This is a genomic window from Fodinicola feengrottensis (assembly GCF_010993775.1).
GTDB lineage: Bacteria > Actinomycetota > Actinomycetes > Mycobacteriales > HKI-0501 > Fodinicola > Fodinicola feengrottensis.
This window is the reverse complement of the sequence record NZ_WOTO01000048.1, coordinates 1-55,132: the sequence shown is the minus strand read 5'-3', so window position 1 is coordinate 55,132 and position 55,132 is coordinate 1. Positions and strand designations below refer to the sequence as shown.

General features: G+C 65.7%; 59 protein-coding genes and 16 pseudogenes (1 of these 75 cut by a window edge). 34 read left to right on the top strand and 41 right to left on the bottom strand.

Features of this window, described 5'->3' with window-relative positions; all coding sequences use genetic code 11:
• Positions 1-625: pseudogene (locus GNX96_RS34895) on the bottom strand (acyl-CoA dehydrogenase family protein) (its annotated part extends 299 nt beyond the left edge of the window); the annotation flags it as partial.
• Between the two features lie 330 nt (positions 626-955).
• On the opposite strand from GNX96_RS34895, the gene GNX96_RS34890 reads away from it, so the two are divergent.
• Complete coding sequence (locus tag GNX96_RS34890) at positions 956-1,585, top strand: TetR/AcrR family transcriptional regulator (protein WP_163572145.1); 630 nt, start codon at positions 956-958, stop codon at positions 1,583-1,585.
• On the opposite strand, the gene GNX96_RS34885 is transcribed toward GNX96_RS34890, so the two are convergent.
• A complete protein-coding gene (locus tag GNX96_RS34885) occupies positions 1,524-2,612 on the bottom strand; it encodes a hypothetical protein (protein WP_279582253.1) in 1,089 nt (362 codons plus the stop codon). The two genes, GNX96_RS34890 and GNX96_RS34885, sit on opposite strands and share 62 nt — an antisense overlap.
• 446 nt (positions 2,613-3,058) lie before the next feature.
• Here GNX96_RS34885 and GNX96_RS57445 point away from each other — a divergent pair, with 446 nt between their 5' ends.
• The gene (locus tag GNX96_RS57445) at positions 3,059-4,117 is read left to right on the top strand and encodes a glycoside hydrolase (RefSeq protein ID WP_313885850.1); all 1,059 of its coding nucleotides are present in this window, start codon (positions 3,059-3,061) and stop codon (positions 4,115-4,117) included.
• A 97-nt stretch (positions 4,118-4,214) separates the two neighbouring features.
• On the opposite strand, the gene GNX96_RS34875 is transcribed toward GNX96_RS57445, so the two are convergent.
• The 5 genes and pseudogenes from GNX96_RS34875 to GNX96_RS34855 form a co-directional block, all read right to left on the bottom strand.
• Positions 4,215-5,066: a MaoC family dehydratase gene (locus tag GNX96_RS34875; RefSeq protein ID WP_163572144.1), complete on the bottom strand. Its 852-nt coding sequence runs from the start codon at positions 5,064-5,066 to the stop codon at positions 4,215-4,217.
• A gap of 43 nt (positions 5,067-5,109) precedes the next feature.
• A pseudogene (locus tag GNX96_RS34870) lies at positions 5,110-5,998 on the bottom strand (SDR family oxidoreductase); the annotation flags it as partial.
• On the bottom strand, positions 5,886-6,446 hold the full coding sequence (locus GNX96_RS34865) for a hypothetical protein (protein ID WP_163572143.1): 561 nt from the start codon (positions 6,444-6,446) through the stop codon (positions 5,886-5,888). The pseudogene GNX96_RS34870 and the gene GNX96_RS34865, both read right to left, overlap by 113 nt.
• A 120-nt stretch (positions 6,447-6,566) precedes the next feature.
• Entirely contained in the window at positions 6,567-7,412 is an 846-nt protein-coding gene (locus GNX96_RS34860; protein WP_279582252.1) for a ribonucleotide-diphosphate reductase subunit beta, read from the bottom strand.
• Positions 7,413-7,513: 101 nt separating this feature from the next.
• Positions 7,514-8,341 carry an META domain-containing protein gene (locus GNX96_RS34855; RefSeq protein WP_163572142.1) on the bottom strand — a complete coding sequence of 276 codons (828 nt, stop codon included), beginning with the start codon at positions 8,339-8,341 and terminating at the stop codon, positions 7,514-7,516.
• Between the two features lie 75 nt (positions 8,342-8,416).
• Between GNX96_RS34855 and GNX96_RS34850 the strand changes: the two are divergent.
• Positions 8,417-9,872, top strand: a pseudogene (locus GNX96_RS34850) (SDR family NAD(P)-dependent oxidoreductase).
• A gap of 206 nt (positions 9,873-10,078) precedes the next feature.
• On the opposite strand, the pseudogene GNX96_RS34845 reads toward GNX96_RS34850, so the two are convergent.
• From GNX96_RS34845 to GNX96_RS34820, 6 genes and pseudogenes are all read right to left on the bottom strand, one after another.
• Positions 10,079-11,071 (bottom strand): annotated as a pseudogene (locus tag GNX96_RS34845) (TIGR03842 family LLM class F420-dependent oxidoreductase).
• A gap of 9 nt (positions 11,072-11,080) precedes the next feature.
• Positions 11,081-12,486, bottom strand: a pseudogene (gene hydA, locus GNX96_RS34840) (dihydropyrimidinase).
• A 17-nt stretch (positions 12,487-12,503) separates the two neighbouring features.
• Positions 12,504-13,335: pseudogene (locus tag GNX96_RS34835) on the bottom strand (nitrilase-related carbon-nitrogen hydrolase).
• Positions 13,336-13,689: 354 nt separating this feature from the next.
• A pseudogene (locus GNX96_RS34830) lies at positions 13,690-14,991 on the bottom strand (NCS1 family nucleobase:cation symporter-1); the annotation flags it as partial.
• An 88-nt stretch (positions 14,992-15,079) separates the two neighbouring features.
• Entirely contained in the window at positions 15,080-16,093 is a 1,014-nt protein-coding gene (locus tag GNX96_RS34825) for a hypothetical protein (protein WP_163572141.1), read from the bottom strand.
• A gap of 101 nt (positions 16,094-16,194) precedes the next feature.
• Positions 16,195-16,647, bottom strand: coding sequence for a DUF6918 family protein (locus tag GNX96_RS34820; protein ID WP_163572140.1), 453 nt, complete (start codon positions 16,645-16,647; stop codon positions 16,195-16,197).
• A 421-nt stretch (positions 16,648-17,068) separates the two neighbouring features.
• On the opposite strand from GNX96_RS34820, the gene GNX96_RS34815 reads away from it, so the two are divergent.
• Positions 17,069-17,560 carry a sensor histidine kinase gene (locus GNX96_RS34815; RefSeq protein WP_163572139.1) on the top strand — a complete coding sequence of 164 codons (492 nt, stop codon included), beginning with the start codon at positions 17,069-17,071 and terminating at the stop codon, positions 17,558-17,560.
• On the opposite strand, the gene GNX96_RS34810 is transcribed toward GNX96_RS34815, so the two are convergent.
• Positions 17,548-17,685, bottom strand: a complete 138-nt coding sequence (locus GNX96_RS34810) for a hypothetical protein (protein ID WP_163572138.1) — start codon at positions 17,683-17,685, stop codon at positions 17,548-17,550. The two genes, GNX96_RS34815 and GNX96_RS34810, sit on opposite strands and share 13 nt — an antisense overlap.
• Between GNX96_RS34810 and GNX96_RS34805 the strand changes: the two genes are divergently transcribed.
• Complete coding sequence (locus GNX96_RS34805; protein WP_390624219.1) at positions 17,638-18,111, top strand: sensor histidine kinase; 474 nt, start codon at positions 17,638-17,640, stop codon at positions 18,109-18,111. The genes GNX96_RS34810 and GNX96_RS34805 overlap by 48 nt on opposite strands.
• Here GNX96_RS34805 and GNX96_RS34800 read toward each other — a convergent pair.
• Positions 18,108-19,058: a sigma-70 family RNA polymerase sigma factor gene (locus tag GNX96_RS34800; RefSeq protein WP_163572136.1), complete on the bottom strand. Its 951-nt coding sequence runs from the start codon at positions 19,056-19,058 to the stop codon at positions 18,108-18,110. The genes GNX96_RS34805 and GNX96_RS34800 overlap by 4 nt on opposite strands.
• Before the next feature lie 12 nt (positions 19,059-19,070).
• Complete coding sequence (locus tag GNX96_RS34795) at positions 19,071-19,460, bottom strand: SgcJ/EcaC family oxidoreductase (RefSeq protein ID WP_163572135.1); 390 nt, start codon at positions 19,458-19,460, stop codon at positions 19,071-19,073.
• Between the two features lie 175 nt (positions 19,461-19,635).
• On the opposite strand from GNX96_RS34795, the gene GNX96_RS34790 reads away from it, so the two are divergent.
• On the top strand, positions 19,636-20,019 hold the full coding sequence (locus GNX96_RS34790) for a nuclear transport factor 2 family protein (protein ID WP_390624218.1): 384 nt from the start codon (positions 19,636-19,638) through the stop codon (positions 20,017-20,019).
• 52 nt (positions 20,020-20,071) lie between these two features.
• Here GNX96_RS34790 and GNX96_RS34785 read toward each other — a convergent pair whose 3' ends face one another.
• From GNX96_RS34785 to GNX96_RS34780, 3 genes and pseudogenes are all read right to left on the bottom strand, one after another.
• On the bottom strand, positions 20,072-20,614 hold the full coding sequence (locus tag GNX96_RS34785) for a VC0807 family protein (RefSeq protein WP_163572133.1): 543 nt from the start codon (positions 20,612-20,614) through the stop codon (positions 20,072-20,074).
• Complete coding sequence (locus tag GNX96_RS57440) at positions 20,611-20,808, bottom strand: carotenoid oxygenase family protein (RefSeq protein WP_279582251.1); 198 nt, start codon at positions 20,806-20,808, stop codon at positions 20,611-20,613. The genes GNX96_RS34785 and GNX96_RS57440 overlap by 4 nt, the downstream gene beginning before the upstream one ends.
• A 91-nt stretch (positions 20,809-20,899) precedes the next feature.
• Positions 20,900-21,931 (bottom strand): annotated as a pseudogene (locus GNX96_RS34780) (carotenoid oxygenase family protein); the annotation flags it as partial.
• Positions 21,932-22,190: 259 nt separating this feature from the next.
• On the opposite strand from GNX96_RS34780, the gene GNX96_RS34775 reads away from it, so the two are divergent.
• On the top strand, positions 22,191-22,631 hold the full coding sequence (locus GNX96_RS34775) for a TetR family transcriptional regulator C-terminal domain-containing protein (RefSeq protein WP_279582250.1): 441 nt from the start codon (positions 22,191-22,193) through the stop codon (positions 22,629-22,631).
• A gap of 1 nt (position 22,632) precedes the next feature.
• On the opposite strand, the gene pabB is transcribed toward GNX96_RS34775, so the two are convergent.
• From pabB to GNX96_RS34760, 4 genes and pseudogenes are all read right to left on the bottom strand, one after another.
• Positions 22,633-24,312 carry an aminodeoxychorismate synthase component I gene (pabB, locus tag GNX96_RS34770; protein ID WP_313885849.1) on the bottom strand — a complete coding sequence of 560 codons (1,680 nt, stop codon included), beginning with the start codon at positions 24,310-24,312 and terminating at the stop codon, positions 22,633-22,635.
• Complete coding sequence (locus tag GNX96_RS61650; RefSeq protein WP_313885848.1) at positions 24,204-24,650, bottom strand: glutamine amidotransferase-related protein; 447 nt, start codon at positions 24,648-24,650, stop codon at positions 24,204-24,206. Before GNX96_RS61650 ends, pabB begins: the two co-directional genes overlap by 109 nt.
• Positions 24,643-25,107 (bottom strand): MarR family winged helix-turn-helix transcriptional regulator, encoded by a 465-nt coding sequence (locus GNX96_RS34765; RefSeq protein WP_163572132.1) that lies wholly within the window; start codon positions 25,105-25,107, stop codon positions 24,643-24,645. Before GNX96_RS34765 ends, GNX96_RS61650 begins: the two co-directional genes overlap by 8 nt.
• Positions 25,107-26,082 (bottom strand): annotated as a pseudogene (locus tag GNX96_RS34760) (pirin family protein). Before GNX96_RS34760 ends, GNX96_RS34765 begins: the two are co-directional and overlap by 1 nt.
• Positions 26,083-26,174: 92 nt before the next feature.
• Here GNX96_RS34760 and GNX96_RS67430 point away from each other — a divergent pair.
• The 10 genes and pseudogenes from GNX96_RS67430 to GNX96_RS34720 all read left to right on the top strand — a co-directional run bounded on the left by GNX96_RS67430 (position 26,175) and on the right by GNX96_RS34720 (position 30,039).
• Positions 26,175-26,819 (top strand): FAD-dependent oxidoreductase, encoded by a 645-nt coding sequence (locus tag GNX96_RS67430; RefSeq protein WP_452124498.1) that lies wholly within the window; start codon positions 26,175-26,177, stop codon positions 26,817-26,819.
• A complete protein-coding gene (locus GNX96_RS67425; protein ID WP_452124497.1) occupies positions 26,800-27,204 on the top strand; it encodes a hypothetical protein in 405 nt (134 codons plus the stop codon). The genes GNX96_RS67430 and GNX96_RS67425 overlap by 20 nt, the downstream gene beginning before the upstream one ends.
• Positions 27,205-27,391: 187 nt before the next feature.
• Positions 27,392-27,760: a hypothetical protein gene (locus GNX96_RS34750; RefSeq protein WP_163572131.1), complete on the top strand. Its 369-nt coding sequence runs from the start codon at positions 27,392-27,394 to the stop codon at positions 27,758-27,760.
• A complete protein-coding gene (locus tag GNX96_RS65590; RefSeq protein ID WP_390624216.1) occupies positions 27,706-27,999 on the top strand; it encodes a DUF222 domain-containing protein in 294 nt (97 codons plus the stop codon). The genes GNX96_RS34750 and GNX96_RS65590 overlap by 55 nt, the downstream gene beginning before the upstream one ends.
• Positions 27,944-28,114 (top strand): annotated as a pseudogene (locus GNX96_RS65585) (DUF222 domain-containing protein); the annotation flags it as partial. The gene GNX96_RS65590 and the pseudogene GNX96_RS65585, both read left to right, overlap by 56 nt.
• A gap of 31 nt (positions 28,115-28,145) precedes the next feature.
• Positions 28,146-28,376: pseudogene (locus tag GNX96_RS57435) on the top strand (DUF222 domain-containing protein); the annotation flags it as partial.
• The gene (locus tag GNX96_RS57430) at positions 28,374-28,631 is read left to right on the top strand and encodes an HNH endonuclease signature motif containing protein (RefSeq protein WP_279582264.1); all 258 of its coding nucleotides are present in this window, start codon (positions 28,374-28,376) and stop codon (positions 28,629-28,631) included. The pseudogene GNX96_RS57435 and the gene GNX96_RS57430, both read left to right, overlap by 3 nt.
• Positions 28,632-28,745: 114 nt before the next feature.
• Entirely contained in the window at positions 28,746-28,877 is a 132-nt protein-coding gene (locus GNX96_RS34730; RefSeq protein WP_163572128.1) for a transposase, read from the top strand.
• Between the two features lie 29 nt (positions 28,878-28,906).
• Positions 28,907-29,344 (top strand): hypothetical protein, encoded by a 438-nt coding sequence (locus GNX96_RS65580; protein ID WP_390624215.1) that lies wholly within the window; start codon positions 28,907-28,909, stop codon positions 29,342-29,344.
• 323 nt (positions 29,345-29,667) lie between these two features.
• Entirely contained in the window at positions 29,668-30,039 is a 372-nt protein-coding gene (locus GNX96_RS34720) for a DoxX family protein (RefSeq protein WP_279582249.1), read from the top strand.
• A 47-nt stretch (positions 30,040-30,086) separates the two neighbouring features.
• Here the strand turns inward: GNX96_RS34720 and GNX96_RS34715 are convergent, their stop codons facing one another.
• Positions 30,087-31,295, bottom strand: coding sequence for a sialidase family protein (locus tag GNX96_RS34715; RefSeq protein ID WP_163572127.1), 1,209 nt, complete (start codon positions 31,293-31,295; stop codon positions 30,087-30,089).
• Positions 31,296-31,683: 388 nt separating this feature from the next.
• Here GNX96_RS34715 and GNX96_RS34710 point away from each other — a divergent pair, with 388 nt between their 5' ends.
• Both GNX96_RS34710 and GNX96_RS34705 read left to right on the top strand, forming a co-directional pair.
• The gene (locus tag GNX96_RS34710) at positions 31,684-32,016 is read left to right on the top strand and encodes a hypothetical protein (RefSeq protein WP_163572126.1); all 333 of its coding nucleotides are present in this window, start codon (positions 31,684-31,686) and stop codon (positions 32,014-32,016) included.
• A complete protein-coding gene (locus tag GNX96_RS34705; RefSeq protein WP_163572125.1) occupies positions 31,949-32,350 on the top strand; it encodes a hypothetical protein in 402 nt (133 codons plus the stop codon). The genes GNX96_RS34710 and GNX96_RS34705 overlap by 68 nt, the downstream gene beginning before the upstream one ends.
• 18 nt (positions 32,351-32,368) lie before the next feature.
• Here GNX96_RS34705 and GNX96_RS57420 read toward each other — a convergent pair whose 3' ends face one another.
• The 8 genes and pseudogenes from GNX96_RS57420 to GNX96_RS61645 form a co-directional block, all read right to left on the bottom strand.
• Positions 32,369-32,536 (bottom strand): hypothetical protein, encoded by a 168-nt coding sequence (locus GNX96_RS57420; RefSeq protein ID WP_279582248.1) that lies wholly within the window; start codon positions 32,534-32,536, stop codon positions 32,369-32,371.
• Positions 32,473-33,402, bottom strand: a complete 930-nt coding sequence (locus GNX96_RS34700; protein ID WP_163572124.1) for a hypothetical protein — start codon at positions 33,400-33,402, stop codon at positions 32,473-32,475. Before GNX96_RS34700 ends, GNX96_RS57420 begins: the two co-directional genes overlap by 64 nt.
• Positions 33,403-33,422: 20 nt before the next feature.
• Positions 33,423-34,465: pseudogene (gene hpaD / locus GNX96_RS34695) on the bottom strand (3,4-dihydroxyphenylacetate 2,3-dioxygenase).
• 12 nt (positions 34,466-34,477) lie between these two features.
• Positions 34,478-35,963: pseudogene (gene hpaE / locus GNX96_RS34690) on the bottom strand (5-carboxymethyl-2-hydroxymuconate semialdehyde dehydrogenase).
• A 1-nt stretch (position 35,964) separates the two neighbouring features.
• Entirely contained in the window at positions 35,965-36,105 is a 141-nt protein-coding gene (locus GNX96_RS57415) for a hypothetical protein (RefSeq protein ID WP_279582247.1), read from the bottom strand.
• Positions 36,087-36,899, bottom strand: coding sequence for a 4-hydroxy-tetrahydrodipicolinate synthase (gene dapA / locus GNX96_RS34685; protein WP_279582246.1), 813 nt, complete (start codon positions 36,897-36,899; stop codon positions 36,087-36,089). The genes GNX96_RS57415 and dapA overlap by 19 nt, the downstream gene beginning before the upstream one ends.
• Positions 36,896-38,125, bottom strand: a complete 1,230-nt coding sequence (locus tag GNX96_RS34680) for a fumarylacetoacetate hydrolase family protein (protein WP_313885851.1) — start codon at positions 38,123-38,125, stop codon at positions 36,896-36,898. Before GNX96_RS34680 ends, dapA begins: the two co-directional genes overlap by 4 nt.
• A gap of 67 nt (positions 38,126-38,192) precedes the next feature.
• A pseudogene (locus GNX96_RS61645) lies at positions 38,193-38,342 on the bottom strand (hypothetical protein); the annotation flags it as partial.
• A gap of 145 nt (positions 38,343-38,487) precedes the next feature.
• Here GNX96_RS61645 and GNX96_RS34675 point away from each other — a divergent pair.
• Positions 38,488-39,552, top strand: coding sequence for an HpcH/HpaI aldolase/citrate lyase family protein (locus tag GNX96_RS34675; RefSeq protein WP_163572123.1), 1,065 nt, complete (start codon positions 38,488-38,490; stop codon positions 39,550-39,552).
• Positions 39,549-40,403 (top strand): HpcH/HpaI aldolase/citrate lyase family protein, encoded by an 855-nt coding sequence (locus GNX96_RS34670; RefSeq protein WP_279582245.1) that lies wholly within the window; start codon positions 39,549-39,551, stop codon positions 40,401-40,403. Before GNX96_RS34675 ends, GNX96_RS34670 begins: the two co-directional genes overlap by 4 nt.
• Here the strand turns inward: GNX96_RS34670 and GNX96_RS57410 are convergent.
• Both GNX96_RS57410 and GNX96_RS34665 read right to left on the bottom strand, forming a co-directional pair.
• Positions 40,390-40,599 (bottom strand): endonuclease/exonuclease/phosphatase family protein, encoded by a 210-nt coding sequence (locus GNX96_RS57410; protein WP_279582244.1) that lies wholly within the window; start codon positions 40,597-40,599, stop codon positions 40,390-40,392. The two genes, GNX96_RS34670 and GNX96_RS57410, sit on opposite strands and share 14 nt — an antisense overlap.
• Entirely contained in the window at positions 40,572-41,321 is a 750-nt protein-coding gene (locus tag GNX96_RS34665; RefSeq protein ID WP_279582243.1) for an endonuclease/exonuclease/phosphatase family protein, read from the bottom strand. Before GNX96_RS34665 ends, GNX96_RS57410 begins: the two co-directional genes overlap by 28 nt.
• 124 nt (positions 41,322-41,445) lie before the next feature.
• On the opposite strand from GNX96_RS34665, the gene GNX96_RS57405 reads away from it, so the two are divergent.
• The 3 genes from GNX96_RS57405 to GNX96_RS57395 are packed head-to-tail and all read left to right on the top strand — an operon-like array spanning position 41,446 to position 42,154.
• Positions 41,446-41,703 carry a class II aldolase/adducin head domain-containing protein gene (locus GNX96_RS57405; RefSeq protein WP_279582242.1) on the top strand — a complete coding sequence of 86 codons (258 nt, stop codon included), beginning with the start codon at positions 41,446-41,448 and terminating at the stop codon, positions 41,701-41,703.
• The gene (locus GNX96_RS57400; RefSeq protein WP_279582241.1) at positions 41,631-41,975 is read left to right on the top strand and encodes a class II aldolase/adducin family protein; all 345 of its coding nucleotides are present in this window, start codon (positions 41,631-41,633) and stop codon (positions 41,973-41,975) included. The genes GNX96_RS57405 and GNX96_RS57400 overlap by 73 nt, the downstream gene beginning before the upstream one ends.
• Complete coding sequence (locus GNX96_RS57395; protein WP_279582240.1) at positions 41,975-42,154, top strand: hypothetical protein; 180 nt, start codon at positions 41,975-41,977, stop codon at positions 42,152-42,154. The genes GNX96_RS57400 and GNX96_RS57395 overlap by 1 nt, the downstream gene beginning before the upstream one ends.
• Here GNX96_RS57395 and GNX96_RS34655 read toward each other — a convergent pair.
• The 3 genes from GNX96_RS34655 to GNX96_RS34645 form a co-directional block, all read right to left on the bottom strand.
• The gene (locus GNX96_RS34655) at positions 42,138-43,787 is read right to left on the bottom strand and encodes a glycoside hydrolase family 43 protein (protein ID WP_163572121.1); all 1,650 of its coding nucleotides are present in this window, start codon (positions 43,785-43,787) and stop codon (positions 42,138-42,140) included. The genes GNX96_RS57395 and GNX96_RS34655 overlap by 17 nt on opposite strands.
• 91 nt (positions 43,788-43,878) lie before the next feature.
• Positions 43,879-44,208, bottom strand: a complete 330-nt coding sequence (locus GNX96_RS34650; protein ID WP_279582239.1) for a TetR/AcrR family transcriptional regulator C-terminal domain-containing protein — start codon at positions 44,206-44,208, stop codon at positions 43,879-43,881.
• Entirely contained in the window at positions 44,187-44,525 is a 339-nt protein-coding gene (locus GNX96_RS34645) for a TetR family transcriptional regulator (protein ID WP_163572119.1), read from the bottom strand. The genes GNX96_RS34650 and GNX96_RS34645 overlap by 22 nt, the downstream gene beginning before the upstream one ends.
• A gap of 67 nt (positions 44,526-44,592) precedes the next feature.
• On the opposite strand from GNX96_RS34645, the gene GNX96_RS57390 reads away from it, so the two are divergent.
• The 4 genes and pseudogenes from GNX96_RS57390 (at position 44,593) to GNX96_RS34625 (ending at position 48,533) form a co-directional block, all read left to right on the top strand.
• Positions 44,593-45,027, top strand: a complete 435-nt coding sequence (locus tag GNX96_RS57390; protein ID WP_279582263.1) for an FAD-dependent monooxygenase — start codon at positions 44,593-44,595, stop codon at positions 45,025-45,027.
• On the top strand, positions 44,916-46,049 hold the full coding sequence (locus tag GNX96_RS34635; protein ID WP_279582262.1) for an FAD-dependent monooxygenase: 1,134 nt from the start codon (positions 44,916-44,918) through the stop codon (positions 46,047-46,049). Before GNX96_RS57390 ends, GNX96_RS34635 begins: the two co-directional genes overlap by 112 nt.
• Positions 46,050-46,128: 79 nt before the next feature.
• Positions 46,129-47,853, top strand: a pseudogene (locus tag GNX96_RS34630) (pyruvate dehydrogenase).
• Positions 47,850-48,533, top strand: a complete 684-nt coding sequence (locus GNX96_RS34625) for a YoaK family protein (protein WP_163572118.1) — start codon at positions 47,850-47,852, stop codon at positions 48,531-48,533. The pseudogene GNX96_RS34630 and the gene GNX96_RS34625 overlap by 4 nt, the downstream one beginning before the upstream one ends.
• Here GNX96_RS34625 and GNX96_RS34620 read toward each other — a convergent pair.
• Both GNX96_RS34620 and GNX96_RS34615 read right to left on the bottom strand, forming a co-directional pair.
• Entirely contained in the window at positions 48,530-49,222 is a 693-nt protein-coding gene (locus tag GNX96_RS34620) for a glycoside hydrolase family 75 protein (protein WP_279582238.1), read from the bottom strand. The genes GNX96_RS34625 and GNX96_RS34620 overlap by 4 nt on opposite strands.
• Before the next feature lie 122 nt (positions 49,223-49,344).
• On the bottom strand, positions 49,345-50,169 hold the full coding sequence (locus GNX96_RS34615; RefSeq protein ID WP_163572117.1) for a hypothetical protein: 825 nt from the start codon (positions 50,167-50,169) through the stop codon (positions 49,345-49,347).
• Between the two features lie 40 nt (positions 50,170-50,209).
• Between GNX96_RS34615 and GNX96_RS34610 the strand changes: the two genes are divergently transcribed.
• The 6 genes and pseudogenes from GNX96_RS34610 (at position 50,210) to GNX96_RS34590 (ending at position 52,839) form a co-directional block, all read left to right on the top strand.
• Entirely contained in the window at positions 50,210-50,593 is a 384-nt protein-coding gene (locus GNX96_RS34610) for a DUF3159 domain-containing protein (RefSeq protein WP_163572116.1), read from the top strand.
• A gap of 141 nt (positions 50,594-50,734) precedes the next feature.
• Positions 50,735-50,899, top strand: a complete 165-nt coding sequence (locus tag GNX96_RS34605) for a hypothetical protein (protein WP_163572115.1) — start codon at positions 50,735-50,737, stop codon at positions 50,897-50,899.
• A 109-nt stretch (positions 50,900-51,008) separates the two neighbouring features.
• Complete coding sequence (locus GNX96_RS34600; protein ID WP_163572114.1) at positions 51,009-51,221, top strand: hypothetical protein; 213 nt, start codon at positions 51,009-51,011, stop codon at positions 51,219-51,221.
• 130 nt (positions 51,222-51,351) lie between these two features.
• Positions 51,352-51,651, top strand: a pseudogene (locus tag GNX96_RS57385) (SDR family NAD(P)-dependent oxidoreductase); the annotation flags it as partial.
• A 40-nt stretch (positions 51,652-51,691) separates the two neighbouring features.
• Positions 51,692-52,228, top strand: coding sequence for an SDR family oxidoreductase (locus tag GNX96_RS34595; protein ID WP_279582261.1), 537 nt, complete (start codon positions 51,692-51,694; stop codon positions 52,226-52,228).
• 107 nt (positions 52,229-52,335) lie between these two features.
• Positions 52,336-52,839 (top strand): anthrone oxygenase family protein, encoded by a 504-nt coding sequence (locus GNX96_RS34590; protein WP_163572113.1) that lies wholly within the window; start codon positions 52,336-52,338, stop codon positions 52,837-52,839.
• Between the two features lie 76 nt (positions 52,840-52,915).
• Here GNX96_RS34590 and GNX96_RS34585 read toward each other — a convergent pair whose 3' ends face one another.
• Together GNX96_RS34585 and GNX96_RS34575 are read right to left on the bottom strand one after the other, a co-directional pair.
• The gene (locus GNX96_RS34585; RefSeq protein ID WP_163572157.1) at positions 52,916-53,677 is read right to left on the bottom strand and encodes a crotonase/enoyl-CoA hydratase family protein; all 762 of its coding nucleotides are present in this window, start codon (positions 53,675-53,677) and stop codon (positions 52,916-52,918) included.
• A 553-nt stretch (positions 53,678-54,230) separates the two neighbouring features.
• On the bottom strand, positions 54,231-55,132 hold a 902-nt coding region (locus tag GNX96_RS34575), incomplete at its 5' end, for a hypothetical protein (protein ID WP_279582237.1).

Genomic DNA, 55,132 nt, shown 5'->3' with positions numbered 1-55,132 from the left:
GCATCCGCTCGGCGGATCCGATGGCCCGCGCCGGAATCATGTAGCGACCCTGGCCGATCCATTTCATCGCCAGTTCGAAACCGCGGCCGACCTCGCCGAGAATGTTCTCCTCCGGCACCCGTACGTCTTCGAAGACCAGCGCGGCCGGACCCCACTCGCCCATCGTCGGAATCGGTTCGGATTTCCAGCCCATGTCCCGGTCGACCAGGAAACACGTCACTCCGCCGGCCGCCCCCAACTCCGGGTTGTTGACCGCGAAAACCATCGTGAAATCGGCCTCGTTGCCGTTGGTGATGAAGGTCTTCTCGCCGTTGATGATCCAGTCGCTGCCGTCTTTGACCGCACGCGTACGAATCGCGCGGGCATCCGAACCGGCGCCGGGCTCGGTGATCGCGAAACACGACCGCCGTTCGCCCTCGATGGTCGGGATCAGATAACGCTGTTTCTGCTCTTCGGTGCCGGCATAGAGAATGTTGTCCGCATAGCCGCCAAAACCGAACGGCACGAACGTCCGGCCGGTCTCCATCGCGATGATCACCGACATCACCGGACCGAGGTCCATGCCGCCGTACGCCTCGGGCGTGTTGACGCCCCAGAAACCGGACTTGCGAGCCTTGAGCTGCAACTCCCGGACCGCCCCCGGCTCCAGGCCGGGGCGGCCGGCGCGCGCTCGTTGCGCAGCACCTCCGGCTCCAGCGGCATGACCTCCTTCGTGATGAAGGAGCGGACCGTGTCGCGGATCTGACGCTCGGTGTCGCTGAGGGAGAAGTCGACCATCGCCGGATGTCCTCTCTTGCGGGCACGTACCCGATTTCTAGAACGGCCCTCTAGTAATGAAGTCGAGCGTGCCCCCCGTGCGATAAGCTGTCAAGTCCGCTCGTACGCCCCGGCGGGGTGGGAACTGTCACCAGGCCGGGGCGAGACAGATCCTAGAATGACGCTCTAGAATAAGCCGATGGTGCGCAAGCCGACCGGGAAGCCCGGCTCGAACGCCTGGCAGTGGAGCCGGACCGCGGAAACCCGCCGTGGCCTGCTGGAGGCTGCTCGGGCGGTCTTCGTCGAGCGCGGTTTCGCCGAGGCCAGCGTGGCCGACGTGGTGGAGCGGGCGAGTTCCAGCGTCGGCAGCCTCTATCACCATTTCGGCGGCAAGACCGAGCTTTTCCTGGCGCTGTGGGAAGATCACCACGCGACGCAGGAACAGAAGGCCATCACCGCGGTCGCGAAAGCGCGTACGGACGGCGAGGAGGACCCGCTCGTCCTGTTCATCGCCGGCGCGCGGGCCTTCCTGGAGGGCGCGTGGCAGCATCGCGACCTCGCCCGCCTTTTCATGGACGGCGACGGCCCGCCCGGCTTCGCGCTGATCCGGCGAGCCAGCAACCGGGAGTGGATTCGACAGAACGCGGTGTTGTTGGAAGCCGGCACCGACCCGGTCGAGCGGATGACTGTCTCCATCCTGACCAGCATCATCGGCGAGGCCAGCCGAGAGGTCGCGACCTGCGCGAGCAAGCGCGAGGCGAACCGTATTACCGAGGCGACCGTACGGCTGATCCGCCGACTGGATCCGTTGCGGGACACCGATGGCTGACCGCGCCCGCGGGTGAACTAATAGGTCTTGTAGTAAATGAGCTCTCTCCGGACTCACCAGCGGCCGCGCCTTCGCCGGGTAGGAAGAGGGTGACCACCACCGCTCGCTGACCGTTGGGCGCTTTCAGCGCGGTGAGAGTCGGGTTGGCGAACGCCGTACTGCCGCCGTCGGTGTGGATGGACGTACGGTCGGCGTTGCCGGTTTGGTAGTCGTAGAGGAAAGTCCGCCAGGACCCGAAGTCCCCCTTGGTGTATTGACCTTCAATGAGCCCGAAACTGTAGCCGCCAAAGGGGGCCTGGTCTCGGTCGCCAATGTTTCCGCCCACTCCCCAGTAAAGCAGTGCGTTGTCAAAATTTGGTTGGGCAGCGGTGTTCCAGGAACTGAAGTTGGTCAGCTTGCCGCGCTGCTGGCGGTCGCGATCGCAGTTCCACCAGTAGTGCCCGCCGATGTCGATCGTGGAGTGGTCGATGTCCGGGGAGAGCGTGATCGAGTAGATGTTCGGGGTTCCCTCCGCGCAGGACGACAACCGCCGGGGCGCATCGTACGAGCGGGAGACCTTGCCGGCGAACAGGTCGGCTTTGTTGGCGAAGTACCGAAAAGCCAGATGGTTGTTGCCACCACCGGGGTTTTCCTGTTCCCAGGCCATCACGAAACCGCCGTTGGATGCCTGCGCGATGGTCGGCTGCGAGGCCGGGCCGGTGTTGCTGCCAGCCAACTCTCGCACCCAGTGCCAGGTGAGCAGGTCGGTCGAGGTGGCCAGATTCACCCGGAAGTGGTTGTCGCCGCTATAAAGGAAATGCGACACGGCAAGGTAGGCGCCGGTGTTGTCCTGAATAATCTTTACCGTGTCCATCGTGTGGCCGGCGTCGTCGTGGACGGCGTAGCGGCGGCCGGTCGCCTGGGTGACGTTTTCGACGATCCCCCGCAGCTGGGCCCTGGTCGGATCGGACGGCGCGCCAGCCGCTTGGGCCGGCAGCGGCGACATGATCAGTAAAGCGACGAACGCGGCGGCAAGTTTCGCGAACATAAGATCCTCCTCCGGGACGCCAGGGACCGTATCACCCGATTTCGGTTTCGGTAAGAGGCCAGAATCGGCATTTGTACGTCCGTTGTATGTGCCTTGGGCATGCTGTACGAAGGTCTGCCCCCGACTCGGAGGTATCGCGATGCGCCGTCGAAACCTGCTCGCGGCCGCCCTTGCTGGCGCCGCCAGCTCAGCACTGATCCCGGCGGCGGCCCATGCGGACTACACGACCGTCGTCGATCCGGCCACCACGTGGGGCACCTGGGAGGGCTGGGGCACTTCGCTGTGCTGGTGGGGCAAGGCGTACGGGAACCGCGACGACGTGGCGGACATCGCGTTCACCCGCAATACCGTCCCGTACAACGGCTTGCAGCTGCCAGGGCTCGGCTTGAATATCGTCCGCTACAACGCCGGCGGCGGGACGACAAAAAACCATCAACGGCGACAGCATGGTCGTGTCGCCGAACATCCAGCCCAGCCGGCAAATGGACGGCTACTGGCTGGACTGGTTCAGCTCGGATCCGAGTTCGGCGAGCTGGGACTGGTACGCCGACTCAGCTCAGCGCAACCTGATGTGGAAGGCCCGCGATCGCGGCGCGAACATTTTCGAACTCTTCTCCAACTCGCCGATGTGGTGGATGTGCACCAACCACAATCCGTCCGGAAACGCCGACGGAACCAAGGACAACCTGCAGTCCTGGAATTACCAGCAACACGCGGTGTATTTGGCCACGATCGCGAAATACACCCATGACCACTGGGGCTTGAACTTCCATTCGGTTGACGCCTTCAACGAGCCGTCGTCGGCCTGGTGGACCGCTGCCGGCACCCAGGAAGGGTGCCATTTCGATGTTTCCACTCAGAAAGCCGTCATCAACTACCTACGCTCCGAGCTGAACGCTCGCGGCCTCGGGGACGTGCTGGTGGCCGCCTCCGACGAAACCAGCTACGACCTCGCCCGCAGCACCTGGGCGGGCCTGGACGCCACCACCAAATCCCAGGTCAGCAAGGTCAACGTGCACGGCTATCAGTACGGCGGCGGCCGTCGCGACCTGCTTTACAACGCCGTACACGCGGACGGCAAGGTCCTGTGGAACTCCGAATATGGTGAGGGTGACGCCAGCGGCCTTTCGTTGACGAGCAACCTCAACCTCGATTTCCGCTGGCTGCACCCCCCACCGCCTGGGTTTTTACTGGCAGGCTTTCGACGGTGGCGGTTGGGGACTCATCCAGGCCGACGAGGGCGCCGGCACCACTGGCGCGGTCAACCCGAAATACTATGTGCTCGCCCAGTTCTGCCGGCATATCCGGCCCGGCATGCGGATCATCGACGGCGGCGAAGCGAACACGGTCGCCGCGTACGACTCGACCGCCCACCGGCTGGTGATCGTCACGACAAACTACGGCACCGCCCAGTGGATCAACTACGACCTGTCCAAGTTCGGCTCCGTGCAAGGAGACAACGGCGCCGTCCGCCGGTGGGCCACCGACACCAGCGGGACCGGTGACAAAAATACACCTTCCATGCCGACACGAACCTGAGCGGCAAACGCTTTTGGTCGGACTTCTCCGCCAACACCGTGCAGACGTTCGAAATCGACAACGTCACCCTTTAAGGACCCGGGCCCGGCCGTTGTCAATAACGATGGTGCCGTCGTCTTTGCTCGTACGAAAAAGGGCGCTGTCGCCGTCCTGCCAGATCGAGACTGTCAGGGACTCGCCGGGAAAGACCGGTTTGGTGAACCGAGCCGACATGCCGCCAAAACGTGCCGCATCCGAGCCACAGAGCGCGTGCAGCAGGGCGCGGCCGGTGATGCCGTACGTGCAGAGGCCGTGCAGGATCGGCCGGTCAAACCGTGCCCTGGCCGCGAAAGTCGGGTCGGAGTGCAGCGGGTTGCGATCGCCGGACAGCCGGTAGATCAGCGCCTGCTCCGGCCGGGTGGCGTAGGTGATCTCGTGGTCCGGGCCGCGATCGGGCAGCGCCCAGTCGTCTTTCGGCCCGCGGTCGCCACCAAAACCACCTTCGCCGCGAATGAACACGGACGTACGCGTGGTGATCACCGGTTCGCCGCTGGCCGGATCGACCGCTTTCGCTTCGCTGACCACCAGACCAGCCGAGCCTTTGTCGTACATGCCGGTGATTTTCGACGTCGTACGCACCGTCCCGGCCGCCGGCAGCGGGCGGTGCAGATCAAAAGCCTGCTCGGCGTGCACCAGCATCGCCGGGTCGAAGTCCCCGATCCGGCCGCTGCCAGCCGACTGCGCGAGCAGCACCGCATACGTCGGGAAGACAGCCTGCTCGACGCCGGCCGAGTTTTCGGTGGTGAAAGCCAACTCCTGGGCGGGGTCCGCCAGGCCGGCGCCGATCCCCAGCGCGTAGAGAAGCGAGTCCTTCGAGGTCCAGGACCGCTCGACCGGCTCGGACTCGACACCAACTATGTCCAGATTGAGCGCCACGATCAGACCTCTTCCCCGGGAATGAGCCCGTTCTGCATCGCGTTGGGCTGGGCTTTTTGGCCACCAGGTCGGGAATAATCGCGCCAAGCTCGTCCGGCTCCCAGCGAGCCCCCTTGTCCACCGGTGGCCCGGCATGCCAGCCTTCGGCAACGCTGATCATGCCGGCTCTCACATTGAAGACCCGTCCAGTGATCCCCCGGGCCTGCGCGCTGGCCAGCCACACCACCCACCAAGGGGCGACATTGTCAGGGTCGGTCGGATCGAACTCGCCAGCGGCCGGCTGCGGTTTGTTCCAGCGCACCAGATTCTCGGTCATGCGGGTCAGTGCGGCCGGCGCGATGGCGTTCACCGTCACGCCATAACGCTCCAGCTCACGTGCCGCGATCACCGTCAGCGAGGCGATCCCGGCCTTCGCGGCGCCGTAGTTTCCCTGTCCTGGATTGCCATAAATGCCGGACGAGGAGGTGGTGTTAATGACGCTGGCCTCGACCGCGTCGCCGGCTTTCGAGCGTTCGCGCCAATAAGCGGCGGCGTGCCGGAGCGGGGCAAACGTGCCGCGCAAGTACGCGGATCACTGAATCCCATTCGTCGATGCTCATGTTGAAAAGCATCCGGTCCCGCAGGATGCCGGCGTTGTTCACCAACACATGCAGGTCACCGAAATGATCGATGGCGGCCTGGACCAGCCGCCCAGCGCCGTCGAAGTCCGCCACGTCCTCACCATTGGCGATCGCCTCGCCGCCGGCCGCCCGGATCTGCTCGACCACCGCACCGGCCGGCCCGTCCGCAGAGCCGCTGCCATCCACCTGGGCGCCGAGGTCATTCACCACCACTTTGGCGCCGTGCCGGGCGAACTCCAACGCGTGCCCGCGGCCAATGCCGCGGCCCGCTCCGGTGATGACAACGACCCGGTCCTCGACCAGCCCGCTCACCGGCCGCTCCCGGCCGCATCAGCGGGCACCCCCTGCCGATCGCGGCCACCGACTCCACAAAGAAGTAAATGCTGCGGAAGAACCGCACGACATCGCCTTTTTCCAGGAGCAGCCGCCTATACATCACGATGCGGCCGGTGTCCTCGCCGGCGAGCAGAGCCTGCCACACGTCCAGGCCGCCGGCCAGCACATACGTGGCGTCCGGCGCGGTCGAGGAGATCTCGGCGGACTTACACACCCCTGCGTCCCACTGCAGCAACAAATACGCCGGTTTGCCGTCCAGGTCTCGTACGCCCAAAGCCCACGAGTCCGAGCATTTCCCTCGCGCTTCGTCTATCCAGTCCCAATATGTCTCGAGCTTGCTGGCCCGCAGCTGCGCGCTCGGGCCGCGGTCCACCGCCTGCCGGACCTGTTCGGCCCATTCCGGGCTGAAAATCCGCACCGCCATGGTCAGCCTCCCGCCAGTTCCGGCTCGATCTTCTCCACCATCTCCTCCAGATCGGGCGAGAGTTTGATGCCCACGTCGGAAAGCTTCATCTTCAGCTGACGGATCATCAACCGGCGTACCTCATCCGGGGTCCAGCCCAGCGCCTCCAGGCCGAGGGCGCGGCTGGCGGCGCCGCGCCGTCATCGCGAGGATGGTCCGCAGGGTTTCGTGGATCTCCAACAACATCTTCGGGTCCTGCGCGACCGCGTCACGCAGGAACCGCATGCCACCCTGGACATGCCGCGCCTCGTCCCGGCAGGTCGCGGTGAATCCTGTGTAGTACGCGGGAAGAAACCCGCGATTGCGGCAGTAGCTGAGGGTCACCTTCATGACCGTCAGCGCCAACACGCCTTCGATCCAGAGAAAGTAGTTCGTCCCGTACCGTACCCGCGCCGCCTGGTCATCAGGGTTGCGGCGCAGTTCGTCGGCCTGGTACGCGAGCAATCCGAACGGACCGACGAAAGTTTCGGCCACATGCTCGAACGAGTTGTCCAGCACCTCCTGGACCGAGTCGCCGGGCAGCCCGACCACCTCGCGATAGAACCGGTCGAAGAAGATCGTGTGCCGGGCCTCGTCCTCGATCTGGCTGGACATGAAGATCTTGGACTCTTCACTGCCGGACAACATGAAAACCGGCAGCTCGACCTCCACCTGGCGCTCGCCGTGGTGGAAGCCGGACGAGATCGCGACGAAGGACTCGCGCTCCGCCTCAGTCATGTTGTCGGTCCAGTCTTTCTTGTCCTGACTGAAGTCCAGCTCGTACACGTCCCAGCGCTGGCGCAGGTAGCGCTTGTAAAGGTCCAGATAGTCGGGCAGTTTTTTCAGGTCGCGGTGCACGTAGTCGATCACGTCGTCGATGTCGACGTGGCGCATCTGGGCGAGGTCGCCGTCCTCCACACCTGCGGCCCCCTCGGAAACCTCGGTCATACCGGCCCCTCCTCACCCCTTGCCGGGGCGCGGTCGAAATTAGAATCTCGCTCTAATACTGATCGCAGCATCCACCGGCAGGCAAGGGCGTGTCAACGCCCTCAGCGACTCGGGCTCGCCGACGGCGTGGGTCCGGCGGCGGTCAGCTGCAGGCCCGCCCCACTGAGGTTGGTGAGGGTCAGCCGGCCGGCCTCGATCTTGTACGTGACATCGCCGCGCAGCACCGCGAGAACATTCCGCTCCAGCGACATAAGGTCATCGGCGCAGGCCATCTTCGTGGTGATCGGCCCGGCGCCGAAGTGAATGGCCGGACCGGACACGGTGGCCGTGCCGCCGAGGCTGTTGCAACCGGTCGTACCGGTGACCCGGCCGTTCGCGAAGGTCAACTGCGCGCGCTTCGCACCTATCGCGCTGGACGCGGTGGTCCCGGAGATCACCGTGTCGACGGTCCACTGGGTGCCCGTCAGCTCGCGATCCGGGTCCACCTGGCGCCGGTCGGTCAGGTCGATCCGAGTGGTCGCGGTGGTGATCACCAGCGCGCTATCAGTCAGCTGCCACGTCGGGCGCTGGCCGAGCAGCTTGCTCAACCAGGCATCCTGCTCGTACGCGCCGGCCTGCTGGCAGCCCATCTCGGTGATGCCGCTGGTGGCCAGGTCAAGGTGTCCGTCGGTCAGGGTGACTGGGCCGCTGATGGTGTTGCAGCCGGCGTTGGCCAGCAGCCGGCCGTCGGGGGTGAACGTCAAGGTGATCTTGGTGCCGGCCACCAGCGTCCGCGCCTTGCCGTTCTCGGTGACGCCGGTGGACAGGAACGTACGACCGACCACGCTCTGCCCAGTGCCCACCGTCTTGCCTCCGCATCCGGCCAGCAGCGTGACCGCGACAACCCCGATGAGCAGCTTCGCACCCTTCATACCGATGAGACGCGGCACGGCGGCGCTCGGTTCCGCCCTTCCACGGCTGGCATCAGGAGCGTCGTACCGGCCACTTACCCTGGAGGGATGACGATGGTCGAGAACGAAGCCGGCATCAAGGGCGGCATCGAGCCGGCGCGGCTGGACGCGTGCCTCGCGGTGCTGGCCGAGGTGGGCGCCCTGCCCGTGGACCATCCGGACGCCGTCGCCGTGCGACTGGCCACCGCGAAGCTCTTCAAGACGGTGAAGGAACGCCGGCGGGCCGACAAACGGGCTGCGGTGGCATCCAACGACAAGGCCGTCGTCATCGCGGCCACCGCGACCGGCGCGCCCGGTCGCATCGACGACGAGACACGCGGCATCCCGCTGGCCACCAGCACGGTTGGTGCGACCGCCGGCACGCTGCTGCGGGCCCGCCCCTGCTATGTCTGCAAAGCGAAATACCAGCAGGTCGACGCGTTCTACCACCAGCTCTGCCCGGCCTGCGCGGCGCTCAACCGAGAGCGGCGCGACGCTCGTACGGACCTGACCGGTCGCCGCGCGCTACTGACCGGCGGGCGCGCGAAAAAAATCGGGATGTATATCGCGTTGCGGCTGCTCCGGGACGGCGCCCACACGACGATCACGACTCGTTTCCCGACCGACGCGGTCCGCCGCTTCACCGCCATGGCGGACAGCGCGCACTGGCTGCATCGGCTCAGGGTGGTGGGCATTGACCTGCGTAATCCCGCCGAAGTAGTGACGCTGGCCGACTCGGTGGCCGAGCAGGGGCCGCTGGACATCCTGATCAACAACGCCGCCCAGACGGTCCGCCGCAGCCCCGGGTCGTATGCGGCACTGTCCGCCGCCGAGAGCGCGCCGCTGCCGGCCGGCCCGTTGCCTGAAGTCTTCACGATCAACCCCGGCGGTCAGCAGGCGATCACCGGCGCGGTGCCGCTGCACCCGGCGGCCGCCGCGCAGGCCTTCACCAGCCTCGCGCTGACCGCGCGCGTCGCCGGTCGCGTCGCCGGACCGGATCGCGACCGGCACGGCCGTGGACGCCGGCGGGCTGGTGCCGGACACCGACGCGGTCAACAGCTGGACCCAGGCCGTCCACGAGGTCGACCCGATCGAGTTGCTGGAAGTCCAGCTGTGCAACCAGACCGCGCCGTTTATCCTGGTCAGCCGGTTGCGGCCGGCCATGGAAGCGTCCTTGTCGCGACGCAGATATGTCGTCAACGTGTCGGCGATGGAGGGCCAGTTCGGCCGCGGCTACAAAGGCCCTGGACACCCGCACACCAACATGGCCAAGGCCGCGCTGAACATGTTGACCCGGACGAGCGCGACCGAGATGTTCGCCTCGGGGATCCTGATGACCAGCGTCGACACCGGCTGGATCACCGACGAGCGGCCGCATCCGACCAAGATGCGGCTGGCCGACGAGGGTTTCCACGCACCGTTGGATCTGGTGGACGGCGCGGCGCGGGTGTACGACCCGATCGTGCGCGGCGAGGCCGGCGAGGACGTTTACGGCTGCTTCCTCAAGGACTACAAGCCAGCGGCTTGGTAGCTCTTGGGAGTGGTGCGCGGACGATGATCAAAGTAGCTCGTCCGCGCGGGTGCCGAATCCGTAGGTTCCTTTATCGCCGGGTGGTTCTGCCGACACCGAACCCGGAGGGGACCACTTTCATGTCCGTACGTCTGCTCGCGGCCGCCGCCCCCCCTCGGCTACTGACCGACTTTACGGCGGCTGAGCACTGCTCAGTCGCCGTAAAGCTAGCCAATGACCTTGTTGCCGTACGCGCGCATGGTTTCGGGGGGGTTGGTCGTGTCGTGCATGAGGTAGATGGCGAAGTTGTCGACACCGATCTCGGTCAGCTCAGCGAGCCGGTCGGCATGCGCGCGAAACTGGGCCAAGCAAACAGAAACGGTCCACGATGCTGTCCGGGACGAAGTCGGTGGACGGATTGCCGGCGCGGCCGTGATGGGCGTAGTCGTAGCCTTCGCGATCGCGGATGTAGTCGGTGAGAGCGTGCGGCACCGGCCCCGACTCGCCATAGCGGGCGACCAGGTCGGCGACGTGGTTTCCCACCATGCCACCAAACCACCGCAGTTGGTCCCGCTGGTGCGCCAGGTCGTCCCCGACGTACGCCGGTGCGGCAACACAAAAAGTGATGTCCGACGGGTCCCGGCCGGCAGCGGTGGCCGCTTCCCGTACGGCGCCGATGGTCCAGCGGGCGATGTCCGGATCGGCGGTCTGCAGGATGAAACCGTCGGCCTGCTCGCCGACCAACTTGAGCGCCTTCGGGCCATAGCCGGCCATCCAGATCTCCAGTTTCCGTCCCGCACCCACGGAATCCGGACCGGCACGCCATGGTGGTCGGTTTCTCGGCCCTCGGCCAAATCCTTGATGACCCGCATCGCGTCGGAAAGCGTCGCGAGATTTGCCGGCGGTTGACCGATAACCCGGCGAGCGGAGTCGCCGCGGCCGATGCCGCACACCGTACGGTTGCCATACATGTCGTTCAGGGTCGCGAAAAGGGACGCGATGACCGACCAGTCGCGAGTCGCCGGGTTGGTGACCATCGGCCCGACGATCAGGTGTGACGTGGACGCCAGGATCTGCGAGTAAATGACGAACGGTTCCTGCCAGAGCACGTGCGAGTCGAAAGTCCAGCCGTAGCCGAAGCCCAACGACTCGGCCTCGACCAGCCGGTCGATCACGGCCCGAGCCGGCGGGTCCGTCTGCAACACAATTCCGAAATCCACGCTGACGTCCTAGATGAGATATTGGGAGCGGTCCCGGCTGAGGAACTTTCCGTGACCCGCCTTGCCGTGGAATTCTCCGCCGTCGATCACGATCTCGCCACGGGGGAGAGCACCGTGCTGACCTGACCGGTGATCTCCATGCCCTCGTACGCGGAGTAGTCCACATTCATGTGATGCGTCGCCGCCGAGATCCGCTGCTTGGCGGTCGGGTCGTAAACGACGATGTCGGCGTCCGAGCCGGCCGCGATCACGCCTTTACGGGGGTAGAGCCCGAACATCCGGGCCGGCGTCGCAGAAGCCACCTCGACCCACCGGGACAGCGAAAGCTCGCCGCCGACCACACCCTGGTGCAGCAGGTCCATTCGGTGTTCGACGCCGGGTATGCCGTTCGGGATCTTGGAGAAATCGCCGCGGCCAAGCTCTTTCTGATCCTTGAAACAGAACGGGCAGTGGTCGGTTGAGACGACCGAGAGGTCGTTCGTCCGCAGGCCGCGCCACAGATCGCCCTGGTGGCTCTTCTCCCGCAACGGCGGCGAGGCCACATATTTCGCGCCCTCGAAGTCGGGCTTGGCCATGTCCTCAATGGACAGATACAAATACTGCGGGCACGTTTCGGCGTAGACGTTCTGGCCGGTGTCCCGCGCCGCGGCCACCGCGGCCAGCGCCTGCGATGCGGACAGATGCACGATGTAGAGCGGGGCGCCGGTGACCTTGGCGAGCTGAATCGCCCTCGAGGTCGCCTCGCCTTCCAACTCCGGCGGCCGGGTCAGCGAATGGTGGACGGGATCCGTACGCCCAGAAGCCAGCGCCTGAGCGACCAACTGGTCGATCGCGATGCCGTTTTCGGCGTGCATCATGACCATCGAGCCGGTCTCCCGGGCCCTTTGCATCGCCCGCAGGATCTCGCCGTCAGTGGAGTAGAAAACGCCTGGATACGCCATGAACATCTTGAACGTGTTCACACCGGCGCCGATGCAGGCCTCCATCTCCTTCAGACTCTCGTCGTTGACGTCCGAGACAATCATGTGGAAGCCGTAGTCGATCGCGCAGTTGCCGTCCGCCTTCGCATGCCACTTGTCCAATGTGGACAGCAGCGAGGTGCCCTTCACCTGGACCGCGAAGTCGATGATCGTGGTCGTGCCACCCCAGGCCGCCGCGGCCGTACCGGTGGCGAAGGTGTCCACCGAATGGGTGCCGCCGAAAGGCATTTCCATGTGGGTGTGCGCGTCGATGCCACCGGGCAACACGTATTTGCCGGTGGCGTCGATCGTCCGGTCAGCGGCGGTCGCCCAGGCCTGCGCGAGGGCGGAGCCTGGATCAGCCACCGCGGCGATCCGTTCCCCTTCGACCAGGACGTCCGCGGCCGCCGCGCCGGCCGGGCTGACCACCAGGCCGCCTCGAATGACGGTGCTCATGTTTGTCTTCCCTCGCCTTACGGTTGGACCAGGCTCTCGTACGAGTCGGGGCGGCGATCCCGGTAGAACGCCCACTGGTCGCGCACCTGCGCGAGCGTGGCCATGTCCAGATCGCGTACGACGACCTCGTCCTGCGTGTCGGAAGCGGCGCGCGACCAACTGCCCACGCGGGTCGACGAAATAGGACTGACCGTAGAAGTCGTTGTCCCCCAACGGTTCCACGCCGACCCGGTTGATCGCGCCGACGAAGTACTCGTTCGCCACGGCGGCCGCCGGCTGCTCCAGTTTCCACAGATACTGGGAAAGACCGCGACTGGTCGCGGACGGGTTGAACACGATCCGGGCGCCGGCCAGGCCCAGCGCGCGCCAGCCCTCCGGGAAATGCCGCTCGTAGCAGATGTAGACACCGATCCGGCCGACCGCGGTGTCGAAAATCGGATAACCGAGGTTGCCGGGCCGGAAGTAGAACTTCTCCCAGAATCCGTTCACCTGCGGAATGTGGTTCTTCCGGTGCATACCCAAATATTTGCCGTCGGCGTCGATCACCGCGGCGGTGTTGTAATACACACCCGGCTGCTCTTCTTCATACATCGGTACGACCAGGACGACGCCGTGCTGTTTGGCGACCTCCTGCATGAGCTTGGTGGTCGGACCGTCCGGGATGCGCTCGGTGTACGAGTAGTAGTCGGTGTCCTGCACCTGGCAGAAATACGGCCCGTAGAAAAGCTCCTGCAGGCACACCACCTGAGCGCCCTGCGAGGCGGCCGAGCCGATGGCGTCGACGGCCGTCTGGATCATCGACTCCTTGTCACCGGTCCACCGTGCCTGGACCAGCCCGGCTCGAATGATCTCCGACATCGATTCACTCCTCCTGCTCAGCTGGAAAGTCCGGTCTATATCTGCGGACCGTACCCGCCGAACAGCCGTCGTGGGTAGTGTTTCGACCCGCTGGCCGACGATCAGTCGTCGGCCGCCGCGGCGACCGGAAGTGGCCGCCGCTGGCCTTGTCGCGGCAGGGTGAGCAGCAGGTAGACCAGGAATGCGGCCACCAGCCCGACGGCCCAACTGTAGTCGTAGAGCGGCTTCAGGAACGGGATCAACCCGCCGGCCGGAAACGGTCCCTGGCCGGGCGCGGAATAGACCCCCGCCCACCGCGAGGACGGCACCGATCACGGTGGCGATGATCGCGTTCAGGTTCCAGCCATGGAAAAACCAGTAACGACTGTCCCGGCGATAGAGCTCCGGCAGCGACAACACCGTCTTGTCGCGAAGCCAGTAGCCAGCGACTAGCACACCGGCCACGGCCGCCAGCACACCGCCGTAAAGGCCCAGCCAACCGAAAATGTAGATATGTGGGTCGGCCAGCAGCTGCCACGGCTGGATCAGAATGCCAATGACTCCGGTGAGCAGACCGCCGGTCCGGAAATTGACCCATCTGGGCAGCGCGTTGGAGAAGTCGTACGACGGGCTCACCACGTTGGCGGCCACGTTCGCCGAAACGGTCGCAAGAACGGCGACCAGCAGACCCAGAATCACCAGCACCGGATTGCTGAAGTTGCTGGCCAGCTCCACCGGATCCCACAGCGCCTTGCCATAGATCACAACGCTGCCAGAGGTGACGATGATCGAGACGATCGAGATGAACGACATCGTGGTCGGCAGCCCGAGAAGCTGGCCGATCAGCTGCTTGCGTTGGCTGGCGCCGAAACGGGTGAAGTCCGGCATGTTCAGGGAAAGTGTCGCCCAGAAGGCGATCATGCCCATCAGCGCCGGTGGGAAAATCGTCCAGAATCCCAGGCCCCAGCCCAGTTTGGACGGTTGCGACAGGATCGGGCCGAATCCGCCGGCCCGAATCAACACCCACACCAGCAGCGCGGCGAAAGCGATCGTCACCAGCGGCGCGGCCCAGTTCTCAAACCGTCGAATCGCGTCGATACCCCGCCAGATGATAGCCATCTGGAACAACCAGAAAATCCCGAAGCTCAGCCAGACCGTCCAGGGTTTGCCACCCAGCGGAGCCGCGTTCACCCAGCCGCCACCGACGAGTTTACCGACGATGACGTAAACCGCCTCGCCACCGACCCACGTCTGGATGCCGAACCAGCCGCAGGCGATGAAGGCCCGCAACAGGGCAGCCAGGTTTGCCCCGCGTACGCCATAAAAGGCCCGCGCGAAGACCGGGAACGGAATGCCGTATTTGGTGCCGGCGTGACTGTTCAACAGCATCGGGACCAGCACGATCAGGTTTCCCAGCGTGATGGTCAGGAATGCCTGCACCCAGTCCATCCCGAGCGCGATCAGCCCGGACGCCAGCAGATAGCTGGGGATGTTGTGCGCCATTCCCATCCACAGGGCGGCATAGTTGTACGTCGTCCACGTACGTTTGCTCACCGGCACCGGCGCGAGCTCGGGATTGACATAGGGGCCCTGTTGCGGCGGCGTTTCGCCGAGATCAACGCGCCCGTCATCGTGTACGACCTGTGCTGGTATGTCGACACTGGTCATCGCGTTTCACCCCCACCCTTGCGCTGGCCGGCCGGGAAGGTCGACCACGGAATACTGCCCGACCAGGGCACTCTTGCCAAGGGGGTGGTTACCGTTCGGCCACCTGACGGTGCAACTCCAGCAACGCGGGAATGCTGGCCGGATCGCGACGCCCGAGGCCGCATTCGGTGCCCACGCCGAAAGACTGTCCGGCCGTACCGGCCGCGGCCATTCGCCGGCGAGCGCCGGCCAGCCCGTCCGTGGCATGCACCAGCCCGAGGAAGAGCTGGGTGTTTTCCGGCAGCCGCAAGGCTTTCAGCGGCGCGAAATAGGCCTCGTCAACGCGGTCCCGCGGCACCGGGAGATGAATCCAGGCCGGCGGTCGGTGCACTGCCTCGACAATCCCGTTCGCGACCCGGGTCAGCAACGCGGTATCGGTGGGCTGGACGAAATGCTGGTGCCCGCTGTCGCCGTAACAGAGGTGGAACCCGACCTCGGCCGGTGCCGGCACCTGCGCGGCGAGGTCGGCCAGCCGACGTACGAGCGCGGCCTGCGAGGCGTCCACCCCGGCCGTTCGGATGCCTTCCAGGAGCGCGATCTCGATGGCCACATCCCACTGCACGGCGAGCTCCTCGGCCGGCACGACGGCGAGGATGTCGGCCACCTCGGCCAGCATCGCTGCCCGATAGGCCGCCTCGACGGCCGCCTGGTCACGTTCGGTGACAAACGCGATCATAATTGCTATCGGCGTCGGCAGGCTGACCTGAAAACGAGTGTCGGCGGGCACCACGCCGGCGGCCTTCAGAGCGGCGAAAGTCTCGTACGACCGCAGCGCGACTCTCGCGTAACCAAGGCTGCCGAACGCCAGCCCGCTCGCGTCCACGCCCGTACGCAGCCGAAACCGCGGCTGCGGCGGCGGGCCGTCCACGTCCGGTTCGAAGGACGGATGGTCAGCCACCACCGAGAGCTGGTAGCGGATCCAGTTGGTCCGGTCGCCGGTCTCGCCGTCCGGGATGCGTCGGACGTACGGCCCGAGGGTGCCGGCGGCGGCCCGGAAAACGGCCTCGGCCGACTCCAGCGGCACGCTGCCGACGAGATGGACGGCTGGCAGGTGGGTGCCCATTAGCGTGCTCCTCCGGTCCGACGATCTATTCATCATACGATGAATAGCGGGGACGAAAAAGCGGGCAACGGTTTCCCGTCGCCCGCTCCACGTTCTGGACCTTAGGCCGCGACGTGCTTCTCGATCAGCTTGCCGAGCCGCGGCAGTGCCAGCTCGACGTTCTTCTTGCCCTGTGGGCGGATCTTCTCGTACGCCTTCTTGATGGTGGCGCGACTGGTGTTGGCGGCCCGGTCGTCGGTCACCCCGAGCAGAGCGTCGGAGACCTCCTCGCCACGGCCGGCCAGGTAGCTGTCCAGCGGCTGACCAGCGCCGCTCGCCCGGTAGTCGGCGTAGAACGGCTGCAGCCGGCCAATGAAGTCGTCGAGCAGCTTGTCGATCGACTCGTTGATGATGCCCGGCTTGACGGCCTTGACCATGGTGTACGCGCTCTTGACCGCGAGCCCTGAGGCGCCTGACTTGCTCGACACTTCTTCGTCCAGCAGCTGCTTGCAGTCAGCGAGGACCTCTGGCCGCTTTCCGGGCGTGAGCAGGATCTCGTGCAGCGTCTCTGCCACCTGAGTACCAACCCTCTCTCTTCTTCTCACCTGTGGATTCACTGCCCGCGCTGGGGCGACAACCAGCCTGGTGAGGCTGGATGTGACGCCGGCGCGCGCACCGCGCATTACGGGAAAACTCCCCCCGACTCCGCCCAACTTAGCGTCCGCCCCGGAAACACCCGGCCTGGGGTCCCGACTGAGGCTCCTCAGACCGGCCGAAGCCGGCCAGCGAGAGCCACCGATTGCTGAGGCGGAATATGAAGCTATGTACTGATTTGTACGGGCCAACCAGACTCATTAATGCGCTACGCACATTCAGTGATCATGGCCGTACTGGCGGTAATCGAGCTGATCAGTTTCAATGTCCCCCATGGCGACTTCATTTCGAGTCAACCAAAGCCCGCGCAACATAATGACCCGACTGTCCGTTGTCTGCTTTTTGGCCAGTCTGTTACTGACCAGCACCACTGTCGCGCCGATGTGGCGGATAGGGCTGGCAATTCTGACCTGCGCACTGACTTTCGGCCTGGCTGTTATGTACGCCGGACCGCCACGAGTGCCGTTGCTGGCGATATCCGCCTTTTCTTTCCTGCTGGCATTGTTGCCGGTGCTGGAAAGAATTGACGTCTGGCTGGCGCGAGTGGGAACCGTCCTTTTGTTCCTGGTATTCGCCGCGGTGATCTGGCGCGGCCGCGCGGCGGCGATGCAGCTGCTCGTACGAGACCGCTACCGCGCCAGCATCGACGCCGTCGACGCGATGAAGTCGCACCTCGCCCACCAGCTGCACGACGAGTTCCTGCAGCGGCTGCTGTCCGCCCGACAACTTCTACAGCAAGCCAAACTCTCGCACAGCCCCACCGAAACGATGTCCCTGGTCACCCGCGCCGATGACTTGTTTTTTTTTCGCAGGCCACCGATTTACGCGGCCTGATCACGGACCTGCACCCAGCGGTCCTGGACCGGATCGGGCTGGCCGGCGCGCTCGCCGACCTCGCCAGCGACACCGAGATCGAACACCCCGGAAAGACCGTCGCCACCACGGTTCTGCCCGGTCACCGTCCAGAATGGACACAGGACCGTACGCTGCGTCTCGCTCTTTTCCGGGTGGCCCAGGAAGCCGTCCGCAACGCCGCCGAACACAGCGGCGGCGACCGCATCGACGCCACCGTCACCGCCACCGAGACCTACGTCGAGCTGGCCGTCACCGACAACGGCACCGGCTTCGACCCCACCATGCTGAACGGCCATCACCACGGCCTCGCCGCGATCCGTACCCGCTGCGAAGCCCTCAACGGCTCCGTCTCCGTCACCTCCACAGGTGGCTCCGGCGCGATCGTACGAGCCAGAATTCCGTTGCGTACGACCCGAAACCGGCACCGCGTAGCCGTCCCTTCGGCGCACCCATCGCCGGTGCCCGCCATCCCCCGACACCGCAAGCCCGACCCCTACGGCAACTCCACCTCCACCAAAAGCCTGGTCTAACTCAGGACCGCCGCCAGCCCGAAATCCGCGTACACCTGCGACTCCTGAAAAACCACGTTCCGCGAGATTCCCGCTGCGCCAATGCTGAAAACCTGCAGCGTGTGCAGCTGATACAAACCTTCCCCATCGCGACAGTAGGCGGCGACCGCAGGCTGGCAATTGGCGGTAAGAGGAATCATCCGCCAAGCATCGCCACGGATCCCGAACACTCGCTCAATGAACTGTCCGTAGTGGACCTTCCCCACATACCACAGCGGAATGGGCGGCATTTCCATCATCACGTCATCGGTCAGCAATGCCACCAAACCGCCGACGTCAGCCGATTCGAAAGCGCGAATATAGCGGTCGAGAACAGACTCCACCGCAGCGTCGCCAGGCTCCGCGACGTCGGCTTCGGCTGGCGCGGCGGCGGACAGGCTCGTACGAGCACGCTGAAGGGCGCTGTTCACCGCGGCGGTGGAGGTTTCCAGTTGGTCGGCGACTTCGGCGGCGGTGAATTCCAGCACGTCCCGCAGGATCAGAACGGCCCGCTGTTTTGGTGGCAGCACTTGCATCGCGGCGATAAGCGCGAGTCGCAGATTGGCTCGCCCGGCGATTCGGGACGCCGGGTCGGCCAGCCGGGAATCCGGGAAGGGCTGCAGCCACGGCACTTGCAGTGAGGGCACCAGCGGCGCGTACGGGTCGTCGCTCGCGGCGCCGAGCCCGGACGGCAACGGCCGCCGGGCCCGGCCCTGCAAAGCGGTCAGGCACGCGTTCGTGGCGATTTTGTAAAGCCACGTGCGTACAGACGCCATTCGCTCGTCGTACCGATCCCGTGCCCGCCACGCCCGGATCATCGTTTCCTGAACCAGATCCTCGGCCTCATGGACGGATCCAAGCAGCCGGTAACAATGCACCAGCAACTCACGCCGGTACGCCTCGAAATCCTCAACGGTCGCGGTGGGCAACGGGAATTCCTCTCAGCCGACGGGAGCGTTCGTGTACGCCGCGATTTTCCACTCTCCGTTGATCTTGGCCAGCACCGAGGTGGCCCGGATCAGGACAGCCGGTTCGGTAGCTCCGGCCATGACGACGCCGCCTTCGGTGACCACGATCGCGGTGTCGCCGCCCACGATCCGCAGGTCGACCACGTCGTCGACGACTCGGCTGCCCTGCAGAGGGCCCGCGAAACCGGCGGCCATGTAGTCGCGTACGGCGGAGTCGCCGCGGTGATATCGGCCAGGCAGGACGATGGTCGCGTCCGCGGTGTAGAAGGTCGCGAACGCGTCCGCGTCATAGTCGGTCCAGGTCACGTACAGCTGCGTCAGCACATCGCGTACGGCCTGCTCATCGGTGGTGATGGTGGTCATCGGAGGTCTCCTTCGTGGTTGGTCGAAGGGGTATACCGGCGACCCGTCGGCAACTCATCGGTCAGCCGCGAAAAGATTCGCTGGCAAAATGGGGATCTCCCCACTACAGTAACCGGGGACATCCCCAGATCAATCGAAGAGGCTTCATGACACTGACCGCAGCAGACGCACGACCATCACCGACCTGATCACCATGCACGGGCACCTGGTCGACGCTGACGGGCTCAACCGCATTGAGGAGGTCTTCGCTCAAGACGCCGTGCACGACCTCACCGACTTCGGGCTGGGCATCCGGGACCTGCCCACGCTCCGCGAGGCCGCGATCGCCCTCGGCGACAACCAGCCGGTCGGCCATCACGTCACCAACATCGTGCTCAGCGAATTGCCGGACGGCCAGATTCGGGTGCTGCCCAAGGGAATCGGCATCAACGCGGACGGCACCTGCGGCAGCGTCACGTACGACGACGTGGTGTCCCGCCGCGAGCAGGGCTGGCGGATCACCTATCGCAAGGTCTCCGTGCGAAAAGCGGTCGGCGTTCGCAGCCGCGCGGACCACTGACCGTTGCGCGGGCGGTGGCGATACCACAGCGACCAGCAGGCGAGCAGCGCGATCAGCCCCCCAGCTGGGCAGGTGTTGACACGGCGATAACCAGGTCGATCGGCCATAGATAGACCAAAACAATGCGCAGGACCGCTTCCGCGAGCATCGCCGCGCCCCAGACCGTAGAGCCAACGTAGAACATCCGCCGAAACCCCGGCTCGGCCACCCAGAGCTCGTCCCACCGGCGCTGGGCGGCCGGGTCAGCGGCCCGGAAGTGCCGCGAGATCAAGAACATCACCGGTCGCCCGAACGGGATGGTGACCAGGAAAGCGACCCCGACGAACGCCGTGTTCAGGGAGTCCTTCGCGGCCAGCAAACGAACATCGCCGGTGACGGCGGTCAGTGCCAGGCCCACCACCAAAAGACCGATCATGAACAGCGCGAGCCCGTCGATCCGGCGATGCCGAATGATCACGTACGCCAGCCGCACGCTCGCGACCGCCGTCCCGCCGATCAACGAGGTCGTCTCGCTGCAACCGGCGAGCCGGAAGAGGAAATACGGCAGGATCGACAGGCCCAGATCCCACAACAATACGTTGACCAGCGGCTTCATCGTACGACCGACTCCGGGACCCAACTGCCGTGGAATCCGGACGGGACCCACCGTGGCAAGTGGACGGTGGCCACCGGCCGCGCGGCGACATCAGTAGCGTCCAACACCAGAAGATCCGCGGTGCCGGCGATCCGATTGCTCACGATGGTCAACAGCCACCCGTCGTCCTCGGCCCGGGCGTTTTCGGCTGGCACGAACACCGCTTCGCCGCGGCTTCGCGCCGTCCGGCAGCCGGTGCACGCCGCGCTCGCCGTTGACCGTGTCGAACTTGACGACGGAACCTCCGCCGACCAGATAGAGGAAACGGTTCTGGAGTCCGACCAGATTTTCGTTGAGAGTGGGAAACTCCAGCGACCAGTCGTCAAGCTGCTGCTCGGACCGCACGCCGGTCCGCGGATCGAGCGTCCATCGATGCAACATCTGGCCCGGCACCGAGCCCGTTTTCTCTTTACCCGCCGCAAGATCCCACTCGTTACGGAAAGTGGCGCGGTCGTACCGAACGGCGTCCAACACCACCCGGCCGGCCGCGTCCTGACGCGCGTTGCCGACGTGGAAGACGTAACAGGGCTCGATCTCGAACCACCGGACCGGCCCACCTTTTCGTGGCATCAAGCCAAGTCTGGCGCCGTACGAGTCGCTCCACCGATAGGGGACGCCCAGCTCGGTCCGCTCGAAAACGACCGGCAGATCCATCCAGACGAGGTAGTCCTCAGTAATGGCGAAATCGTGCATCATGGTCGGTCCCGGCACCTCGACCGGCACGCTTTGCACCAGCTCTCCGGACGCCGAAAGCCGGTGATAGGTCAAGAAGGGCGGCCGCACGCCGTACCCGAAGAAATGCAGGTCACCGGTGACCGGATCGGCTTTGGGATGGGCGGTCATCGCGGTGGTCAGCCGGCCTTGGAAATCGCAGGGACCAACGGTGTCCAGGTCGAGGCTCAGCTCGTACGGCAATCCGCTTTCCACCAACGCGAAAGTCCGGCCGGCATGCTCTATCACGTGCGTGTTGGCATGACAGGCAGCCAAATCCAGACTCCCATCCGGCCGGACGCGAGTCGCAGACTCGGTGAACAGGCTCGTACGCACCCATCGGTTGCGATACCAAAGTGCGGCGCCGTCCTTCAGCCGTACGCCATGGACCATGCCTGGCTCGACGAACGGATGCGCCGGCGGCGCTCCGGGCTTCGGATTGGGCCCGTTGCGCAGGTAGCGGCCGTTCAGTTCGGGGGGCAGCGCCCCCTCCACAACCAGGTCGATCGCCTCGATCTCATCCGGCACGGGCGTGAAGTAGCTGTCTATGGCGACGGTGGCGGTCATCCTCGACTCCCTTGGTAGCTCGACTGTGCTAAATAAAAGCTAGCACAGTCGTGCTATAAAAGTCCTGTGCCCAAGGTCGTGGATCCGAAAGAGCGCCGGCAGCAGGTCGCCGAGGCGGTGTGGCGGGTCATCCGCCGCGACGGCTTCAGCAGCGCGTCCATGCGTAACGTCGCCGCGGAGGCCGGCCTGTCGCTCGCTCGGGTCGCTACGGCACTACTTCGCCACTCACGACGAGCTGATCATCTTCTCCATGGACCTGGTGATCGAGCGCGCGTCGGCCCGACTGCTCGCGTTGCAGGCGCGCCGTCCGCCCACTCTCACCGACCCGGCCGCGAGCGTCGAGATGGTGCTCAGCGAGTTGCTGCCGCTAAATGCCGAACGGCAGCAGGAATCCCAGGTATGGCTGGCTTTTCTGGGCACCACCGTGAGCGATCGGCGACTACGGGCGATCAGCCACCAGATCCACGACCGGATTTTCGAGTTGGAGAAGGACATGCTCGGCGAGCTGGTACGCGCCGGGCTGGCCGACCCCGATCTGGACCTCGACCTGGAAACAGCCCGGCTGCACGCGCTGCTGGACGGCCTGTCGATGGACGCCGTCACCCGACCCGAACGCGTGACCCCGGATGTTCTGCGGGCCGTTTTGGCCCACCACCTCACTTCTCTGCGGCCCCAAGAGGCAGCTCAGCTGAGCCTTTGACCTACGGCAGGGAAAGGACAGCGCGAATAGCGGCTGTCTTGTCGACGGTCTCCTGGTATTCCGCGGCCGGGTCGGAAAGGGCGACCACGGCCCCGCCGGTGCCGAAATGGGCTCGATCCGGGGTGACCACGAGCGTACGGATGGCAATGCTGAGGTCGACGGCACCGGTCGGCGAGAAATAGCCGATGGCGCCGGAGTAAATGCCGCGGGGGCCTGCTTCGAGGGCGTCGATGATCCGCATCGTGCGGATCTTCGGTGCCCCGGTCATCGAACCGCCGGGGAATGCGGCCCGTACGCACGCGACAGGCGACACATCGTCGCGCAGTTGAGCCTTCACCACGCTGACAAGCTGGTGGACGGTCGCGTACGTCTCGACCGAGAAAAGCTGCGGGACCTGCACCGAACCGATCACCGCCGACCGGCCGAGATCGTTGCGGACGAGATCGACGATCATCAGATTCTCGGCCCTGTCCTTGACATTGACATTGATGCCGAGATCGTCGCGTAGGGCCGCGTCCGCGAGCGGAGTTTCGCCGCGCGGGCGGGTTCCCTTGATGGGCCTGGACTCAGCCGCGCCGGCCGACGAAATGCTGAGAAACCGCTCCGGCGAACTGCTCAGCACCGCCATCTCGTCGAAGCGCAGAAAACTGGCGAAAGGGGCCGGGCTGGCTTCCCGCAGTGCCAGATAGGCCGGCAGCGGATCGATAGAGCCCGCGCAGTCGATGCGGTTCGTCAGGCAGATCTCATAACTCTCGCCCTGCCGGATGGATTCCTGGCATTCAGCCACCAACTCAAGATAACGCTCACGGTCGTGCCGCGGCTGCGCTCGTACGCACGGAGAAAACTCGGCCGGCGCCGGACCGTCCCGCAGCGCGGCCCGGAGCTCGGCCAGCGCAGGGCCGGCCGCGTCGTACGTTTCCTCCAGCACCAGCGCGAAAACCTCGCTGGTCCGGTGGTCGAAGACGACAGCCCGGTCGGCGAACATCATCATCATCGCGTCCGGCAGTTCGGAGCAGTGCGCCGCGGAACCACCGCATTCGGCTTTCAGCTCGTAGCCGAGGTATCCCACCCAGCCAAGCCCAAAAGGCGCATTCGACGCATCGATCCGCAACGACGCCAGATCGCCTTCAAGCCAGTCGAAGAATCCACTGTGGACGGTTTCGGAGTCGACCGTCACCGTGCCGGCGGCCACGTTGGCCGTCACCGTACGACCCCATTTTCCCGCGCAGTCCCCGATAACGGACATCGCGCCGAGCGGATGGCTCGGCAGGCTGGAATCGAGCCAGAACGCCCGCCGGGAATCGCCCAGCAGTCGTTCGTACGCCTGCGCCGGCTCGATCTCCATGTCCAGGCGCTCGGCGAAAACCGTCAGACTCGGCACGGTGGCTTCGCGAGCGGCCAGCTCAATCACCGGCCTAGCCTCGGTTTGTGGTGATTGGGCGAGGAAATTCGTCATCAGCTCCCGGCCGTACGCCGTACAAACCGACTCCGGATGAAACTGCACTCCCCAGGCCGGCCTGGCCGGATCCTCGACGGCCATCAGCACACCGTCATCGGCCCAGGCGGTCGCTTTCATGCCGGGCGGGAGATCGCGGACGGCCAGCGAGTGGTAGCGGACAACCGGAAAAGTCGTCGGAATTCCGGCGAAAAGCGCGCTCGAGTCGTGCGTGACCTGCGACACCCATCCGTGCCGCGGCTCCGGCGCCAGCCCGACAGTCGCACCGGCGAGCTGGCACAAAAAGCCTGATATCCCAGGCAAACTCCCAACAGCGGGATCTTCGCCCGCGCCACCACCATCGCACTGATGCCCAGGTCCGACGCGCGGTCCGGGCGCCCCGGCCCAGCCGAGACGATGACGTTGTCGAACCAGCACAGATCGTCATCCGACCAGCTCGGATCGTCATTGACAACCACCACCGGCGGGCTTTTTGTGATCCCCGCCACCAACTGGAAGACGTTGTACGTGAACGAATCGTGATTGTCCACGATCAGTGTCCCGCATAATGCCAGCTTACGCACCCAGCTTTTTCTGCCGTTTGATCTCGGTGAAAGCCTCGCCGAGAGCGGCCAGCTGATCGGCTGTCAGCGGGCTGGCGAAATGCTCGTCGACCACCTCGGCATTGGTCCGGATGGCCTTGGACCGCAGCCGCCGGCCGGCCGTGGTGAGCGCGACCTCGACTCCGCGCAAGTCGTCCTCGCAGGGCACTTTTTCCAGCAGGCCACGCTTTTCCAGCCGATCGACCAGCCGGCTCACCGCGCTCTGGCTGAGCAGCATGCGCTCCTTGAGCTCGTTGATCCGTACACTTTCGGACGGCATGTTGACCAATGCGTCGAACTCGGACAGGGACAGCTGGTGCCGCTCGTGCAACGCGGCCGCCAGCTGGTCGCTGACCGAGACATACACCTGGATCAGCGACCGCCAAACGTCCAACTTCGAGCGTACCGACCGCTGCGAAGCAGGCAGGAGAGGACTCATCACAGCACGTCGTGGCCGGGGTGCGGCTCGGCCGGGATGGTGCCCAGCCGGCCGGCCTGAAAGTCGTCGAACGCCTGCTGCAGCTCCTCACGAGTGTTCATCACGAAAGGTCCATAAGCGGCGACCGGCTCGCGAATCGGCTGGCCGCCGAGGATGAGCACGTCCAGCTCGGGCGTACGGCTTTCCTGGGTGGTGTCGGCCGCGAGCGTGAGCACCTCACCGGGTCCGAAAACCGCCAGCTGCCCCCCATCCGGATCGGCCGGCGATCCGCCCCTACGGACCCGGCACCGCCCAGGACATAGACAAGCGCGTTGAAGTCGGCCCGCCACGGCAGCCGTAGCCGCGCGCCGGCGGACAGCGTGGCGTGCGCCAGCGCGATCGGCGTGTGCGTACTCCCCGGACCGGCGTGACCAGCGACTTCACCAGCGATGACGCGTACGAGCGCGGCACCGTCTGGCGAGCTGAGCAGCGCCACCTGGCCACCGCGGATGTCCTGATAGCGCGGCGCGGTCATCTTGAGCTTGACGGCAGGTTCACCCAGAGCTGGATGCCGTGGAACAGGCCGCCGCTGACGACCAGGTGCTCCGGCGGCGCCTCGATGTGCAGGAGGCCGGCCCCGGCCGTCATCCACTGGGTGTCACCGTCGGTGATGCTGCCGCCGCCACCGTTGGAGTCCTGGTGATCCATGATCCCGTCGATCATGTAAGTGACGGTCTCGAAACCGCGGTGCGGGTGCCACGGCGTCCCCTTGGGCTCGCCCGGCGCGTACTCGACCTCGCCCATCTGGTCCATGTGAATGAAGGGATCCAGCGCGCGCATGCTCACGCCCGCGAATGCTCTACGGACCGGAAAACCTTCGCCTTCGAAGCCACTCGGCGCGGTCGTCACCGACACGACGGAACGATCCTCGGCGGTCGGCAAGACCTCTGGCACGCGCGGCAGGGTCAGCGGGTTCGCGACTGTTACAGCTGGCATGACGTCTCCTGTGATCGGCCCCGGCAACGCGCCGGACTCCACCACACCACAACGATACATGCGCACGCATCATTCCCGCTACACTCTCCGACGTGAACTCCGTCGATATCGTCGCCATAGGTGCAGGTCAGGCCGGTCTTGCCAGCGCGTACTACCTCCAGCGCGAGGGCGCGGACTTCGTTGTTCTGGATCGCCAGATGGCACCTGGAGGGGCGTGGCAGCAGGTCTGGCGGTCGGTACGGTTGGTGTCACCGCCGCTCTACACCCGGCTGCCCGGGCTGGCCTGGGACCTGCCTTTCCACCATCCGCCGAGCGGTCCTGAGGTCAGCGGCTATTTCGCCGACTACGAAAAGCACTACGCGCTGCCGATTCAGCGACCGGTGCGAGTCCGGTCGGTCAGTGGAGACGGGCGGCTGCTCGTACGCACCGACAGCGGCGACTGGTCGGCGCGTACGGTCATCAACGCGACCGGCACGTGGGACCATCCGTTCGTCCCCAGTGTGCCGGGGATGGCTTCCTTTTTGGGGCGGCAGCTGCACACCGCGTCGTACGACACTCCCGAGGAATTCGCCGGCCAGCACGTTGTCGTTGTGGGGCGGCGGAAACTCGGCCGCGCAGATTCTCGCCGAAGTCTCCACGGCGGCCCGTACGACCTGGGTCACCCGCCGCCCGCCGGACCTACGCGGTGGGCCCGCGACCGAAAAGGACCTGGTCGCGGTGACCGACCAAGTGGATGAGCGCGTACGCGCCGGACTGCCGCTGCGCAGCGTTGTCAGCTACACCGGCATTGGTCGTACGGACGCCGTTGTCGCCGCCGAAGCGCGTGGAGTCATGGTCGCCCACCCCCTGTTCGACCGGATCACCCCGACCGGAATTGCCTGGAACTCCGGGGAAACTCTGGCCGCCGACGCGATTCTCTGGTGCACCGGCTTCCGTCCGGCACTGTCCCACCTGGCACCGCTGCACCTGCGCGGCCCAGCCGGCGGCATCGTCGTCGACGACACCCGGGTCGCCGCCGACCCACGGATTTTCCTGGTCGGCTACGGCCCGTCCGCCGCCAGCCTGATCAGCTCCCACCGAGCCGCCCGCCACGCGGTCACGTACGCGCTCAGCACCGCATAAGTCCGCGGGACCGCTAGGACTCCCGCATCCGGGACCTGAGCACGTCAAATCGGAATGATCGCTTTGATCACGCGGTGGCCTATTGAACGCGCGCGCTCTATGTTTCGTTGGGGTTATTGTGAAAGTATCCATTTCCTGATCACCCGTACGCGGCCATATTGTCGGCGCCGGCGGTAGAATTAATGTCATGGCCGCCGGCGACGAAGTCACCTCTCCAGAGCTCTGGAGGTGTGACCCGGACGAGCTGGGTGAGTTGCTGCAGGAGAAAGAAAAAGCGGTCCGGCTGCTGCAGGTCGAGGTGCTGGACATTGTCGCGGCGATCCACCGGGGAAACGTCGGCAAGACGCTCGGGCACCGCAACACCCTGGGCATGCTGCAAGACCTCCTTCGACTGTCCCCCACAGAGGCATCCCGCCGCTACAAACGGGCCCTGAACCTGTGCCCCAGCCAAGCCCTCACCGGTGAAACGCTCGCCCCACACTCAGTATCGCCAGTGAGGCGATGCGTCGCGGGGAGCTCGCTGATTCACAGATGGACACGATTGTTGGGGTCGTGACCAGGCTCCCGGCTAGGGTGACCATCCAGGATCGCGAGGAAGCCGAAGCGTCGCTGGTGGAGCACGCGAAACGGTACGCCGCACCCGGCCTAGCCAAAGTCGGCAGGCGCATCCACGACCACCTGGACCCCGACGGACCCGCGCCCTCCGAACACGAAAAACGAGACACCACGCCGCGAACTATCCCTCCACACCGGCACAGACGGACGCCTCAACTTCACCGGCTCCTTCGACAGTGAAACCGGCACCCTGTTCAGCGAGATCCTCAGCCCACTGGCCAAACCACGGCCCGCTGAGAACGGTACCCCTGATCAGCGGTCAGTGTCTGAGCGCAACGGGGACGCGCTCGCGGAAGCGTTGAATCTGATCGCGGTCCGGGAAACTCCCCACCCAGGGCGCCGAGCGGCCACATCTCACCATCACCATCAACTGGGACATGCTCCGAGACCGCCTCGGAGTCGCCTACCCACACAGCGGCGCACCCATCTCCCCCGAAGGCGTCCGCCGGCTCGCGTGCGACGCGGACATCATCCCGATCATGCTGGGCAGCGACAGCGTACCGCTGGACGTCGGACGCAACGAACGACTCATCACACCAGCCCTACGCAAAGCCTTGATAGCACGAGACAAAGGCTGCGCCAGATGCGGCCGACCACCCCGCTGGACACGGGGGCACCACGTGCAGCACTGGGCCGATGGTGGGCATACTTGCCTTGACAATTGCGTGCTCCTGTGCGACCGGTGCCATCGTTTGGTGCACCACGGCGGCTGGGACGTACGCATTGTTGACGGAATTGTTGAATTCCTACCGCCCGCGTACGTTGACCGCGAACGAAGACCCATCCGCGGCATTAACCAGCTCGCCGCATAAACATCTACCTGGCCGCCGGGCACCACCACGCCCGGCGGCCCACAAACCTTGTCTACCAGTACTCCAGCTGAGGGTCCCCCGCTTCCGTGGAGGCATCGACTATAAGGAGATGTCATGCTGGGAGTGCGTAGGAAGTTCGATGCGGCGTTCGGTGAGGGAGCGGTCCGGATCGTGCGGGAGACTGATAAGAGTGTCGCGGTGGTGGCCCGTGATCTGGGGGTTGTGGCCCAGACGTTGGGTAACTGAGTGAAGGCGGGCGGGTCGGGGAGAACACCGTGGCCGACTCGATGGCGAGGCAGAATCTGGTGGCCAGGACCAAGAAACGCCGCAAGGGCCTGACCCGACCGGACAAGGCCGCGCGCCCCTTACCGGACCTGCTCAAGCGAGACTTCACCGCATCGGCGCCGAACCTGCGCTGGGTTGGTGACATGACCGAAATCGTGACTGACGAAGGGAAACTCTACTTGGCGACCGCGATCGACCTGCACTGCACTCCCGGCGAGTACTGGGCGCGGCCACCGGCATCCACCCGGACGCCGAGCTGGCCTGCGCGGCGATCCGGATGGCCGTCGCCGCCCGCGGCGGGGCCGTTGACGGGGTCGTCTTCACACCGACCACGGATCGACGTACACCACGACGGACTACTACAACCACCGCAGACGACACAGCGCCTGTGGGATCAGGACGGGTCGTTGATGAGACCGATGACCTGACGAGAGGCACCGAAGGACTTGGAAAGCCGGCCGGACGCTGGTTTCGTAGCGAAGATGAATCGCATTCTGGCCCTCTACAACCTGCCGCCGACTGATGGCGAATGATCTGCGTGGATGAGTTCGGGCTGCTGAACCTGCGGTCGGCGGCGAGACCGGAGCTCACCAACCTGCCGCTGAAACTTCTTCCGGCGCGAGCGATGAGTTTGCGATCCGACCCCGGTCTGTCTGAGTAACATGCTCGTACGCCCAGAGGGAGACTGACATGACCGCCATCCAGCCAGCAGCCGACCGTTGTCAAGCGCGGCCGCGCCCTGAACATCACCTTGTGGATCGCCCAGGTCATCCTGGCCGCGCTGTTCGTTTTGGTGGCCGTACCAAAACTTTTCGGCGACCCGACCGCGGTGGCGTCCTTCCACTCCATGGGCGTCGGCGACTGGTTCCGCTATCTGACCGGTGCCTGCGAGGTGGCCGGCGGCCTGTCGCTGCTGGTGCCGCGGCTCTGCGGCCCCGGCTCGATCGCGCTGGTCGGGCTGATGGCCTGCGCCACCGTCGCCAACCTGTTCTTCATCCCGGGAATGGCAGCGGCCGCCTTCGCCACCGTGCTGCTCGGCGCGATCCTCGCGCTGGTCGCCTGGGGCCGCTGGCCGCACACCGTCGCCTTCTACCGGATGGCGCGGTCCTTGATCAAGCGCTGACACCTAGATAGTCCGGCCGCCCCACCTGGGACGGCCGGACTTTTTTTTCAGCTGGAGAGCCGAGATATCGGGACTCGGGTGAACGTGATGTTCTCGTACGCACTGAAGTCGCCGGTCTCGTACAACACCGCGACGGTCTTCTGGTCAACTTGCACCAGGTCCGAATATGCCGCCGGCAGGCCGGAAAGGGTCAGACCGAGGGTGAAATTCACGCCCTGGTCGCGGCTGACCTGAAGGGACATCGCGGCCCGTTTGTTGTTCGGATCGTACGGACCGGAAAACAGCAACAGGTCGGGCTGGCTCAGCTGCAGCACACTTCCCTGCGAAATGGCCGCGACAATGGTGTCGTTCGGCGGGAATGGCTTGTCGAGTGTTTGGCCGCCATCAGAGGAATACGCGTCGGCGCGGTGGCCGGGTGCGGTGGCGTCGTTGCGAGTGTTGAAATAGAGCCGGCCGTCCGGCAGCTCGGTGGCAGTCGACTCGTTCACGTTGATGAAACCGTCGGGATTTTCGTCGATATAGCCAATGTGCCAGGTCTGGCCGAGATCGTCGCTGTAGATGTCGTGGCCGCTGTTGTATTTACCCTCCGCACCGGTGTCCGTGGTGCCGGGCGTGGTGGTGTGGTTCGCCGCGACGACCAGCCGGCCGGCGTGCGGGCCGCGACTGATCTGCAGCGCGTGACCGGGAGTGGTCGCGTACCAGCGCCAGTCGGGCTTCTTCGCCTGCGCGGTGATCTCCCGCAGCGCCGACCAGGTCGCGCCGTTGTCATCGCTGTATTGCACGAACGGCCGACGAGTGTCGGCCGCGGACACCTGGCCGCGGATGATCTGCGCCTCGGTCACCGAACCACCGTTGTGCACGGACAGCAGCACGATGCGGCCGGTGTTCGTCACCACCGGCGCCGGGTTCCCGATGGTGTCGGTGCCCTGGTCAGCCACCACCTGCAGCGGTCCCCACGTACACCCGCCGTCGCCGGAACGGCGCAGCACGATGTCGATGTTGCCGCTGTCGCCGCCCGAGTCCTTACGGCCCTCGGCGAACGCCAGGATCATGCCGTTGCGCGCCTTGACGACAGCCGGGATCCGGAAGGTGTTGTAGCCGCCGTCGCCCTTTTTGTACGGCACCGCGCCGCTGCAGCGCGCCGCCGGCGATTGCGCCACTAGCGCACCTATGGCGGTAGGCAACAAGGTCGCCGCGGCGATGACGCCGGCGACTCCGGCGAAAGTGCCCAAAACGGGCCAAAACTTGCGGTGCATCGGGCCTCCCTTCAGATGATGATGGTGGCGGCGGACATATGACATGGGACGTCCTTTGTCCTGCGCCGAACTTAGGCGCGCACGCCCTCGTCGTCAAGTGCCCAGGTTCCGCTCAGCGGACCATCTACAAGGCCCGTACCAGCACTTTCAGAGAAACCACAGACCTCGCTGATACCACTTGTCCACATCATCGTGAACAGAAGGAGCTTCATTCGGTCGGAAGGCTTTTCGGAAAGTCCTCGGTAACGGCAAATCACGCTCGCCCCGGCCATATGGCGGGTGTTTCGTTGCCCTTATGGACTACCCACGATGTCCCATCGCGTGCTTCGCCCGTAGGTTGGCACGAAGGGGCCATGCCACCAACGGGTCTGAGCCCTAGTTTGGTTGCATGGCTCACCTGAACGAGGTCCCGCTGGGCGTCGGCGCCGTCACCACCGCCCGGCCGCGGGCATGGCTGCTGTGGATCAGTCCACTGCTTGCCGTGCCGGCCGCCGGCCTGCTGCTGATGAACGCGCAGAAGGACCACTGGCAGTTCGCGCCGGCCAGCCTCGCGCTGCCGTTCGTCGCGCTGCTCGCGGCGGGCCTGCTGGCGCTGCTGCCGTTCGCCGTCTGGCGGCTGCGCAGGGGTGCCTGGCTGCAGGGCAGCGTGCAGCGTGCTGGTCGTACGCGGCTTCCGTACCCGCCGAGTGGACCTCGCCACCGCCACCGACATCCGCACTGACCTGCACTTCAACCGGCTCAGCCGGGTCAGCCGGGCGGTCCCGGTGCTGCTCGTACGACACACCGGCGGCTGGGTCCGGATGCAGCTGGCCACCGACGACGGCCGGCTGCTGCTGGCCGGGCGTGCCTCGCCGGCGTCCTCCTGCGCTCCCCCGCCCCGAACGCGGCCGCCGTCGCCGGCCGCCTCTGCCAGGCCGCCCACCGGCAGGCCGTCGCCGGCCGCATCGGCGCCGCCCCGGTCCCGCAGACCCCGATCGCCGCCTAGCGTCGTGACAATCGGAATCCGATTGCACCAACAGGTGGCCGCTGACCTGCGGGTTTTGCGTCAGCCGTGACATTCGGACATATCAGCCCTACAAGGCCGACCTCGCCGCCCGGTAGTGCGCACTCCGCTGCGCATACCCCAGCCGGTCGGCCGCCGAGATAGCCGCATCGAGCAGCACCGCCGGCACCCACGTCAGTCGTACGACCGCGCCGTCCGCGACAGCGAAGGCCTGCGACGCGACCGCTGCCTCAGCCACGCCGGCGAGCCAGAACAGCTCCGACACGTACGACCGGCCGAGCCCGTAACGCTCCCAGCCCGGCACGTCGGCCAGCGCCAACCCACACCGCCGGCAACGCTTCCCAGGCGGCATTGGTCCGGCCGGCCGTACGCTCCAGCTCGGCCAACTCCTGCCACCCGCCGGCCACGTCCATCGGTTCGCCGGCCAGGTCGATCAGCTCCCGTTGCGCGTCGGCGGCGCCGGCCGGGTCGCCCATCTCGGCCAGCCGGTAGCGCAGGCCGGACAGCGTCTCGCGGTCCCGCTCCCGACCGGCCGCCCACTCGTACAGCCACTGCCGCGCGAGCGGCCGAGCGGCCGACGAGCTGCGCGCGATCGATCCACGTCATCGGATCCTCGGCCGTCTCGTCGGCCGGAAACCACGAGCGCCTGGCCGCGAACCAGTCCGCCAGCTCAGCCTCGGTCAGATCGATCGCGCGGTCCACCAAATAGTCGAGCAGGGCCTCCCGATCGGGAAGGTCGCTCTCGCGGACGTACGCGATGGTTGCCGACACTCCCGCCGCGAACAGATACAGATATTGCGTGTCATAGCCGGCGCCGGCGTCGAAATTGGCTCGCTTCAGGCCCCAGTGCCGTGTTACGTCCTGGAGCTGGCGGTGCTCGGCCACCAGAAAGCCGGCCAGCTCGGCCACTTCACCCAGCCCGTCCTGGGCCCGCCGGTACGCGATTTCCTGGTCCATCAGCCACCGCAACAGGAGCAGATCCGTCGGCCGCCGGTCGTACTGCAGCGCCCACAACACAGTGGCCCGCAGCTCGGGGTTTTCCAGCCCAGGCCATGGCGCCGGCGCCTGCCGCACCTGCTCCAAAACCCGCCGCGCCTGCCCCATCACCAGCCCAGCATGCCATCTCAGACCTGGTTGCCGAGCTTCCCTTCGCCCAGATCCTCAGCCACGCTGAAGCCGTCCGCGCCTACCCGGACCTTCTCCTCGCTGGCGGCCGCACTGCCCAACGCCCGCGGTTTGCCGTCCAGATCCAGCACGACCGTTCCTTCGGAATACCAGGAATGCACGACCGGATTGCCCCAGAAGTCGCGGCGCCGGTCGTCATGCACATCCCAGCGTACGGTCGGATTGTCCGGATCTCCGGTGTAGTAATCCGTCGTGTAGAGCTCGATCCGGTGGTTGTCAGGGTCGCGTACGTAGAGATAGAACGCGTTCGAGACGCCATGCCGGCCCGGGCCGCGCTCGATCATGCCCTGCTTGTTCAGCGCTCCCAGCAAATCGCAGGTGCTGAGGATGTTTCCGCGTTCGTGGGCGGCGAAAGCCAGGTGATGCAGCCGTGGCCCGTCACCGTTGGTCAGCGCGATGTCGTGCACGGTTTGCTTGCGAAAAAGCCAGGCAGCGTAAAGATTGTCAGCGTCCTCAATGGTTTCCGAGACACCGAAGCCGAGCTTGCGATAGTACGCTTCGGCTGCTGGCACGTCCGGTGTGAGGACATTGAAGTGGTCGAGCCGGGACAACGCGTTCGCCGGCTGCAGGTCATACCGCTGGGTCAGCCGCTCGACATGCGTGCAGTCGTAGAAAAAAACTCGATCGGGAATCCCAGCGGATCCTCGATGCGGACCGCCTCGCCGATGCCCAGTGTGGTGCCAGCCGGCACCCTTTGCACGCGTACGCCCAAATCCCTGAAATACGCCTCCGCCGCGTCCACCTCCTGTAGGCCACGCACGCGGTAGGACAACAAAGCCAGCGCGGGCGCCTCACCGAGCCGCAGCACCAGGCTGTGGTGGGTGTATTCCTCGTACGCACGCAGGTAAAGCGCGTCATCGGTCTCGGCGGTCACGACCAGACCGAGAACGTCCACATAGAACCAGCGAGCAGCGGCCAGGTCGGTGACGACCAGCTCAGCGTAGGCCGAGCGAATCACGTCTGGCGGCGCGATCGAAGCCATCTGAATTCCTCTCTAACGCGCGCCGAAACGCGGAGTGTGTACGTCGCCGGTGGCCACATGCACGATTTGTTCGTTGGTGTAGAAATCGATGCTGCGGTGACCGCCCTCATGGCCGACCCCGCTGGCTTTCACGCCGCCGAAAGGCGTCCGCAGGTCGCGGATGTTGTGCGAGTTCACCCACACCATGCCGGCGTCGATCGAGCTGGACACCCGGTGTGCGCGGCCCAGGTTTTCGGTCCAGACATAGCCGGCGAGGCCGTATTTCACGTCGTTGGCCAGCGAAATCGCCTCTTCTTCGGTGTCGAACGGCGTTATCGCCACCACCGGTCCGAAAATCTCCTCCTGGAAGATCCTCGCGGTGGACGGAACGTCCGCGAACACCGTCGGCTCCAGGTAGTTGCCCTCGGGCAGATGTGCTGGGCGAGAGCCGCCGGCGACCAGCCGGGCCTCGGTCTTGCCGATCTCGACGTACGAGAGCACCTTTGCGTAGTGCTCTGGATGTACCAGCGCGCCAACCTCGGTGGCCTTGTCAGAAGGCGGGCCTACGACGATTTTGCTGGCCCGTTCGGCATAGCGGTTAACGAAGTCGTCGTAGACGCTGCGCTCCACGAGAATTCGTGATCCGGCCGTACACCTTTCACCGTTCAGCGAGAAAACCCCCCGAGCGCGAGGAGTCCAGCGCGGCATCGAGGTCGGCGTCCGCGAAGATCACCACCGGTGACTTGCCGCCGAGCTCCATCGACAGCCCTTTGAGGTTTTCCGCGGCCGTCCGCATAATCGTCTGACCGGTCGTGGTCTCGCCGGTGAAGGAGATCCGTGGTACGCCCGGATGCTCGACCAGCGCCTGGCCGGCTTCTTCGCCGATCCCGTTGACCAGGTTGAAAACTCCGGCCGGCAGGCCGGCAGCGGCGAAGATCGGACCCCACAGGCTGGCCGACAACGGGGTGAACTCGGCCGGCTTCAACACGATCGTGCAGCCGGAGGCGAGCGCCGGCGCGAGTTTCCAGCTCTCCAACATGAAAGGCGTGTTCCACGGGGTGATCAGCCCAGCCACCCCTACCGGCTTGCGGACAACGTAGTTCAGCTGCGCACCCGGAACCCGGTAGGCGTCCTCGTTCATCGCCACGATCAGGTCGGCGAAGAACCGGAAGTTCTCGGCGGCCCGCTTTGCCTGGCCGAGCGCCTGGGTGATCGGCAGCCCGGTGTCGAAGGTTTCCAGCGCGGCCAGCCGTTCGCCCTGCGCCTCCACGGCATCGCCGATATTGTTCAAAACCCGGGCCCTCGCGCGAGCCGTCATGGTCGGCCATGGCCCACCGACAAAAGCGTCACGAGCCGCTCGTACGGCCAGGTCGATGTCCTCGGCCTGGCCGGCGGCGGCCGTCGCGTACGGCTGGTTGGACACCGGATCAGCGATGTCGAAGGTGGCGCCGGAACGGCTTGGCACCTCCTGCCCGCCAATGTGGTGCGGCAGGAACTTCGGCAGGTTTTCCGGGGTCATCTCAGGCCTTCTCGTCAAGGAGCGGGCTGAGCAGGTCCTCGCCCAGCGCCAGCAGCTGTTTGATTTTCACCAGGCCCGGCTCGGTCGGCGCGATCAGCGGCGGCCGGACATAGCCGGAGGCGATCAGGCCGCGCTGCTCCAACACCCACTTGGCCGCGCTGGATTGGTCTCGACAAAGAGCAAATCGACCAGCGGGTGCAGCCGGAAATGCAGGTCGCGGGCGGTCGCGAAGTCGCCCTCCACCCAGGCCTGATACATTCGGGCCACCGCGGCCGGCGCGAGATTGGCCACCGCCGAAACGAAACCAACGCCACCGAGGCTCATCAAGGGCAGCGACAGCAGCTCGATTCCCGACCACACCAACAACTCCGGCCCGGCCGCGTAAAGTACCCGAGAGAAGTGCTCGAAGTCCTTGGTTGTTTCCTTGATGCCGACAATGTTGTCGAAATCGCGGAACAGCCGGGCCACCGTCTCTGGCGCGATGTCCACGGCGGTACGAGATGGCACGTTGTAGACGATGACCGGCAGGTCCGGATATTCCCGCGCCACGGTCGCGTACCACTGGTAGAGCGCTTCCTGGGTGGGCCGTGCGTAATAGGGCGTGATAATCAGTACGGCGTCCGCGCCGACTTCTCGCGCGATGCCGGTCAGCTCCAAGGTTTCGTCCAGCTTGGCCGATCCGGTCCCTGGTACGAACGGGACGGCATCACCAATTTCCTCGACGGCGGCTCGCATTCCGGCGGCCCGCTCGGCGATCGTCTGCGCGCTCGGCTCGCCGGTCGAGCCACCCAGCGAAATCCCGTGCGATCCGTTCGCCAGCTGCCAGCGGATCAGGTTGCGCAGGCCGTTGGTGTCCACCGCTCCCTCGGCGGTGAAAGGCGTCACGACCGGCGCGATCGAGCCCCTGATCGTGCTGGGATCACTGCGAAACTTCATTTCCCGCCACCTTCCAGCCACTGCTGGTACGCCGGTTTCCAGTCTTTGCCGAGCGGATAGAGCCCCTTGACCGAGTTTCCGGCCTGTACTTGCTCGACGATGAACCGCTCCTGCCGCTCCTGCTCAACCGTGTCGGCGGCCACCTCGGCGGCCAAGGCCAGCGGAATGACCAAAACCCCGTCGTCGTCGCCGACAATCACGTCACCCGGCTCGACCAGCGCGCCGCCGCAGCCAATCGCCACATCGGTCTCCCACGGCACATGCCGACGACCAAGCACCGCGGGATGGGCCACTCCGGCGAAAACCGGAATATCCAATGTGGACAGGGTGGCCGAGTCGCGGGCGCCGCCGTCGGTCACGATCCCGACCGCGCCACGGACTTGCGCGCGTAAAGCGAGAATATCCCCGATAGTGCCCGAACCGGCCTCGCCACGTGCCTCCATCACCAGCACCTCACCAGCACCGACCGCCTCAATGGCGCGTTTTTGGGCGTTGAAGCCGGCCCCGCGAGAGTCGGACAGATCCTCGCGCAGCGGCAGATATCTGAGCGTACGAGCGGTGCCGACCATTTTGCTGCCCGGCCGCAGGGGGTGTACGCCATCGATCGACACCGTGTTGAGGCCGCGTTTTCTGAGCTGAGCGCTCAAAGTCGCGACACTGACCGACGACAGCTGGGCTCGTACGGCCGGATCCAGACCCTTCGCGGGTTGCCCGTACGCCTCGGCGCGAGTCGTGTCATCGGCCTTGGGCGGCGCGCCGTACGTACCGACCGGCCCGTCGCCGGCGACCACCCGGTTGCGCAACCGGCCAGTGGTCAGCGCCGGATCGTCGAGACTGCCGACTTCCACCTCGACGACATCACCCGGCTGCGCGACGCTCGCGCCGGCCGGCGTGCCAGTCAGGATCACGTCGCCGGGTTGCAGCGTGAGCATCTCGGACAGGTCCGCGACCAGCTGGCCGAAGCCGAAGAAGAGACCCTCGCTGGTGTCGTCCTGAACAACCTCGCCGTTGAGATATGTCCTGATCCACAACCGGTCAGGCCGCACTTTCTCGGCCGGCAGCAGCTCCACACCGAGCGGCGTGAAGCCGTCACCGCCTTTGGATCGGACGTTCGAACCGCGGTCGGCGTACCTCATGTCGTAGACGCCCGCATCGTTGCCGGCGGTCACCCAGCGTACAGCCGCCCAGCCCTGCTCGGGCGTGACGCGATGGGTCGTACGACCGATGACCAGGCGCGATCTCGCCCTCGAAGCCGAGCAGCTCGCAGCCCTGCGGACGTACCAGCGGCTGTTCGGTGGCGCTGAGTGACGAGACGGGTTTCAGGAAATACGACGGATGCGCCGGCGTCCGGCCACGCTGGGCCGCCCGGCTGGGGTAGTTGACGTGCACGGCGACGATCGCGCCCGGGCGACTGCCCAGGGCGGCGCTGACCGGATCCTGCATGCGCGACCTCCTCAGCTTCGTGTACGAAATCATATATGACGTTCCCGGAGCCCCCTGTCAGCGTTGCATTTCTCACCGTCGGGAGCCTGCCGGCCGCGCTGGCCTTAAAGTGACCCTCCAACCGATCCGCCACACGGGAGGCAGCATGCGCTCGGCGAAGGACTTCTTCCGGCCGCTGGCCGTCGGCGCCCCGACGCCGGTCCGGGAGATCCCGTTCCGGCCGTCCCGGATGATCCACTTCTTCGACCCGAGCAACCCGAAGATGGCCGCCAAGGTGCCGGACCTCGCGCCCAAGGTCGACGTGCTGCTGGGCAACCTGGAGGACGCCGTCCAGGCCAGCAACAAGGAAGCCGCCCGCAGCGGGCTGGTCGACATCGGCAAAGCGACCGATTTCGGTGATACGCAGCTGTGGACCCGGATCAACAGCCTCGATTCGCCCTGGGCGCTGGACGATCTGCTCACGCTCGTACCAGCGATCGGCGGCAAACTGGACGTCATCATGGTGCCCAAGGTCGAAGGCGCCGAGGATATTCATTACGTTGACCGGCTGTTGGCTCAGTTGGAAGCAAAAGCCGGCATCGAACGGCCCATCCTCGTACACGCGATCCTGGAAACCGCCACTGGCGTCGCCAACGTCGAGGAGATTTCCGGCGCCAGCCCACGCATGCAGGGCCTCTCGCTCGGGCCGGCCGACCTCGCCGCCAGCCGGCGGATGAAAACCACTCGGGTCGGCGGCGGCCATCCGGGTTATCTCGTACGATCCGACCCCATCGGCGACGACCTGACCTCTGGTCGTACGACCTATCAACAGGATTTGTGGCATTACACGGTCGCCCGGATGGTGGATGCCTGCGTCGCCAACGGAATCCTGCCCTATTACGGGCCTTTTGGCGATATTCGGGATGTCGTCGCCTGCGAAGACCAGTTCCGCAATGCGTACCTGCTCGGCTGCGTCGGCGCCTGGAGCCTGCACCCCGCGCAGATTCCCATCGCCCGCAAGGTTTTCTCGCCCGACCCAGCCGAAGTACGGTGGGCCCGACGAGTCATCGCGGAGATGGGCGACGGCACCGGCGCGGTGATGATCGACGGCAAAATGCAGGACGACGCGAGCGTGAAGCAATGCCGGGTGGTCGCGGAGTTGGCGGACGCGCTGGCCGAACGCGATCCCGAGCTGGCCAAGGCGTACGCGGCTTCCGAGGAGGACGCGTGACATCCGTACGACCGCGCCGATCCGTCCTCTACATGCCTGGCGCGAACGAGCGTGCGTTGGAAAAGGCCAAAACCCTGCCCGCGGACGCGTTGATCCTCGATCTGGAGGACGCGGTCGCGCCGGATGCCAAGGCAGAGGCCCGAAAACGCGTGTGCGCGGCCGCCTCCTCCGGTGCGTACGGCCAGCGGGAAATCGCCATTCGGGTCAACGCCGCCGACACCGAGTGGCACGCCGAAGACCTGGCGGCGGCGGCGGCAGCCCAGCCGGACGCGATCCTGGTGCCCAAAGTGAGCTCGGCCGCTGCCGTACGAGCCCTGGAAAGCTCGCTGGGGTCGTCCCGGATCGCGTTGTGGGCCATGGTCGAAACGCCCGAGGCGATGCTGAATGCCACTGCTATCGCCACCGCGTCGGAGCGACTGACCGTTCTTGTCATGGGCACCAACGATTTGGCGAACGAGCTGCACGCCGAGTACGTGCCCGGCCGCGCACCGCTGCTCACCGGGTTGTCTCTGTGCCTGCTGGCAGCACGCGCCGCGGGCAAGGTGATCCTGGACGGGGTTTACAACGACGTCAAGGATCTGGACGGCTTTGAGACCGAATGCCTGCAGGGCCGGCAGTTCGGTTTCGACGGGAAAACCCTGATCCACCCCTCCCAGCTCGCTCCCTGCAACAGAATCTTCGCGCCATCAGACGCCGAGGTGGAAAAGTCGCGGCGGATCATCGACGCTTTCTCCCAAGCCCAGGCTGAAGGTCGTGGTGTGGTCACCGTCGACGGCCGGATGATCGAGAACCTGCACATACGCAATGCTGAGCGAATTTTGGCTCTAGCGGACGCGATCAGCGCTGGTTAAGGGCGAGCTCGGCGAAGACGGCTCGATGATCCGAGCCGGGAATCGTCTGCTCGCCGGCTCGGACCGCGGTCAGACCGCTGCCGTGCAACACGTGGTCCAGCTGGAAAACCGGCAGCACCGAAGGCCAGGTCGGCGCCCAGCCGCGGCCCAACTCGGCGTGGCTGTCGATCAGCCCGTCGGCCAGCAGGTTGCGCATGGTGGCATGGTCGAGGGTCGGGTCGCATTGAAATCGCCGAGAAAGACGGTGTCCTTGCCGGCGGTCTTCGCCGCCCCACCGAGCGCCTGCAGATCTTGCGCCCATCTTTGCGGGTCGCCCGGCGGATAGTACGTGTGCACCGCGACGATGGTCACCGTCCGACCACCGACCATGATCTGCGCTGTCGGCTGCTGCCATTTCGTCGCGGCCTTCAGCAGTCCACTGAGGACCAGCGGATAGCGGGAATAAATCGAGGAATCGATCTCGGGATGCAACTCATGATAGGGCAACAGTTTCCCGATGCCTGCGCGGTCGAGCGCCTGCACACCGGCCGCGGTGAATTCCTCCAGCGAAAGCACGTCGATTTGCTCGGACCGTACCAACGCCATAATGGTTTGCGGATCGGCCTTGCCCACGTCGGTGTTGGCGGCGGCCACCCGCAGGCGTACCGAGCTGGCCGTGGTGTTGTGCGGGATGAATCGGGGCACCACTTGGAAGAGCTGCGTGACCACCAGGGCGATCGCGAGCACCAGAAGCAATCGCCCGCTGGCCGCCAGCACCACGAGCGTGAGCACAATGGTGGCGGCCACCGCGTACGGGAATCCGGCCATCGGCAAGGCGAGATACGTGCCGTCGTCGAGACCGAGCAGCCGGACAGCGGTCAGAGCCGCGGTAAAGAACAGCAAAAACCCACAGCAGAAAAGCAAAAGTCCACGCAGCACCCTTCCGACACCGGTCGGTTGCCGGCGTTGTGACGCCACCTGCGGGTAATCATCGATTCTGGTCATTACGATTCACTGTAGGTCGGCGGCCAGCGCCGAAAATCAGCCTGAAGGGACCTGTCTGATGCCACCAGAGGATGACACCGCCACATTGACCGCGCTGGCGACCCGTGCTCTCGCCGCCGCCGGCCAGGGCGACATGGTGTGGGGCCACCTTGCGGTGCGCGACCCGCAGGGGCGCGGTGTCTGGATGAAAGCCCGCGGCTGGGGTTTGGAAGAGATCACCGCGGATCGGGTCGGGCTGGGCTGGTGTCCTGGGACGGCCAGCCGCTGGCTGGCGATCCACACCTGCATCTGGAGTTTCCCATTCACACCGAGGTGATGCGGGCCCGTACGGAGGTGAATGTGACCGTCCACACGCATTCCGCCGCGGTCAACGCCTTCAGCGCGCTCGGCGTGCCGCTGCGGCCACTCAGCCACGACGCGCGTGTGGTTTTTACCGAGCACGGGCTGCCACGCCACACCGCGACGGCCAATCTCGTACGGACGGCTGAGCTGGGGCGGGCTTTGGCGGCGGATCTCGGCGCGGCCCGCGCGTGTCTCATGCCGCAACACGGTTGGTGGCCGTCGGTGTCGATGCCGCGCACGCGGTGATGACCGCGATTCTGTTGGAACGGGCCTGTTCCGTACAACTGGCCGCGCAGTCCGCCGGTGAGGTGCGGCATTGGACCAGCGACGAGGAAAGCCTGGAAAAGGCGCCGATCTGCTGGGCCCCCAGCCAAATCGAAGCCGGCTGGCAGTATTGGGTCCGCCGCGCTACCGCATATCGGTGATGGCGAGGTTGGTGTAGGCGGCCGTGCTGTCCTCGGTGACCAGGCCGACCTGGCCGTTGAGCAGCACGGGGAAAGTGCCGGAGAAAGTGCGTTGCTGCATCACCGTGCCGTCGAGAGAAAACTCGTACGAGGCGCCGGTTTTGAGGACGCTCAACCGATGCGCCACGGTCGGATCGAACCCGGCCGGCAGGTTGGCATTCTGCCATGGTTGCTCGGTCCCTTGGACAACCGCGTGGGTCGCCAGCACGTTGTTCTTGCGGTCGATGAAAACCTCGACGTGGTTGTTCCGGTCGTCGTACGACGCGTAGATCCCGTATTTCGGGAAGCCGGACGTGGTCCCGGTGCCGGTCCATGTCGTATCGACCGTCACTCGATATGTCTCGTAATTCGGGTTGGAAGCGCGGAAAAGTCGGGTCCACCCAACGCCACCAAAAGAAGTCAGGGTCGCCCCAGCCGGACTTGTCACGGTCCAGCTTCCCACCGAACGGCCGTCATTCACGCCTTCGGCCAGATCGCCGAACGCGTCGCCCCAGCCCTGGTTGTACGGGTTGGGGCTGCCGGTCGAACCCAGCTCACCCGACGGCGCCTGCAACGGAACTCCGTCGGCGACCGGGTAGCCCAGCAGCGGGCTTCCGTCGGTGTCCCAATAAAGCCGCTGCAACCGCAGCTCCCGGCCGGAGTCGCAGGCGTTCGTGTTGGAGTGCACCAGAAACCAGTCTTCGACCCCGTCGACCGTACGAATCGGGACGAAGGACGCGGGACCTTTCACTCCACTGTGGTATTTGAAAATCGGACCGGTTTTCGTCCAGCCAGCCGCATCGAGCAGATTGCCGCTGGTGTTCGTCAGCAGTCCCACCGCATAGCTGTCGGTGCCACAGAAACTGCCGGAGTACGTGATGAAAGTCTTGCCACCGTGTTGGAAACCGACCGGCCCCTCATTGACCTTCAGCCCGGCGGTTTCCCATGGTCGGTCCGGTTGGGACAGCAACACCCGGTTGCCACTCACGTGCAGCGGGTCACTCATGGGCGCGAGGTAGATGTTCTGCTCCGATCCGGAGCTGTCCGGCCATCCGGACCAGGTCAGGTAAAGCTTGCCGTCCGAAGTCTGGAAAACATCCGGGTCGATCGCCCACAGCCCGCTGGACTCGGTTAACTGGCCATGCGCGGCGCCAGTGGTCGCTTCCGCGTACGCGCCGGTGGGGTCGCTGGTCTTCGCCTTGAGCACGAAAAGCCGGTGGGCGGAGCCGGCGCCGGCGGTGTAATAGATGTAGAAAGCGCCATTGATCGAGTGGATTTCCGGCGCCCACACCTCAGCGCAGTTGGCGGCCGGACAGCCGGGAATCTGGAAGACCGTGAACCGGGTCGCCGATCCCAGGCCGGTCAGGGTGGCCGAGGACCACACACAGATATAGCCGCCGGCGCAGCCGTCCGTCGAGGTGTAGTAATACTTTCCGCCCGACGAAATGATGTGCGGATCGGACCGGTTGGTGACCACCGGATTGGTAAAAGTCCCCGCGGCGGTTCGCGGCGCGCCAGCGGCGCCGGTCGTGCCAGCTACCAATGCCAGCAGCGACACGACGACCGCAATCCACCGGAAAGACCACTTCTGAGCAGCACCCACGCGCACGGCCACGCCTCCCACCCTCGGCCCCCGCAGGCTCACAATATTTCGGCCAGCCGTCAAGCCTGAAAGCCGGACGGATCGAAATCGACAGTGAAAACCATCACTGCGACTCGCGCAGGATCGTGCGCAGGCCGGTGATGAAGATGCCCACCGCCTGGCGGGCCCGCGCGTCGGCTGACTGCCGACGGTCGGTGGTCGCCAGGCCGCGAGCCACCGCCTTCAACCGCACTCTGTCCTGCAGATCTCGCAGCGTTTTCCCGTCCGGCAACGACTGTTCCTCGGCCGTACGGCCGATCACGAAGCTCATCAGTGATCCTGCGGACAAAACCGCGTCATGCAGGTCGAACCCCGCATCGGTCAACACCGTGACGGTCTGGTCCAGCCAGGTCGCGAGCGCGGCGGCCCTGCTCAGGTCGGCGCCGGCGGCCACCCGCGCGCCGTCCTGATGTTTGAGCAGGCCACGGCGCGCAGCAGCGCGGCGGCCCGATGCAGCCACTGCCACCACTGCTCATCCGCCTTCCGGCCGCGAAGCCCGGCCAGACCGCCGGCCACCATCGCGTCGGTCAGGTAGTCCAGAAGGGCGCGTTTGTTGGCCACATGCCAGTAAAGCGCCGGTGCCTGCACATCCAACTCCTTGGCGATCCGCCGCAGAGTCAGCTTTTCCAGGCCGTCCTCGTCCAGCAGCCGGAGGGCGACCACGACCACCCGGTCTCTGGTCAGCGGCTCCCGCTCGGTGTCACTCGCCACCTTGACACCTTAACAAGTTAAGGGAACGATCGGCAACAGACGCCATTTAACTTGTTAAGGAGATCTGATGAGGATCATCATCGCCGGGGCCGGACCGGTCGGTCTGATGCTGGCCGCCGAACTGCGGCTGTTCGGCGTGACCGTGACCGTGGTGGAGAAACTGGCCGAGTCGACCGGTTTTTCCAAGGCCGGTGGGCTGCATCCGCGTACGGTGGAGTCAGCGGAGCTGCGCGGGATGGTCGAGGGGCTGCGGGCGCGGGCCGAGCGCAAGTCCAGCCGGCTCCGGTCGTACCAGGCGAGGGCGCGGGGGGCATTCCGCTGGCGCATTTCGCCGGCATCCGGACGATCCGGCTGGACCGGCTGCCCACCAACCAGGCCGGCTTCCTCGGGATCCAGCAGGCCGACCTGGAGGATTTCCTCGCCCAGCGGGCCATCGGGCTCGGCGCGACCCTCCTACGTGGACACGAGATCGTCGGTCTCCACCAGGACGCGGACCAAGTGACCGTGTCGGTGATCGGCCCGGACGGCCGCACGGACCTGCGGGCCAGTTACCTCGTCGGCTGCGATGGCGGCCGGAGCACCGTTCGTACGCTCGCGGGCTTTCCCCTCGACGGCCACGAACCCACGATCACCGGCCGGCTCGGCGACGTGGCAGTGCCGGAGCTGCTGGAAAACCCCGGCGCCGGCTGGCATCGGCTGGACGGCGGCGTGATCCAGGTGACGCCACTGCGGGTGCTGACCGTCGAGTTCGACAGTCCGCCCACGGACAGGGCCGACCGGGACCAGCCGATGACCAAGGCGGAGCTGGCCGCATCGCTGGCGCGAGTGGTCGGCCGGCCGGTCGATATTCCCGCGGAACCCCAGTGGGTGTCCCGTTTCACCGACAACACCCGGCTGGTTGACACGTACCGCCGCGGCCGAGTTCTGCTCGCCGGCGACGCCGCGCACATCCATTCCCCTTTTGGTGGCCAGGGCTTGAATCTCGGCCTTCAGGACGCGATGAACCTGGGCTGGAAACTGGCCGCCACGCTGCAGGGCTGGGCCGGCGACGAAGTGCTCGACACGTACACCGCCGAGCGCCGGCCGGTCGCGGCCGGCGTGCTGCACAACACCCGCGCCCAGGTCGCCCTGATGAACCCCAGTCCGCAGGTCACCCCGCTCCGCGAGCTTTTCACCGAGATGATGGACATCCCCGAGGTGAACCAGTTCCTCGGCGCCATGATCACGGCGCTGGACGTACGCTACGACTGCGGCGAATTCCTGCCACCGGCCAAAGTTCGTACACCCGACGGCACGGTCGCGGCCCGCGAGTTGCTCCACAGTGGACGACCGGTCCTGCTGGATCTGAGCCCGGACAGCACATTCGCTCATGCCGCCGCCCGGTGGGGCGACTGGGTCCACATCATCACCGGTGAGTCCGACGAAATTGGCAGTGTGCTCGTACGGCCGGATGGCTATGTCTGTTGGGAGGACACCTCACCGGACGATCTGACGATCACTCTGCGAACGTGGTTCGGCGGGTAGTTGGACGCATGAATATCGGTGGGAGAGGATGGCGACAAAGGACAGTCACCAATGAGGGAGTGCCGATCGTGCCAACTGTGTGGCCGAACAGCTCGTCCGGACGCTGCGGCGGGCCGGAGTCAGCCGAGTCTACGGCATCGTGGGCGACAGCCTGAACCCGATCGTCGACGCCATCCGGCGCACCGAAGGCATCGAGTGGGTGCATGTACGACATGAGGAGGCGGCCGCCTTCGCCGCCGCCGCCGAGGCGCAGCTGACCGGAAAACTGGCGGTGTGTGCGGGCAGTTGCGGCCCGGGCAACCTGCACCTGATCAATGGCCTTTACGACGCGCATCGCAGTGGCGCGCCGGTGTTGGCGATCGCCTCGCACATCCCGTCCGGACAGATCGGTTCCGGCTATTTCCAGGAAACTCACCCGGAAAGCCTCTTCACCGAATGCAGCCATTTCAGCGAGCTGGTCTCCCAGCCGGAGCAGATGGCCAGGCTGTTGCGTACGGCCATGCAAACTTCCGTTGGCCGGCGCGGAGTTTCGGTGTTGACGATCCCTGGCGACATCGCCGAACGCAAAGCGTATGGCAGCGACGAGGATTTCCGGCCAGCAGAGCCGGGCGCGGTGGTGCCCCCCCCCACCACCGTCGACCAGCTCGCCACCTTGCTCAACAACGGCGAGAAGGTGATGCTTTTCTGCGGCGCCGGCTGCGAAAACGCGCATGATGACGTGATGGAGTTGGCCAGCTGGCTGCAGGCGCCGGTGGGCCATTCCTTTGGTGGCAAGGAATGGATCCAGTACGACAATCCGTACGACGTGGGCATGAGTGGCCTGCTCGGCTACGGCGCCTGCTACGACGCGATGCACGCGGCGGACCGGATCGTGATGCTGGGCACCGATTTCCCGTACGACACGTTCCTGCCGCAGGCCAAGACCATCCAGGTGGACATCGAGCCGGCACACCTGGGCCGTCGGACCGTGCTGGATCTGGCGGTGCACGGCTCGGTCGCCGAAACCATCCGGGCCGTGTTGCCCAAGCTGACCCAGAAAACCGACCCGTCGTTCCTGCACCAGATGTTGCGAGAGCACACCCCGCAAACTCGAAGTCGTCGTTGACGCGTACACCAAGAACATCGAGCACCGGACGCCGATCCATCCAGAATATGCGGCGAAAGTCCTCGACGAGGTGGCCAACGACGACACGGTTTTCACCGTGGACACCGGCATGGGCTGCGTGTGGGCGGCCCGTTACCTGACGCCGAACGGAAAACGCCGAGTGCTCGGCTCTTTTCGGCACGGCAGCATGGCCAACGCGCTACCGCACGCGATTGGCGCGCAGCTGGCGGCCCCGGGCCGCCAGGTGGTGTCGATTTCCGGTGACGGCGGGCTGGCCATGCTGATGGGCGAATTGCTCACGTTGTCGTCCGCGGATCTGCCGGTCAAGGTCGTCGTCTTCAACAATGCGACACTGGGCATGGTGAAACTGGAAATGCTGGTCGACGGCCTCCCCGACTACGGTACTGACCATCCGCCGGTCGACTTCGCCGGCATCGCCCGGGCCGCCGGAGTTCACGCCGTACGAGTGGAAAAAAACCAGCCGAGGTAAGAGACGCTTTGGTGGAGGCGTTCGCGCATCCGGGTCCGGCCCTGGTCGATCTGGTCACCGATCCGTATGCGCTGGCCGTGCCACCGCGGGTCACCGGCCGACAGGTGCGTGGTTTTGCCGCCGCGATCAGCCGGACCGTGCTGACCGGCGGCGTCGGCGACATGGTGGAGATGGCCCGCGCGAACCTGCGAAACGTGCCCCGCCCGTGACCGTGCCGGTGCACCGGGTCCGCGATGGCCAGGAGTCGCTGCTGATTGCCGCGCTGCTGGCCATCGCCAGCGGGTTCCTGGACGCGCTGACCTATCTGAACCACGGCCAGGTTTTCGCCAACGCGATGACCGGAAACATCATCCTCACCGGGGGGGTAGCCGCGGCCGGCGGCCATTGGCCGGACACAGCCCAGCACGCGTTGCCGATCGCCGCGTTCCTGGTGGGTGCACTGGTGGGCGAGAGCATTATGCAGCCCGCTGCCCGCAAATACATCCGCTGGGCGGCGGCCACCACGCTGGGACTGGAGATCGTGTTCCTGGTGGTGGTCGCCGGTCTGCCGACGGTCTTCACGACCGGCTGGTTGGCGCTCGGTATTTCGTTTGCCGCCGCGCTGCAGTCCACCTCGTTCCGAAAGGTGGGCGATCAGTCGTACAGCACCATCGTCACCACGAACAACCTGCGTTCACTGGTCAGCAACGCGTTTTCAGCCGTACGCACCAAGAACTGGCGTCTCACGCTGTGGTTCGGGATGGTCTGCCTGTCTTTCCTGGTCGGCGCCGCGATCGGCGCGCTGGCCACGATGGCCCTGGGCGACCGGGCACTGTGGATCGCCGCCGGCATCCTGACCGCCGCCTTCGCCCTGCTCACGTACGGATTATGGCACGAACGCAAAGCCTAGTTGTTATTGATGAAATTCTGCGCGGCTTGTTGTCCGAGGGTCACCGCGGAGTCATGTGACTCGATGGGATCCGCAGTGGTGTTGGAGAAGACGATATAGGTGACACCGTCGTCGTCGACACCGCCCGAGCGCGGGTCCGGGTCGATCCCGAGAGCCTGGGCGGTCGCGTACGAGGCCTCCCCGACCTTGTTTGGTGAGTCAGTGTCCCCAAACACGGCGTATTCGACTTTGCCGTCATAGATCACTGCCGCCACCGACCCGCCGTCGATGCCATTCTGATGCCAGTCCCAGTTGCTGCTGTCGCGCGGCATCACGATATACGGCAGCTGAGCGGCATTGAGCGCTTGTCCGTCCGACTGGTGGAAAGTCGTGTCATCCTGATAGCAGCAGTCGGTGTTCTCGTTGCACTGATCCGTACGCTGGCCGTCGCAGTCGACATCCATGTCCGCTTGGTAGAACACCGCTCCGTTGGCGCCACACACGTTCACGTTCCGCGGCGAGTCCTCGTCCTCCTGCAGCGGCTCCTTGGTCAGCTTTGTCGTACAGTTGCCGACCTTCGCGAGCAACTGGCTCGCGGTCGGGCCGGAATCCAGCGGACGTACGGCAGCGGCGCCGACCGGCGACATCGACGCCAGCACCATCACGACCGCGAATCCGCCAGCCGCGACCAGCGTTTTCCATCTACGCACAGGCTTTCCTTCCTGCCGAGGCCGGCCTGGAAGCCGGCGCCCGCCGGGTCACGACGACCCGGCGTCGCGTCGCGTCGCAGGCTAGGAAGGCGCGATGGCAGCGCGATGGAATCGGGCGAGAATCAGCGAAGCTGCCGGCCGTACGAGCCAACATAGGCACGCGACGGCCCGCCAAAACGCGCCTCAATCTTCGCCAGCGCGTCCAACAGCTCCGGTCGCGGCCAGTTCTGCGGCAGCAGCTCCGGCGGCAGGTCCGGCAACCGGCCGACATCGACCAGCGCCGCCACGCTCAGCTCGTTCCAGCGCCGCAGGGTCGCACCGGTGGCCGGCAACGGCGACTTCTTTCCCAGCTCCGACCGCAAACTCCGCAGGTGAGCGCGGTAAATCTCAGCGAGCCCCAACAAATCCCATCCGCGACAAGCGGCCTCCGCCGCGTCCTCGATGGACATTTCCAGCCGCGCCGAGAGCAGCCGGGACCCGTCCGGCGGATCCGGCAGCCGGCTCTCCAGCACCGTCCGCCGGTCCGACAGGGAGATGAGCACACCCGGCTGGAGAATGCCGTAGCCGGCGAAGAGCGCATGCCGGCGAAGAGCGTCGCGATACGCCCGGTGTTGCTCGGGCACCTGGAAGAGCAGCGCATCGTACGCACCTGTCCAGCGCATCGGCGGCCGTGTCTCGGCCGTCTGGATGCGCTTGAACTGCCGAAGGAACTCCCCGATCAGCCGGTAGTCGACACCGCGGCCACGGCGCGTACCCGCCAGCTGGCCGTCGCGTTGCATCCGGGCGATCAGCGCCCGCGCCGCCGCGGTGGTCAGGCCCAGATCGCCCAGCAGGGTGGTCAGCACCGTCCCCGGCAGCTCTTCCTGTTGGGACACCCCGAACACAAACGGGACAAAGCTCACCGAGCGTCCGCGCCCAGACTTGACGTGCTGATTCACGATCGTCATCGTAAACGTCACATCTACTTCTCCGCACGGGAGCCAGCCGATGACCCAGCAGCAGACCACTGCCACCGCACCGACCGGCGAACGCGCCGGCTTCGGCGCCTTCCTCAAAAGCATGTTGCCGACCATCTTCTTCAACCTGATCCTGACGACCGTCACGTATTTCGTCCTGACCCAGTACGGCATCGGCCCGGTCGCGGCGCTCGCCATCAGCGGCCTCTGGCCGGCCGTCGAGCTCGCCATCGTGTACGCGAAACAGCGCCGATTGGACGAACTAAGCCTGTTCGTGCTCATCTTGCTGGTCATTGGGATCGCCAGTTCGCTGGCCTTCAACAGCCCGAAGGTGGCGCTGATCAAGGACTCCGCGCCGACGACGCGCTGTTCGGCATCGTCTGCCTGGGATCGCTGCTTTTCCCGCGGCCACTGATGTTCTTCTTCGGCCGCCGGTTCGGTACGGACGGCACGCCGGCGCGGCATCAAAGGCTGGAACGACCTGTGGGAGCTCAAGGGTTTTCGCAGTACGCAGTATTTCCTGACCGTCGTCTGGGGTGTCGTCCTGCTTGCCGAGGTGGGCACGCGTACAGTCCTGGTGTTCCTGCTGCCGCTGACGGTGATGGTCGCCATCTCCCAGCAGCTCCCGATCGCGGTGATCATCGGGCTGGTCGGCTGGACCATGTGGTACGCACGACGCCGCCAGCGGATGGCCGCCGCCCGGGGCTTCCAGACGGTTTAATGCGCGGGCTGAATGATCTTCAGCCGGGACGCGCATCGTGCACGTGCAGCGACTTACAGTGACAGACAACATCCTCTTCGTGACATCCGAGACGCCGGAGGACCGACCCTTGTCACCTAGCTCCCGTTTTGTCCAGCGCCACGCGCATCAGCCCGGGAACGCCCTCGGCGCCATTTGCCGCCCGTACGAGACGTTGGAGATGGCCCGCTGCCAGCACTGCGGGCAGATGCTGGTCAAACCCCCGGAGCAGGAGACGCAGTGGCGGACCGTTAGCGACTACGTGAGCGCGCGGATCCCGTCCTCCACCGCGTCTCTCCTTTAGCCGGTCCCCCGGAAGCAACGCCCCGCTTCGTGCGCCCCACGCACGCAGCGGGGCGTTGCGCTGTCCGACAGACAACGAAGGTTGCCGCCGCCTTGTCATCGCCATAACAAAGAATCGCGCCGAACGTGACATGGATCCGATCCAAGTCAGCCATCGACCTATGATCCGCATGCCCAGCGACGAAACACAACGGGGAGTTCTGATGATCCTGACCGACCGGATAGCCATCGTCACCGGCGCCGGAAAAGGCATCGGCGCCGCGTTGGCCCGGCGGTTGGCGCGGGCCGGCACCCGCGGGCTGGTCGTCTCGGACATTGACGGTGAGGCGGCGCAAGCGGTTGCCGCCGGCATTGAAGCGCAAGGCCAGCAGGCCGTCGCGGTTCGCGCTGACGCCTCCTCGAAAACCGAGATGCAACGGCTGGTGCGGACAGCTCAGCAATCGTACGGAGGACTCGACCTGTTCTGCTCGAATGCCGGGCAGGCGTTTGGAACCGGCTTGCACGCGACCGAGGGAACAGTGGGAGTGTTCCTGGAAAATCAACGTTCTCCAGCATGTTTACGCGGCGCAGGCGGCCGTTCCGGGAATGATCCGGCGTGGTTCGGGCTATCTGTTGATCACCGCGTCCGCCGCGGGCCTGCTCGGCGTGCCCGGCGACGCGCCGTACACGGTCAGCAAACATGCCGCGGTCGGGCTGGCCGAATGGCTTGCGGTGACCTACAAACCGCGCGGGATCCGGGTCAGCGCGCTGTGCCCGCTGGGCGTCCGCACCGACCTTCTGATGCCTGGCATAGCGGCCGGTCATCCGTCCGCGCTGGCGATCGCGGCGGCAGGTCCGTTGCTGCGCCCCGAAGACGTCGCCGAGGCCGCCGTTCGCGGGCTGGCCACCGAGGAATTCCTGATCCTGCCGCACCCGTCGGTGGCCGCCGACTACGCGATCAAGGCCGCCGACCCCGATCGTTGGATCGACCAGACGATTCAGGCCGGCGGCCCGGTGATCGGGAAGTAGGTCTGGTGGACGTACGCGCATGCGGGTGAGTTTTTCTGGAACATGGCCCGCGCGGATCCGCTGCGCTTAACTGAATGCAACGCAAAGCATTCGGCCATGGAGGATCCATGTTGTCTTTTCTGCGGGTTTTGTCGCTGATCGCGGCCACCCTCACCACCGGCCTGATCGCCGGGCTTTTCTACGGGTTCTGCTGCGCGGTGATGCCCGGCCTGGCCGCCAGCAGCGACCGCACCTTCATCGAAACAATGCAGAACATCAACGTGGCTATCCTGAACGGCTGGTTCTTCCTCACCTTCATGGGTGCACTACTGACCGCGATCGTGGCCGCGGCGCTGCACATGGGCGGCAGCGGGTGGCGGGTTTTCCCCTGGATCCTCGCCGCCGTGTTGTTCTATCTGGTCACTTTCGTGGTCACCATTGCCGCCAACGTCCCGTTGAACGACGCCTTGATGGCCGCCGGCGACCCCGCCAAGATCGGCGACCTCGCCGCCGTCCGGCACGCCTTTGAAAACGCCTGGCTCGGATGGAATCTCGTACGCGCACTCACCAACACCGCGGCCTTTGGCTGCCTGGCCTGGGCCCTGGTCATGGCAGGGCGTACGACCGCATAGTCCGCAAGGCAAAGGAGCCCGGATCCCGCCGACTTTGGCGCGATCCGGGCTCATTTGGTGAATCTTGTGAGGAAAGTCAGCCGCCGTGCCGACCGGCGCCACCGGCGAACCTGGCCGCGCCGGCCACCGCGTCCGCGCCCAGCGATACCCAGCCGTGCCGCAGTTCGTTGGCCAATGCCGCCGGCTCATTCAGGGATTCCTGTTCCAGCAGCGAAAGCCGGTCTTCCCGTAGGCAGGTCTGTGGAAGCGAGGCCAATTCAGCCGCGAGCCGCTCGGCGGCCTCCCGCTCCTGCCCAGCAGGGACCAGCCGGTTGGCGAGCCCCATCGCGTACGCCTCCTGCGCCGGCACCGCCCGCCCGGTGAGCGTCAGGTCCATCGCCCGGCTGACGCCGATCAACCGCGGCAGCCGCACTGTGCCGCCATCGATCAGCGGCACGCCCCACCGCCTGCAGAACACCCCGAAAACCGCGGTCTCGTCAGCTACCCGCAAATCACACCAGAGCGCCAACTCCAGCCCGCCGGCCACCGCGTGCCCGGCGATCGCCGCGATCACCGGCTTACCCAACCGCATCCGCGTTGGGCCCATCGGCCCGTCGCCGTCCGCGGTGACCGCATTGCCTTGGGGCGTACCGATCGCCTTCAGGTCCGCGCCCGCACAGAACGTGCCGCCCTCGCCCCACAAAACCGCGACCGCGGCAGCTGGATCGGCGTCAAACTCCCGAAAGGCGTCCGCCAGCAGCGCTGCGGTCCGCCCGTCCACCGCATTGCGCGCCTGCGGCCGAGACAACACCACGGTGGTCACCGGCCCGCTGCGTTCCACCCGCACACTTTCCGCCATGCCCGGGATTCTAGGCCCCGCCAGCGGCACCTTCATGTATCCACTCGTACGCTGTGAAAAGCCGTCCCCCAAGGAGAACGCCATGAGTGAACCATTTGTCGCCGCAATCGGCGATCGGCGTCCGCGCATCGACCCGGAGGCGTTCCTGGCCGCCGGGTGCCGGGTCATCGGGGACGTACGGATCGGGCCGGCCTCCAGCGTCTGGTATGGCACCACCATCCGGGCCGACACCACCGAGATCACCCTCGGCAGCGTGACGAACATCCAGGACCACAGCGTGCTGCACGCCGACCCCGGTTTTCCCACCACCATCGGGGATCGGGTGTCGGTCGGGCACAACGCGGTCATCCACGGGTCCACTGTGGAGGATGACGTGCTGATCGGCATGTCCGCGACGCTGTTGAACGGAACGGTGGTCGGCGCTTTCTCGATCGTGGCGGCCGGCGCGGTGGTGTGTTGGAGGGCACCAAAATCCCGGCCGGCTCACTGGTGGTCGGCACACCGGCGAGGGTCGTCCGCCAACTTTCCGACACCGACCGTCAGAAAATCGCGCTCAACGCGGAAGTTTACCGCTACCTGGCTGACCAGCACCGGACCCTGGAGCGGATGTAGCCAGTTTCGGGGAAAGCGCCACCACTGCGATCACCGAGCTTTCCGGGTCCGTGTGCACCTGGACATTCCAGCCGGCCGGCAACACGTCCGCACAGTCGGACACCTTCACCTGTACGCACAACACCGCATCCACTTGGCTAGTGTCTTCCTGCAGCTTGGGAATGACGCTCTTCATGGCGACCAACCGGACCTTGTCCTGCGAGGCACCGAGCCCAACCCAGATCGCGTATTCCTGGCTGTTCTCGAACTCGGAGAGCCCGACCACTTTCGCGCCGGACTTCTTCACCTGTTCGATTCCGGCCACCAGGGCACGAGTGGAGGGCAGCAGCGACGGCACCGGGTCGGCCGGCTGGGAGAACAGAATGCCCAGCCGGTACGCCGGTCGCGGGTCGCCGAAAGCCATCGCCTCGGCGCCGCCGATCATCACCAGCGCGACCAACGCACCGCCGATGGCCAGCCGGTATTCCCGGAGCCAAGGTCTTTTCGCGGCCAGCAAGGAAACCGCGACCGGTAAGAGCAAAAGTGCCAGCAGCATCAACGGCATCAGCAGCCGGTTGATCCAGACCTGGTACGCCAAAATGTTGATGACCAGCAACCCGCCAACCAGGACAGCCGCGGCGTACATCCGGTGCAGCGCGTTTCCGAGCCACAGCACCACGATGACCGCGGTGAGGATCAGGACCACCTGCAGCGGCGCCGGCGCGACCATCTCACCAAGCTGGAATTGACAGCGGAAATCGGCATTGAAGAAGCTGGTTAGCGGATCGTTCAGCGACAGCCCGAAAATCCGGGCGGCCCGCCGAGTGTTCAAGCAGACCACCTGCGTCGCGCTGTCGGCGCTGT

Coding starts and splice junctions, on each gene's coding strand:
- GNX96_RS57395 (WP_279582240.1), top strand. CDS start 41,975: ATGACCGCGATTCTGTTGGAACGGGCCTGTTCCGTACAACTGGCCGCG.
- GNX96_RS34890 (WP_163572145.1), top strand. CDS start 956: ATGGTGCGCAAGCCGACCGGGAAGCCCGGCTCGAACGCCTGGCAGTGG.
- GNX96_RS57410 (WP_279582244.1), bottom strand. CDS start 40,599: ATGCGCAACCTGCTGGCCGACGGGCTGATCGACAGCCACGCCGAGTTG.
- GNX96_RS34675 (WP_163572123.1), top strand. CDS start 38,488: ATGCGCTCGGCGAAGGACTTCTTCCGGCCGCTGGCCGTCGGCGCCCCG.
- GNX96_RS34585 (WP_163572157.1), bottom strand. CDS start 53,677: ATGGCGGAAAGTGTGCGGGTGGAACGCAGCGGGCCGGTGACCACCGTG.
- GNX96_RS34885 (WP_279582253.1), bottom strand. CDS start 2,612: ATGTTCGCGAAACTTGCCGCCGCGTTCGTCGCTTTACTGATCATGTCG.
- GNX96_RS57405 (WP_279582242.1), top strand. CDS start 41,446: ATGCCACCAGAGGATGACACCGCCACATTGACCGCGCTGGCGACCCGT.
- GNX96_RS34590 (WP_163572113.1), top strand. CDS start 52,336: ATGTTGTCTTTTCTGCGGGTTTTGTCGCTGATCGCGGCCACCCTCACC.
- GNX96_RS34615 (WP_163572117.1), bottom strand. CDS start 50,169: ATGACGATCGTGAATCAGCACGTCAAGTCTGGGCGCGGACGCTCGGTG.
- GNX96_RS34860 (WP_279582252.1), bottom strand. CDS start 7,412: ATGACCGAGGTTTCCGAGGGGGCCGCAGGTGTGGAGGACGGCGACCTC.
- GNX96_RS34610 (WP_163572116.1), top strand. CDS start 50,210: ATGACCCAGCAGCAGACCACTGCCACCGCACCGACCGGCGAACGCGCC.
- dapA (WP_279582246.1), bottom strand. CDS start 36,899: ATGAAGTTTCGCAGTGATCCCAGCACGATCAGGGGCTCGATCGCGCCG.
- GNX96_RS34700 (WP_163572124.1), bottom strand. CDS start 33,402: ATGGGGCAGGCGCGGCGGGTTTTGGAGCAGGTGCGGCAGGCGCCGGCG.
- GNX96_RS34865 (WP_163572143.1), bottom strand. CDS start 6,446: ATGGCGGTGCGGATTTTCAGCCCGGAATGGGCCGAACAGGTCCGGCAG.
- GNX96_RS34710 (WP_163572126.1), top strand. CDS start 31,684: ATGGCTCACCTGAACGAGGTCCCGCTGGGCGTCGGCGCCGTCACCACC.
- GNX96_RS57445 (WP_313885850.1), top strand. CDS start 3,059: ATGGTCGTGTCGCCGAACATCCAGCCCAGCCGGCAAATGGACGGCTAC.
- GNX96_RS34825 (WP_163572141.1), bottom strand. CDS start 16,093: ATGGGCACCCACCTGCCAGCCGTCCATCTCGTCGGCAGCGTGCCGCTG.
- GNX96_RS34785 (WP_163572133.1), bottom strand. CDS start 20,614: ATGAAGCCGCTGGTCAACGTATTGTTGTGGGATCTGGGCCTGTCGATC.
- GNX96_RS34595 (WP_279582261.1), top strand. CDS start 51,692: ATGCCGGGCAGGCGTTTGGAACCGGCTTGCACGCGACCGAGGGAACAG.
- GNX96_RS34730 (WP_163572128.1), top strand. CDS start 28,746: ATGCTGGGAGTGCGTAGGAAGTTCGATGCGGCGTTCGGTGAGGGAGCG.
- GNX96_RS34750 (WP_163572131.1), top strand. CDS start 27,392: ATGGCCGCCGGCGACGAAGTCACCTCTCCAGAGCTCTGGAGGTGTGAC.
- GNX96_RS34715 (WP_163572127.1), bottom strand. CDS start 31,295: ATGCACCGCAAGTTTTGGCCCGTTTTGGGCACTTTCGCCGGAGTCGCC.
- GNX96_RS34795 (WP_163572135.1), bottom strand. CDS start 19,460: ATGACCACCATCACCACCGATGAGCAGGCCGTACGCGATGTGCTGACG.
- GNX96_RS65590 (WP_390624216.1), top strand. CDS start 27,706: ATGCGTCGCGGGGAGCTCGCTGATTCACAGATGGACACGATTGTTGGG.
- GNX96_RS34765 (WP_163572132.1), bottom strand. CDS start 25,107: ATGAGTCCTCTCCTGCCTGCTTCGCAGCGGTCGGTACGCTCGAAGTTG.
- GNX96_RS57390 (WP_279582263.1), top strand. CDS start 44,593: ATGAGGATCATCATCGCCGGGGCCGGACCGGTCGGTCTGATGCTGGCC.